General features: G+C 43.2%; 42 protein-coding genes and 3 tRNA genes (1 of these 45 running past the window's edge). 11 read left to right on the top strand and 34 right to left on the bottom strand.

Annotated elements, in window-relative coordinates; genetic code table 11:
* The 11 genes from NWF01_05530 to NWF01_05580 form a co-directional block, all read right to left on the bottom strand.
* A protein-coding gene (locus NWF01_05530; protein ID MCW4024481.1) for a type II secretion system F family protein crosses the window boundary here: on the bottom strand, nucleotides 1-399 show its 5' end (the start). The gene continues 1,425 nt to the left of window position 1, outside the view; only the first 399 of its 1,824 coding nucleotides appear in the window; the start codon lies at nucleotides 397-399; its stop codon lies off the left edge, out of view.
* Entirely contained in the window at nucleotides 396-2,012 is a 1,617-nt protein-coding gene (locus tag NWF01_05535; protein MCW4024482.1) for a type II/IV secretion system ATPase subunit, read from the bottom strand. The genes NWF01_05530 and NWF01_05535 overlap by 4 nt, the downstream gene beginning before the upstream one ends.
* A gap of 322 nt (nucleotides 2,013-2,334) precedes the next feature.
* Nucleotides 2,335-2,874, bottom strand: a complete 540-nt coding sequence (locus tag NWF01_05540; protein ID MCW4024483.1) for a type IV pilin — start codon at nucleotides 2,872-2,874, stop codon at nucleotides 2,335-2,337.
* 5 nt (nucleotides 2,875-2,879) lie between these two features.
* A complete protein-coding gene (locus NWF01_05545) occupies nucleotides 2,880-3,890 on the bottom strand; it encodes a type IV pilin (GenBank protein ID MCW4024484.1) in 1,011 nt (336 codons plus the stop codon).
* A gap of 231 nt (nucleotides 3,891-4,121) precedes the next feature.
* Nucleotides 4,122-4,955, bottom strand: a complete 834-nt coding sequence (locus NWF01_05550; protein MCW4024485.1) for an ABC transporter ATP-binding protein — start codon at nucleotides 4,953-4,955, stop codon at nucleotides 4,122-4,124.
* On the bottom strand, nucleotides 4,952-6,025 hold the full coding sequence (locus NWF01_05555) for an iron ABC transporter permease (GenBank protein ID MCW4024486.1): 1,074 nt from the start codon (nucleotides 6,023-6,025) through the stop codon (nucleotides 4,952-4,954). Before NWF01_05555 ends, NWF01_05550 begins: the two co-directional genes overlap by 4 nt.
* On the bottom strand, nucleotides 6,022-7,086 hold the full coding sequence (locus tag NWF01_05560; protein ID MCW4024487.1) for an ABC transporter substrate-binding protein: 1,065 nt from the start codon (nucleotides 7,084-7,086) through the stop codon (nucleotides 6,022-6,024). The genes NWF01_05555 and NWF01_05560 overlap by 4 nt, the downstream gene beginning before the upstream one ends.
* A gap of 6 nt (nucleotides 7,087-7,092) precedes the next feature.
* A complete protein-coding gene (locus tag NWF01_05565; GenBank protein ID MCW4024488.1) occupies nucleotides 7,093-9,099 on the bottom strand; it encodes a putative cobaltochelatase in 2,007 nt (668 codons plus the stop codon).
* A gap of 149 nt (nucleotides 9,100-9,248) precedes the next feature.
* Nucleotides 9,249-10,079, bottom strand: a complete 831-nt coding sequence (locus NWF01_05570; protein ID MCW4024489.1) for a winged helix-turn-helix transcriptional regulator — start codon at nucleotides 10,077-10,079, stop codon at nucleotides 9,249-9,251.
* Nucleotides 10,080-10,322: 243 nt separating this feature from the next.
* Nucleotides 10,323-10,634, bottom strand: a complete 312-nt coding sequence (locus NWF01_05575; GenBank protein MCW4024490.1) for a hypothetical protein — start codon at nucleotides 10,632-10,634, stop codon at nucleotides 10,323-10,325.
* Between the two features lie 328 nt (nucleotides 10,635-10,962).
* On the bottom strand, nucleotides 10,963-13,329 hold the full coding sequence (locus NWF01_05580) for a hypothetical protein (protein MCW4024491.1): 2,367 nt from the start codon (nucleotides 13,327-13,329) through the stop codon (nucleotides 10,963-10,965).
* Between the two features lie 164 nt (nucleotides 13,330-13,493).
* On the opposite strand from NWF01_05580, the gene NWF01_05585 reads away from it, so the two are divergent.
* Nucleotides 13,494-13,802 carry a hypothetical protein gene (locus NWF01_05585; protein ID MCW4024492.1) on the top strand — a complete coding sequence of 103 codons (309 nt, stop codon included), beginning with the start codon at nucleotides 13,494-13,496 and terminating at the stop codon, nucleotides 13,800-13,802.
* Nucleotides 13,803-13,855: 53 nt separating this feature from the next.
* Here NWF01_05585 and NWF01_05590 read toward each other — a convergent pair whose 3' ends face one another.
* Genes NWF01_05590 through NWF01_05605 form a run of 4 tightly spaced genes read right to left on the bottom strand, consistent with a single transcriptional unit; the run spans nucleotide 13,856 to nucleotide 17,485 of the window.
* Nucleotides 13,856-15,085, bottom strand: coding sequence for an FAD-dependent oxidoreductase (locus NWF01_05590; protein ID MCW4024493.1), 1,230 nt, complete (start codon nucleotides 15,083-15,085; stop codon nucleotides 13,856-13,858).
* A 20-nt stretch (nucleotides 15,086-15,105) separates the two neighbouring features.
* Nucleotides 15,106-15,441 (bottom strand): STAS domain-containing protein, encoded by a 336-nt coding sequence (locus tag NWF01_05595; protein MCW4024494.1) that lies wholly within the window; start codon nucleotides 15,439-15,441, stop codon nucleotides 15,106-15,108.
* A 23-nt stretch (nucleotides 15,442-15,464) separates the two neighbouring features.
* A complete protein-coding gene (locus tag NWF01_05600) occupies nucleotides 15,465-15,887 on the bottom strand; it encodes an ATP-binding protein (GenBank protein MCW4024495.1) in 423 nt (140 codons plus the stop codon).
* Between the two features lie 2 nt (nucleotides 15,888-15,889).
* Entirely contained in the window at nucleotides 15,890-17,485 is a 1,596-nt protein-coding gene (locus tag NWF01_05605; protein MCW4024496.1) for a SpoIIE family protein phosphatase, read from the bottom strand.
* Nucleotides 17,486-17,671: 186 nt separating this feature from the next.
* Between NWF01_05605 and NWF01_05610 the strand changes: the two genes are divergently transcribed.
* The gene (locus tag NWF01_05610) at nucleotides 17,672-18,715 is read left to right on the top strand and encodes a glycosyltransferase family 4 protein (GenBank protein MCW4024497.1); all 1,044 of its coding nucleotides are present in this window, start codon (nucleotides 17,672-17,674) and stop codon (nucleotides 18,713-18,715) included.
* Nucleotides 18,715-19,632 (top strand): glycoside hydrolase family 130 protein, encoded by a 918-nt coding sequence (locus tag NWF01_05615; protein ID MCW4024498.1) that lies wholly within the window; start codon nucleotides 18,715-18,717, stop codon nucleotides 19,630-19,632. The genes NWF01_05610 and NWF01_05615 overlap by 1 nt, the downstream gene beginning before the upstream one ends.
* Before the next feature lie 15 nt (nucleotides 19,633-19,647).
* Here NWF01_05615 and NWF01_05620 read toward each other — a convergent pair.
* From NWF01_05620 to NWF01_05655, 8 genes are all read right to left on the bottom strand, one after another.
* Nucleotides 19,648-19,723, bottom strand: a tRNA-Cys gene (locus NWF01_05620).
* Between the two features lie 84 nt (nucleotides 19,724-19,807).
* Nucleotides 19,808-20,170, bottom strand: a complete 363-nt coding sequence (paaI, locus tag NWF01_05625) for a hydroxyphenylacetyl-CoA thioesterase PaaI (protein MCW4024499.1) — start codon at nucleotides 20,168-20,170, stop codon at nucleotides 19,808-19,810.
* A 31-nt stretch (nucleotides 20,171-20,201) separates the two neighbouring features.
* Complete coding sequence (locus tag NWF01_05630) at nucleotides 20,202-20,792, bottom strand: indolepyruvate oxidoreductase subunit beta (GenBank protein ID MCW4024500.1); 591 nt, start codon at nucleotides 20,790-20,792, stop codon at nucleotides 20,202-20,204.
* Nucleotides 20,789-22,975, bottom strand: a complete 2,187-nt coding sequence (locus NWF01_05635; GenBank protein ID MCW4024501.1) for a thiamine pyrophosphate-dependent enzyme — start codon at nucleotides 22,973-22,975, stop codon at nucleotides 20,789-20,791. Before NWF01_05635 ends, NWF01_05630 begins: the two co-directional genes overlap by 4 nt.
* Before the next feature lie 10 nt (nucleotides 22,976-22,985).
* Nucleotides 22,986-24,302: a phenylacetate--CoA ligase gene (locus tag NWF01_05640; protein MCW4024502.1), complete on the bottom strand. Its 1,317-nt coding sequence runs from the start codon at nucleotides 24,300-24,302 to the stop codon at nucleotides 22,986-22,988.
* A 168-nt stretch (nucleotides 24,303-24,470) separates the two neighbouring features.
* Nucleotides 24,471-25,034, bottom strand: coding sequence for a hypothetical protein (locus tag NWF01_05645; GenBank protein MCW4024503.1), 564 nt, complete (start codon nucleotides 25,032-25,034; stop codon nucleotides 24,471-24,473).
* Nucleotides 25,035-25,267: 233 nt separating this feature from the next.
* Nucleotides 25,268-26,575 (bottom strand): hypothetical protein, encoded by a 1,308-nt coding sequence (locus NWF01_05650; GenBank protein ID MCW4024504.1) that lies wholly within the window; start codon nucleotides 26,573-26,575, stop codon nucleotides 25,268-25,270.
* A 123-nt stretch (nucleotides 26,576-26,698) separates the two neighbouring features.
* Entirely contained in the window at nucleotides 26,699-27,658 is a 960-nt protein-coding gene (locus NWF01_05655) for an EF-Tu/IF-2/RF-3 family GTPase (protein MCW4024505.1), read from the bottom strand.
* Nucleotides 27,659-28,098: 440 nt separating this feature from the next.
* Between NWF01_05655 and NWF01_05660 the strand changes: the two genes are divergently transcribed.
* A tRNA-Ile gene (locus NWF01_05660) sits at nucleotides 28,099-28,176 on the top strand.
* Between the two features lie 15 nt (nucleotides 28,177-28,191).
* Here NWF01_05660 and NWF01_05665 read toward each other — a convergent pair.
* The 4 genes from NWF01_05665 to NWF01_05680 form a co-directional block, all read right to left on the bottom strand.
* Entirely contained in the window at nucleotides 28,192-28,584 is a 393-nt protein-coding gene (locus tag NWF01_05665) for a DUF1634 domain-containing protein (GenBank protein ID MCW4024506.1), read from the bottom strand.
* Entirely contained in the window at nucleotides 28,581-29,402 is an 822-nt protein-coding gene (locus tag NWF01_05670; GenBank protein ID MCW4024507.1) for a sulfite exporter TauE/SafE family protein, read from the bottom strand. The genes NWF01_05665 and NWF01_05670 overlap by 4 nt, the downstream gene beginning before the upstream one ends.
* Nucleotides 29,403-29,473: 71 nt before the next feature.
* A complete protein-coding gene (locus NWF01_05675) occupies nucleotides 29,474-30,442 on the bottom strand; it encodes a YihY/virulence factor BrkB family protein (GenBank protein ID MCW4024508.1) in 969 nt (322 codons plus the stop codon).
* Nucleotides 30,443-30,522: 80 nt separating this feature from the next.
* Nucleotides 30,523-30,723: a hypothetical protein gene (locus NWF01_05680; protein ID MCW4024509.1), complete on the bottom strand. Its 201-nt coding sequence runs from the start codon at nucleotides 30,721-30,723 to the stop codon at nucleotides 30,523-30,525.
* A gap of 82 nt (nucleotides 30,724-30,805) precedes the next feature.
* Between NWF01_05680 and NWF01_05685 the strand changes: the two genes are divergently transcribed.
* The 4 genes from NWF01_05685 to NWF01_05700 all read left to right on the top strand — a co-directional run bounded on the left by NWF01_05685 (nucleotide 30,806) and on the right by NWF01_05700 (nucleotide 33,021).
* On the top strand, nucleotides 30,806-31,228 hold the full coding sequence (locus NWF01_05685; protein ID MCW4024510.1) for a hypothetical protein: 423 nt from the start codon (nucleotides 30,806-30,808) through the stop codon (nucleotides 31,226-31,228).
* Between the two features lie 62 nt (nucleotides 31,229-31,290).
* On the top strand, nucleotides 31,291-31,638 hold the full coding sequence (locus NWF01_05690; protein MCW4024511.1) for a hypothetical protein: 348 nt from the start codon (nucleotides 31,291-31,293) through the stop codon (nucleotides 31,636-31,638).
* A 23-nt stretch (nucleotides 31,639-31,661) separates the two neighbouring features.
* Complete coding sequence (locus tag NWF01_05695) at nucleotides 31,662-32,666, top strand: radical SAM protein (protein ID MCW4024512.1); 1,005 nt, start codon at nucleotides 31,662-31,664, stop codon at nucleotides 32,664-32,666.
* Nucleotides 32,667-32,802: 136 nt separating this feature from the next.
* Nucleotides 32,803-33,021 carry a hypothetical protein gene (locus NWF01_05700; protein ID MCW4024513.1) on the top strand — a complete coding sequence of 73 codons (219 nt, stop codon included), beginning with the start codon at nucleotides 32,803-32,805 and terminating at the stop codon, nucleotides 33,019-33,021.
* Here NWF01_05700 and NWF01_05705 read toward each other — a convergent pair.
* From NWF01_05705 to NWF01_05720, 4 genes are all read right to left on the bottom strand, one after another.
* Nucleotides 33,013-33,606 (bottom strand): DUF998 domain-containing protein, encoded by a 594-nt coding sequence (locus NWF01_05705; protein MCW4024514.1) that lies wholly within the window; start codon nucleotides 33,604-33,606, stop codon nucleotides 33,013-33,015. The genes NWF01_05700 and NWF01_05705 overlap by 9 nt on opposite strands.
* A 47-nt stretch (nucleotides 33,607-33,653) precedes the next feature.
* On the bottom strand, nucleotides 33,654-34,001 hold the full coding sequence (locus NWF01_05710) for a hypothetical protein (GenBank protein MCW4024515.1): 348 nt from the start codon (nucleotides 33,999-34,001) through the stop codon (nucleotides 33,654-33,656).
* Nucleotides 34,002-34,059: 58 nt separating this feature from the next.
* Nucleotides 34,060-35,187, bottom strand: a complete 1,128-nt coding sequence (locus NWF01_05715) for a DUF763 domain-containing protein (GenBank protein ID MCW4024516.1) — start codon at nucleotides 35,185-35,187, stop codon at nucleotides 34,060-34,062.
* A gap of 381 nt (nucleotides 35,188-35,568) precedes the next feature.
* Nucleotides 35,569-35,847: a hypothetical protein gene (locus NWF01_05720; GenBank protein MCW4024517.1), complete on the bottom strand. Its 279-nt coding sequence runs from the start codon at nucleotides 35,845-35,847 to the stop codon at nucleotides 35,569-35,571.
* Between the two features lie 159 nt (nucleotides 35,848-36,006).
* Here NWF01_05720 and NWF01_05725 point away from each other — a divergent pair, with 159 nt between their 5' ends.
* From NWF01_05725 to NWF01_05735, 3 genes are all read left to right on the top strand, one after another.
* Nucleotides 36,007-36,453 (top strand): hypothetical protein, encoded by a 447-nt coding sequence (locus NWF01_05725; protein ID MCW4024518.1) that lies wholly within the window; start codon nucleotides 36,007-36,009, stop codon nucleotides 36,451-36,453.
* A gap of 81 nt (nucleotides 36,454-36,534) precedes the next feature.
* Nucleotides 36,535-36,613 (top strand) — tRNA-Arg (locus tag NWF01_05730).
* Between the two features lie 82 nt (nucleotides 36,614-36,695).
* Entirely contained in the window at nucleotides 36,696-37,436 is a 741-nt protein-coding gene (locus NWF01_05735; GenBank protein MCW4024519.1) for a glycosyltransferase family 2 protein, read from the top strand.
* Nucleotides 37,437-37,705: 269 nt separating this feature from the next.
* Here NWF01_05735 and NWF01_05740 read toward each other — a convergent pair whose 3' ends face one another.
* The 3 genes from NWF01_05740 to NWF01_05750 form a co-directional block, all read right to left on the bottom strand.
* Nucleotides 37,706-40,021 carry a hypothetical protein gene (locus NWF01_05740; protein MCW4024520.1) on the bottom strand — a complete coding sequence of 772 codons (2,316 nt, stop codon included), beginning with the start codon at nucleotides 40,019-40,021 and terminating at the stop codon, nucleotides 37,706-37,708.
* A gap of 12 nt (nucleotides 40,022-40,033) precedes the next feature.
* Nucleotides 40,034-40,834 carry a hypothetical protein gene (locus tag NWF01_05745; GenBank protein ID MCW4024521.1) on the bottom strand — a complete coding sequence of 267 codons (801 nt, stop codon included), beginning with the start codon at nucleotides 40,832-40,834 and terminating at the stop codon, nucleotides 40,034-40,036.
* Nucleotides 40,835-40,890: 56 nt separating this feature from the next.
* The coding region (locus tag NWF01_05750; GenBank protein MCW4024522.1) for a hypothetical protein at nucleotides 40,891-41,176 on the bottom strand (286 nt) is incomplete at its 5' end.

Here is a 41,176-nt window from a genome sequence, read left to right on the forward strand (position 1 = left end):
TTTAGTCATAGTATAAAGAAAAGCGCTTGCATGGTGTATGTTTTGGTCTATGTTATTTCGTCGGGCAATCATATCATATCTTGGTCTAAAATAGAAAAACAGTAAAATCAAAACCAGCGCGATTAAGGGAAGATAAAGTATAACTTCGCCAAGCACAAAAAAAACTATGTTAACACCTTGAATAAGCTCAAGTAACCCCATAAATTTCATTACAAAAACAAAAGGAATCATAAATAACGCAGACAAAAACGCCTGAGCAAGACTATAGCTAAGGTACATGTCTCCAGGCGTTGATATTCTGGCGTTGGTTAAAGTTTTCTCAGTTGATTCTGCCAGCTTATCAAACGGTTTATGCTTAAATAAGCCGCCAAAAATTCGAAAACTCAGGGAATCTTTCAAGTCTGCGTCTCCTGGGGAGGATGAATTAAGTCAGCACCTATCTTTTGGCGGTAAGTATCGATTGCATTTGTGAACTCCACGTAGTTTTGGGTACCGCTTGAAAGCAACTCTTCTAGGAAGTTTTGTCTTTGGCGTATTTCATTGAGGATGTCTTCTTGGTTTTTGCCGGTTAGACGTTTGAGTTTTTCAAACACTCTTTTCATCGGCTGGGTTTTTTCCATCCTGTCGGTTTGAGAGTTCCAAGTGTAGAGTGGACTGCAAACGGCTTTCTGGTTTTCCACGTCTACCTCTTTTATTTCAGAGAGCGAAACACATCGCCTTACTTCTTTGTGACCAGACTGGACTAGGGATTGTACCAGTACAAGGTCGAGAGGAAGAATCATGGCAGGAGGCACAGAAATTGGGGGGTTAAAGAGACGTATGAATACTTCATCCACACTGCCCGCGTGGATTGTGGAAAACACGATGTGCCCAGTGTTCATAGCTTGGAATAAAATGCTGGCTTCTTCACCTCTGACTTCGCCGACAAGCAGGTATTCAGGTCTAAGTCTTAGGGCTCTTTTTAGCAGAAACATTTCATCGATTCCTGAGGTTAACCCAGCAATTTTTTTGTCTTGACGGGTTACGAGGGGAACCCAGTTATCGTGCATGAGGCGAAGTTCACGGGTGTCTTCTATACTTACGATTCTGCGGTTTTTGGGGATAAACAAGCTTAGAGCGTTTAGGGTAGTTGTCTTTCCAGATGCAGTTCCCCCAATGACTAAGATGTTTATTTTGTGTTCAATAAGATACCATACTAAACCCATCAACTCCGAGTTGAACGTACCAAGCCTGATGAGATCAGTTGGGGAAAACGGGTTTAGGCGGATTTTGCGGATTCCAAAAGAACTGCCGCGGTCGCTGATTTCGTTTCTCCAAAACGCGGTGAGACGTGACCCATCTTTTAGGGAAGCTTCCGCCACGGGTTCGCCGATGCAGATGTGTCTGTTCGCGAGCTCGGCTAGGTGTGAGGTGAAATCGTCTAGGTTGTTTTCGCTGTAGGTTATGTTTGTGGGCATAAAGCCGTATTCGATGTGATAAACATATACGGGCAGGTTTGGTCCATTGCAGGTGATTTCCTCAATTAAAGAGTCTTTGTAGAGGGGGTCTATGCTGTCGTAGCCGAGGCTTTTTCTTTTCAGGAAGTAGGAAAGTTTTGCTTCTTGAATTTTGTTAACTTTTAAGTACGCGTGTATGATGCTTGCGGCTTCACTGTTAAACACTTTTTCAGGGTCTTGCTCGGTTAAGCTAAGCCGGTCAACCAGCCTGTTGTAGACACGGTTTAAAACATCATATTCTGAAGAGGACAATGTTGGCGTGATAATGTTGTAGACGTAATCAATTTTTTCCCTGGTTATTGCCACGGCAGCAAAGGGTTTTTCCAGCCAGTACCAAGTCGCGATTTCCGCTGGAACAGGAGGATTTCCAGTGGATAAGTTGGATATTTTGTGTTCTATTTCTTGGGATAAGTCTGTTTGAAAATCTGGTACAGGAACCTTTTTGCTTTTAGCTTTCTTAGAATCAGCGGAATTGACGACTGGCTTTTTACTTTTTTTTGGAGAGATTAACTTCATTAGAGATTACCCATTCACGCGTTTTTTGTAACCGATGTCTTCTCTTCAAGCAAAATTTGGCTGTTTAGCCAAAATCTTGCACCATCCAATTTTGTGCAAGCAAAGACGAAGAGTCCTTGCTGCTGGCAGTCATTTGCCCAGTTCGGAAAGATTCAGTCATAAGCTTTTATAAACCTTAGTTTAACAAAAAGTAATGTGAGGTTGATTAACTAAGAATTAACTATTATCCGTTCTGCACAAAAAAAGCTGTAGCTGAAAAAATTACGTGTACAAGAGTAAAATTCACAAAAAAAATGGGGGAGGGTTAAATACGGAAAGGTGTTTAACTTGATACTGTTACGGTTGTAGCAGTCACAGGCTGACTGTTCATGCTTATTTCAACGATGAATTGGTAACCTGCTTCTACCTGCTGCATCATGAAACCGTATTCAAAGCAATAGTCAAGATTCAGCACCAGAGTTTCACCAGGGCCAAATTCACCGCCGTGACCAGCTGAATCCACAGGGTGTGGATGTTCTTTCACAGCGTAATAGAAGTTACGGTATGGGTCTTCGTTTTCAGAGTCTAGATTTTGATTTATGTCCACGACATATTTTTGTCCTGCATATGCACCTGAAGTGATGTATGTTGATAAGGCAATCACTTGTGTGTTCACTGTGTCACCGCCGACGTTTGTGATTCTTAATTCGTTTTCACCAAGAGAAGCGGTTCCCTGAAGTTGCAGTTGCAGTGGTTTCTGTGCTATCGTTGCTTGAGGTACTGTTGAGGCAAGAGCCACGCCGAGAATGACAACGAGTGCGACGAGTAATGCTGTTGCAACTATTGTTGATACACCTTTATTATTTCTAAGTATGCGTTTCATGTTTATCACCCTACTATCACGTCTCCTTGCCAAAGTATCTGACCGTTTCCAGTTGAAACAATAGCCACCTTTACGACATCACCAGATTTAAGAGAACTCCAGTTGGAGATAACACTGTTAATATCATCTGTTGGGTTTGCAAGATAAGATGTTCCTATTGCTCTAGCAGTAAGCCCTGGACTCAAAGAGTATTCACCGAAGTTTAGCGCTGGATTAGAAGAGGGGTTACCAGTAGCTATATCCCACAGCCATGGAGAACAATACTCAGCTACATGCAGAATTATTCCTTGACCATTATCTAAGCCAATAGAGGCATCCCAGACGGATATTGCTGTGCTTACGATCTTGCCTGTGCTTGTTGATGTCACATTGATTAGCTTATATGTGCTGCCTCCAGTGAGTTCTGGCAAAAGGTATTCGACGTAAACTTCTGGATGCCCAAATACATCATAGAGAACTGGTGTTGTTCTTCCTGTTGGTACTGCGTCAACCCATGTGGTTCCATCTGTGGTCGCCTGGATAGGCAGAGCTTGCCCTGTTTCCTGATTATTTACTGCAAGCCAAACGTGTGCTACTGCTGGATCGGAATCGGCAGGATAGGGTACATCTGGGTCTGCCTTAGGAGCGGCAAAGAACTTAGCTCTATCAGCATCAGATTTGATTTTCATGTCTTGTGGAAAACTAGATTCCAGATAGAATGTGTTGTTTTCTCCCGGTGTGATTGTTGTTGTTACGCCCTGTGCAGTGAACGTTAGTTTGAGGTTGGCGGTGTCAACTGGGTCTCCGCTGAGTTGCCTGATTCTCATATCACCATAGAAAAACGAGCCAGCAGCTTTAGAGATAGTTACGTCAAATGTTGCTGAAATTGGTTTTTGGCTTGATGTTGTTGGGGTAGTGGTTGAAACTGCGTATCCGACTGCTGCTACGAGTGCGATTGTGATTGCTAGCAGTAGTGCTACTGCGATTGCAGGTATTAGTGCTTTTTTGCTGTTTCTAAATGTGTTTTTTAGTTTCATTTTTTCTTCTCCTCATTTGTGTACGCTGTTTCTTTTTTACAGCGTGTTGGTTGGATTATCCACCCTTTCTAGTATTTAACCTTTGGTTCAACAAATGTTAACCCAGGTTTAATAAACAAAAGTTGACACCGCAAGCAACCCACACTTAAAAGCGCCAAGTCTCCAGACACAAAACTAAACATCTGCAATAAACTCTGCCTTCAAAACAGCCGCAAACTCTTTTCTGGATAATCACTTTTTCTTTACGGGTTTCACGATAAGTTCTGTGGGGAACATCAGGTCTTTTATTCGGTTGCTACTAGAAAGCATGGGTGTAATCTGAGGCTTGTTTAGAAGTGAGCTGGTCACTTGGGCTTTGATGTCATAAACGGCTTCGATGTTGTTTTCCGTTAAAACTACTTCAGGAGAGCCAGCCGCAAATATTTTACCGTGTTTTAGCATAATCATTTTGTCACAGAAACGACTTGCTAAATTCAAGTCATGCATCGACACTATGACAGAACAATGCTCAGTTTGAGCCAGTTCTTGAAGTATGCAAAGAATCTCCAGTTGATACTTTATATCAAGTGAACTAGTCGGTTCATCAAGCAGTATAAGTTGAGGTTGCTGAGCCAGTGCTCTTGCAATAACCACTTTCTGCTGTTCGCCACCACTTAGTTCGGTGAAATGCCGCATAGCCAAATTGCCTATACCCAGAAAATCCAAAATAAGCCCCACTATTTCGTTGTCTTTCTCGCTAAGACGCCAGTTAATGTAGGGTCTTCGCCCCATCAGCACGATATCAAAAACTGTGAAGGGAAAAGTGCTGTTTGAGCTTTGAGGAACATACCCCACTATTTTGGACATTTCTTTGAGCTTTATTTTGCTGATGCACCTTTCATCAAGCAACACCGTGTTGTGCTTGGTTTTCAGGATGCCATTTAAGCATTTTAAAAGAGTGCTTTTCCCAGAACCGTTTGGTCCAACAAGACTCAGCATTTCACCCTGTCCAATAGTAAAATTAACCTCGTTCAGAATAGAAATTGATCCGTAATTGAAAGATAAACCGTCAACTGTTAACTTCAACCCCAACTTCGCCTCCGTCTATTAAGCAACATGTAAATGAAAAAGGGCACACCAAGCAGTGAAGTAATAATTCCAACGGGAATCTCTGTGGGTGCAATAATTAACCGTGCAATGGTGTCAGAAGACAAAAGCAAAAGGCTGCCCACGAGTACACTGCAAGGTATCAAAAATCGATGGTCACTTCCAATTAGCATACGCGAGAGATGGGGTGAAATCAGGCAGATGAAACCGATTACCCCTGTGAACGCAACGATACTAGCCGTTGCCAAAGTAGCCAGCACCATACATATCGAGAGCACATGTTTTGAATTAACGCCGATACTTTTTGCAACTTCCTCACCTAAACTTAGGACGTTCATGTCCCAAGACATTTTCGTCATAAGAATTGCTGTAATCACAACAATGGGAAAAACCAAAGCGATGTTTTCCCAGCTTGCAGCAGTTAACCCGCCCATAAGCCAGAACACCACAGCTCGTAACGCCTCAGGCTCAGGTGACATATACTGAATAAGGGATAACAGAGCAGAAAAAAGGTAGCTCACAGCAACACCTGCCAAAATTACCGTTTCACTAGTCATAAACCGCAACCTAGCGATACCGTACACGATAACCATTGCCAGTATGCCAAAGATGAAAGCATTTGCGACCACTATGTAGCTGCCGGCAGTAGTAAAAATGCTCACTCCAAAAACAAGAGCCAACGCAGCACCAAACCCTGCAGCAGCAGAAACACCTAAGATGTATGATGAAACAAGCGGGTTACGAAGTACACCCTGCAATGTAGCGCCAGATGCAGCAAGTCCAGCGCCGGCGATGATACCCATTATGATGCGGGGTAATCGGATTTCTAAAACGATTGCCTGAGTTGTTTCGGGTCCAGGATTAATATTAAGGAAGGGAAAAGCTTTGGAAGCAAGAACAGTCATTGCTTCCAGAATTCTAGGAGACCCCGCGCCTAAACTAATAGCAGCAATGACCGCTATTATAAGAGCTATAAAAACGAGGAGAAGAGCAAGGACTTTTTTTGCTCTTGATTTAGTGTAGGATTTTTTTATTTCAGCAGCGCTCATGGATAAGCGTAGACTCCGTGTGGTGTTGTTCCATAGAAGGTCTGCATGTAATCAGCGTAGACAGCAGCAGGATTAATGTCTGAAAACAGGTCTGGATGGAACCATGTGGCATAGTACAATAACCCAATTACTTCATGTGCAACAATTATTGTGTCTCTAACGACGTAGACTTTGCCGTTTTGAACAGCAGGCACCTGATTTAACCCAGCTCTATTCATCATTTCGTTTTGCAAATACTCAAATGCATCTGGGTCAGAGCCATCCAAGTAAGTTGCCATACGAATTATGATGTCTGGTTTGCGTTCAATTACATATTCTGCATTCACGATAGGCATAGCAACATTTTTATCTTTAACCAAGTTTATCGCACCAGTTTCCACCAGGAGGTCATGGAAAGAGTTTCCTGGACCTGCACTGTAGCCAGGTTGGTAAAATTCGAAGTACACGGTGGGTTTTTCGCTGTCGGGTATGTCTTTGGTTCGTTCTTGGACAAGATTGTAATAGCCTTCTTCATAAGCGAGAAATTCATCAGCTTTTTCCTGTGCACCCAACACTGTTCCTAGAAGGTCTACGAGTATTGTTCGTCTTGGCTGCACTGTTCTTTCTACGATAACTGCTATTCCAGTATCTTCAAGTGTTTGGACGTTGCCTGCACTATATAATTCACTGACAATCACCAAGTCAGGCTGCATTTCTACTATCATTTCAATGCTACCAGCGATAGTTATGTCTTCAACTGAGGGAGGAAGCCATGATAGCCCGTCATCGTCAATAAAGCCACGACCAACGATTTTATCTTGAGCGCCGATTGCGACGACGAGTTCAATGCCAGTAATTGCAACTACACGTTCAACATGAAGTGGGATGTTAACGGTTCTGTCTGTGACATCTTCATAAACGAGAATGTTAGGGTTATTACCTGTCGGAGTTGGTGAACTAGTAGTTTGAGGGTCATTACCGCTAGATGAAGCTGGATTGTTTAGTGAGTAAACGGAAAATGCAGAGATACTTATGACCGCGATTAGCACTATTGCAATGATTCCCATAGTAGTTTTATTCAACATCTCTCACCTCCCAACTCCATCAAAAAAAGATAAACCAGAATCATCAAACATAGCATCACGAACAGCGCTGGCAATAGGCGCAGCACTTAACTCATTTAATTTCAAGTATCGTCCACCCATTTCATCACACACCTGTTTAACCAACCCAAAAGTTAGAAAACTACACTCAGTATCAATGGCAAGTGATTGGATTCCTTCTGCACTAATCTCACGAGCCAAAGTTTTTGCTTCTTCCACATGATCTCCACCATAAAGATTGACATTTGCCATTCCATCTGAAACCAGCACCATCAAAGGAAGAACACTATCATCGTTCTGTACACAATCTTTGATGACGTCCAATCCAAGTTTTAAGCCATGAACCATGGGTGTACGTCCACCCGTGGGCAGCTTTGTCAAACATTTTTGTGCCAAATCCACACTGTTAGTAGGTGGAAGAACAAGTTCAGCGGTATTTTTGCGGAAAACAACCATGCCCACACGGTCACGGCGCTGGTAAGCATCAAGCAGTAGTGATAAAACTGCTCCTTTAGTTGAGACCATCCGTTCCTCAGCAGCCATTGAACCACTTGCGTCAACCACAAACATGATTAGGTTTCCAATTTTTCGTTCTCGTACTTTTTCACGCAAGTCAGATTTTTCAATTAGTAAGCCAGTTTGGTCTTGGAATTTTTTGCGTTGACACTGAAAAGGCGCTGCTGCACGCAAAGTGGCGTCAAAAGCTAAATCCGCAACTTTTCCTTTTGGAACGGTGGAGTCAATGTATCTGCCTGTTTTTGAGTTACTTAGACTTTTTGAGCGCCGCCCTGCCCCACATCGTTGAACCTCATCTAGAACAGGCGTAGAAAGGGGTTTTATTTTATATGGGGAGTCTGCTTCAAAAACTTGTTCGGGTGCTTCTTTTTCAGGTTTTTTTTCTTGGTTGCCCTTGTTGTCGTCGTTTTGGGGTTGAGGGGGAGGATTGTTCTGTGGCTGCTGTTCTTTTTTGTTTTGGTTCCATTTTTGTATGCTTTCTTGAAGTTGTTGTTGTTCCATTTTTGGTTCTTCAAAAGGTTGACGGCGACGGCGGTGAGGAAGCACCAACTCGGCGGCTTCTTTGATATCATCCTCAGTGACGGCAGTTCTTCCGTTAAAAGCGGCAAGGGTACAGGCAGTTTTGTACATTGTAATATCTGCGCGGTGCCCATCAACGGCAAAGTCTACGCAGATTTGGGTGATTAAATCGAGCATTTCATCGTCTAGTTTTACTTTGGGTAAAATGCTTGTTGCTTCCGTGATTTTTTGGCGAAGTTGGTCTTGTGCCTCACTTTGAGCTTCAATAAATGATATAGGGTTAGCCTCAAAAGCAACACGTCTACGAACGATTTCGGCACGTGCTTCTCGGTAGGGAATACCTTTTATTTCAACAGATAGGGCAAAACGGTCTAAAAGTTGAGGTCGCAGTTCACCCTCCTCGGGATTCATGGTGCCAACGAGAACAAATTGTGCAGGGTGACAAAAAGAAATACCTTCGCGTTCCACAAAATTTGTGCCCATAGCGGCGGCGTCAAGTAAAACGTCAACCAAGTGGTCATCTAATAGGTTGACTTCGTCAATGTAGAGGATATTTCGGTTTGCTTGTGCAAGTATGCCGGGGTCAAAGTGTTTTTCGCCTGTTTTTATGGCTTTTTCTATGTCGATTGTTCCCACGAGACGGTCTTCTGTGGCGCCAACGGGGAGTTCCACTACAGTTACAGCGCGTTTTGTGGTTGTGAGTTTTTCACCTTTCACTATTTTAGCGCTGCAGACGTCACACATGTCTTTTGGGCGGGTGGGGTCACAGTGGAAGGGGCAATCGATTACAGCGTCTACTTTTGGCAGGAGGTTTGCTAAGGCTCGGACGGTTAGTGATTTACCTGTGCCTTTTTCACCTCTTAGAAGCACTCCGCCAATTTTTGGGTTGATAACGTTTAGTATTAGTGCTAGTTTCATTTTTTCTTGACCGACGATGGCACTGAAGGGGTAAATCATGTTTTTTGCTCTCTTCCGCTGGTTGGATTATCCAAAAGACCTAATAAATCTTGGTTTAACTTAATTTAACAACAGGTTGATTAACTTAAGTTTAAATAAATAAAAAAACTGACATCAAAAAAATCAAAAAACAAAAAACTTTTTATCAATCAGACCAATTTCGCATCCTTAACCTCATAGGTTATGTCACCAGCAAACCGCAAATTTTGAGAATCAATTTCATGCACTATACGATTCACCATTCTACCCACCACCAGCACAAAAACATTAAGACCCCTAGATGCAGCGACCGCAGCTGAATGACTTATACCAAATTCAAAATCGGCATTAAGCCCTAACTTTGTCAAAACAGCGCGCCCCACAGCACCCATAACGCCAACACGGTCAGGCTTGAACTCATCGTAGTATTGTTTGATTTTATCTAGGTCCGCTGCTCTGGAGCCACCTCTGCGTATGCTGGGCAGCTTAACAATAAGAATTTTACCTTGCTTGAGTTTAATTTTACCCTGCAAATCCCTCAAACCTAAATCTTCCCCAGCATTAGCATCAGAAAGAGCTATGCCTACAGCTTCTGTTTTAGGGTCATTTAGGGGAACAGTGTAAAATATACCCTCTTTTATGATTAAACCCACTTGTTCACCTGCTTTAACAGAGTTTGTTGCTAAGGCTATCCATGCATGTTCAACTTTTAGTTCATGTTTTATGGATTTAAAATAGGTCTCCATGTTTCGGACGTTTTCATGCAGTTTAGTAACCCCTTTTGAAGTTAAGCGGTAATCTGCCCTCTCCGAACCAACTGTTAAGTAGCCTTCTTTTTGGAGTTTTTTAAAGTACTTACTCACAGCTTGAATAGTTATACCAAGTTTATCACTAATATCCTTCTGCTTAATATGAGGCTGATTTAGCATGATCTCATACAGTATTTGGAATTTTGTGAACTCTGCTTTTTCCCTAAGCAGAATATTTTGTGTTTTTGCCAATTCATTTACCCCCAGTTTTGAGCCTGAGACGGAAACTTTCCGTTGTTGTTTTGCGTTTTGAAAAAGCATCCAATAACTTATAAACTTTAGTTTAACTAAAATTAAGGTCAAGTTGATTAACTGTTTTTTTATGCAACAAAACAAAGCCAAAAAAAAAAGAAAAACAGAAAAAACATCAGTAAACACAAGCTTCAAAGAGCCCGCTACCCCCACAAGTAGCAGGTAAATTCGCAAGCTTAATGACTATTTCTTATCATTTTCACCTTCAAGCTTTTCTCGAACTAAACCAAACTGCTTAACAAGTTCAGGCACATGTGGCATTTGTTCCCCAACAGCATTCATCAGCTCTTCTGTTCCCTCACAGTGAGACAAGAGTAAACAAATAATATCATTCACAAACGCGTCAAACTCCCCATCATAAGGTGCAGTAACCTCAGTGTACTTCATCGCAGCTATGCGCTTTAGCATGTTGGTGAAGAATACTGAGTCAAGGATGTCATGCACTTTTTGCTCGTTTTCTTCAGGGTACTCAATTGCGAGAATCCGAATTTTCATGGTGTTTTCTCCTTATAACAATATTTTTGGGAGTCAGGGGATGTTTTGAAAAAACCTCTTATGTATGGTGGTTTTACAGTTTTTCCCAAATAAAATCACCTGTATAATATTAAGCGCTATGAATATATTTAATTTTGCCATAAAAAGCACCTCGACAAATGCTCAAATAAATCAAAAATAAATGAAACATCAGAATCAATTGAAACTTTTTCAACAAATCAATAGAAAAAGCACTACCACAGTAGACAAACATAAGAAAAACCGCAGAGCAAACCGAAAAAGCGGATTCCACACACCAAAATGTTAACTAAAAAAAAGAAAAAAGGGATTAGGGCCCTGTTTGTTTACCTTTAGGCGCTAAAACAAACCCTCTTACAGCCTGCGCATCGTACTCATGCAGTCTGCGCCATCCAGATGTAGCCATAGCGTAAACATGCATATGTTCAACAAAGCCTGCCGTGTCACAAATTCCAAGGATATCTGGAACGGTAACAGTTGCTGTTTTGGTTGTTAAGGGCAAAGGCGTTCTGCCTGAATCTATCAATGATGCTGGATTTCCGCCGCGGGTAAGTGAGAAGCTATACGTAGCAAAGCCAGATGTTCCAACGCCCGATGGATGTTCAGGCCGGTAGTTTAGAATTACTGTTCCTTGAGGTTCTTTTAGTGGGGCTGGTCCAAAATCGTATTTCATGACACCGCAATCATCGCCTGCAGGTACACCATCAAGTGTTGGTGCAGGAATCTCCGCATTGCAAAGACTATTGTCAATATTTAGCGTTATTATCATGCTTTTTTTGCCATCACCATCGTCATCATAAATTAATCCAGAACTCAAAGGCAAGCCGTTTTTCAATGAGCTACTGGCAGCATCTTCAGTTTCTATTGTTCCAGACAGATCTGTTGAGGTTGGGACACGGAAATTTATTTGCAGAGCATCAATGTTAACTAGTTGTCCATCAGAATCAAAGAGGTCAACTTTTAGTTGATACTGAGCACTCTCAGGCCATGCAACGCCGGGGTCTTGAAGGGCAGCTAAGTTTAATGTTGGAAACTTTGCACTGGCGGTATCTTCAACTGCATCAGGTATGCTCCATTGACCTACAGGGGGCAGCGCAGGGGGGATTTCGAAAAGGTTCTGGTTCTCCAAAGGTACACCGGGGGATTTTTCTGATTTAGGACCTAGATTGTATGCTTCAAGAACCAAATCATCACCTACTTCATGTGTATAATGCCTGTTAATGGGTGCAGTTAACGGAATGAAAGCGCCAGAGGTTCCTTTGCGATAAGATACCCTATAGTATTTTACACCTAACTCTTCACGGAGGCTGTTATCAAATTCAAGTCGTGGTCGGAGGGTTTCACCAAATGGAGCATCAGTATCAGTTAAGCCCATGTTTGCATTTGTGGTTGTGGCTGCAAGTTGAACACCTGTTCCGCGGATTTTGCTTAAGGGTTGATTACCAATTGCCATGAATAAAACCCAATTCAGCGGTGCATCAACAGGCTGACAGGGTGCGCATGTTCGGGCAAGAGGATGAGTAACATAAAGGGTTACGTCTTGGGTTCCACATTGATAATTCCAGAAAGTATGGCACAAAACTGGGGTTGGTGCGTAGATGCTTATTGGAGGGAATGGTGCAAAGATTTTTTGTTTGACTTTGAAGTAAAGGTCTGGTTTGTCAATATTGTTGCATCCTCGGAAAAACATTGCTTTGAATTTGCCGCATTCAGCAGTGGTTGTGGTGGCAACCAAATCCATGTGTGCACCTATGTATGGGAAAAGACACAGGATGGATTTTGTTATAGTTGCGTATTTAATCAGGACTTGTTTGAATTGTTCATTGTTAGTGGTTTGGGCTAAGATACGCAGGTTTTGCATGTCTTCGCCTGCAAGCAGAGATTGGACACTTGGGCTGGTCTCAGCATAATTTTCGTCTAAGCACAGGCTTTTTTGTGCCAATAGGGGGGTTTCTATGTTTTGTTTGTCATTTGAAATCTGGCGTATTTTTTTATTGCCAATTACAAGTGGTTGTGGCGGTATTGGACCAATTGATGGCGGACGTTCATAGATTTGCTTAAGTGGAGGCTGAGGGAACGGAGGTTTGATTATGAACTCTCTTATGCGGTCTATGATTTCAATAGGCAATTTAGGAATTAAAAGGTAGATAGGATCGACCTCATAGATTTCAACAGTCGCATCGCACACAGGAAGATCCATTGTGATTCCGCCGCTTACAACCTTCTTGAAAACACTGCCATGAACTATACACCTGCTTAAGAGCCAGCATAAAATCTGTTTAGAAATAACCTGGAGCACTACGCTTTTTTGGCTTGTTTTAGGGGATATTTGAACGTATACTTGTTCACCACCAAGACGGAGCAGTTCAGTCACGGTTTGCTTCTCGGTTAAATTGGGACCAACGATTAGGCGAATAGATTGAGTGGTCTCCACAAGGGGCAAGTCCACCACAATTTGCGCTGTTCCTTTTGAATCAAGGTTTGCTTTTGCTATCAGGGCACCGCCTTTAGAAAAAGCGTAGGCTACCCCTTTTTGGAGGTTTTCAGGTTTTGCTTCATCTATCACTTTTAAGGATACTGATAGGGCAACTTTGTTGCGTTGAGGTTTTTTTATTGTTATGTTTTGATTTGATACAGAGGAGATTCTTTTGGGGCTTATGTTAGGATTAAAAGTCATTACATCACCGAGCCTCAACAGTATTAAGTCTTAATAAAGATTATTTAGCACATGCCTGTTTGCCATAGTGTAGCATTGTTCAACTGTTCATCAACAAAATAATCTGATGTATTAACAGTCGCTATTTATAAACGATTAAAACATAAGAGGGCTTGGTGAAAAAAATGGTTAACGTAACAAGCTATCATATCCTAATATACGGAAGCGAGCAAGGATATCAAACAAACCGAGCCCAAATAGCCCTATACAATAATTCCAAAGTAGTAGCCTACGTCAGATTCAATGACCCAGGAATGGTATTTGAAACTGACAGCAACACCAATGGAATCATAAGAATGCACCTACCATCCATAATGTTCCAAAGCGTAATTGACATCCTACGCAACGAAAAACCCATAAACGTCTACTTCGCCCAAGGTCGCGGTTTCTTCGGAACTGGCAGCACAGAAGCAGTAGGCGAAGCAGAAAAGTAACTTGCCAACTAACACAAACCTACTTTTTCTATTTTTAAATAATTTAAAAAATCTTAGGTATTGTTGCAGTATTCTTCAATCTTTTCTGATGCTCTTTTCGCAAAAGCCACAGCTTCAATGACCGTTCTGGGACCAGTAACAACATCTCCTGCGGCAAATACACCCTCTTGAGAGGTTTTACCAAATTCATCAGCCTGAATAAGACCCCTCTGAGTAACTTTAGCGTTGCCAACGGTCACTACCTCTGCGCCAGGACCTTGACCAATAGCGATGATAACTGAGTCAGCAGGCAAATCAGAACAACACTGAAAATCCTCCTTTAAACACTCAGAGCCATCTTCACCAATGACTTTATCGACTTTGACACATTTTACAGAATCATCCATAATACGGACAACTTGGCGGCTATGCAGTAAGTTTACGCCATCAATTATTGCCATTTCCACTTCTGCTTTATCTGCCCTAATTTCTTCCGCACTTCTATTATTTAGGATAGTAACTTCGGAGTGTTGTTTTCTGATTGCTGTTCTTGCCGCGTCCATGGCAACGTTTCCTGCACCAAGAATAACAACGTTCTTGCCCAGTTTGTAGGCGTCAGGAGACCGCAAATAGTCAATGGCAAAATGTACATGTCCCAAGGTTTCACCTAAAAGACCAAAACGGTTAGGACGTGTTGTTCCTGTGCAAATAAAAATAGCATCATAACCGTCTATAAACATGTCTTCAGTGCTGATGTTTGTTCCAATTCGAGTGTTAGGGCGGAATTTAACACCTAAAGAATCAAGAAGTCTCTTATACACATCCAAGATGCTTTTAGGCAACCTAAACTCTGGAATACCATAACGCAAGGTACCGCCAATATTGTCCATTGCCTCAAACAAGGTGATAGAGTAGCCTTTTAGAGCCAAAATAATGCTCATTGTTATGCCAGCTGCACCCGCACCCACCACAGCAACTTTTTTACCATTTTTTTCGATAGTTGGCGGCTGGAAGGTTTCCAAATAAAACCGAGAAATGTACTGCTCTATTTTATAGAATTCAATAGGCTGACCCTTTTTACTTAGGATACAGTGACCTTTGCAGTTTTTGTCATGTGGACAAACAATGGAGGTTATAGCGGATAGGGGGTTATTGTTGAAGAGCAGTTCACCTGCTTCCTTTAATTTACCCTCTAAAAACAAATTCATGACCTGAGGAATAGGCGTTAACACAGGACAGCCCTTGGAACACCCTGGCACTTTACATTTTAAGCATCGTTCAGCTTCTGATTTTATGGTTGACATATAAACGCTTCCACTTTCGCTTAAGATTTCTGTAGACTTTGTAAAGCCTCTTCTTGAGAAGTAAATACCTTTAGAATTTGTGTGAATCCAGATATCTCAAACACCTCATACACATAAGGCTTCATGCTGGTAATCAAAAGCTGACCACCCAACTTTTGCAGGCTTTTAGCTGTGGACAGAAGAACCCTCAACCCAGCACTTGCAACATAGTCGGTTTGAGAAAAATCGCAGACCATATTTTTTGTTCCTTTCGCGATTTGGTCGCGTAATGCTGTTTCGACATCGTTGGCAGTGTAGGCGTCAAACCTTGGCACCATAACCGCGATAGCTACGTCCCCTTCTGTCCGAATTTCCATGTCCTCACCCATTTTTGAGATGTTTATTTTTTTATATGCTTGGCTATTATTAATAAATTCATATTATCGCTACGGCGGTACGTGACTTCATCCATAAATTTTTTCATAAAAAAAACACCCAACCCACCCTCTTTTCGCTCAGTCAAGCCGCTTTGGGTATCAGGCGCTGGCAATGCTATTGGGTCAAAAGCTTCACCCCAATCCATAATTTGCACTACAAATTTTTCTCCTTTTTCAGTTAGCATGCAATGAACCACGATTTTGCCCGCTTGTTTGTTAGAGTATGAATGTTTGATGATGTTTGTACATGCCTCATCAACGGACAATTTAACCGCATAAATATCCTTCACATCATCGATGCCAAAACACCTCATGGTTTCATCGATGAACTCGCCGATAACAGGAAGATTTTTCAGTTCACTTTCCACAGTAAGCTCTTTTTCCATAATCAAGCCCCCTTGATAACAAGCAAAGTTATGTCATCAAACTGTGGCATATCCCCCGCAAACGCCTGTACGCTGGATAAAATCTTCTCAAGAATCATCTGCGCCGAAAGATGAGCATTTTCCCTAATAATTTCGATGAGCCGTTTTTCTTCAAACATTTCCTGCTTTGAATTAATCGATTCTGTAACGCCATCTGTGAACATGACAACGATGTCGCCACTTCCGATTTTTACGCTTTTGGATTTATATTCCCAATTCTCCATGGCTCCAAGCACAATCCCTGTAGGGAGAAGCCTCTCAACTGTCCCATCACGGCTCCGATACACAATGGGCGGGTTATGGCCAGCATTAACATAGGTGAGAGAGCGGTCTTTTTCATTGAGCAATGCATAAAAGAGGGTGACAAACATGCCCTTTTTGGAATCCTGAGTGATGGTGTTGTTTGAGCTAGCAATAACTTTTGCAGGGTCATGATGCCACAGCGAATTCACGCGAACCACGACCCGTGACAACGCCATAAACAGTGCTGCGGGAACGCCCTTTCCAGAAACATCAGCAACCAAAAGCCCCAACATGCCCTTATCAAGAACCATAATCTCATAGGGAATCACATCAAAGAAGTCGCCGCCAACCTCCTTAGCCATGACAGTTCGGGCAGCAATATCCAACCCCGCAATCTGGGGAATCACATCAGGCATGAAACTCTTCTGAATTTCCGCGGCAATTTGGAGTTCAGCATTTGAGCGGGCGAGTCGAGCTTCCATTTCGCGGCGCTCTGTGATGTCGCGGATGGTTTCAATTGCACCTATAACTTCTCCAGTAGTTGGGTCATAAAGCGGGGTAGCCTTAGCCCAGAAATAGGCGCCGCCTGCGCGAAAATCAGGTATGAACACGTAGGCAACCAAAGTGTCCACATTTCGAGATACGGCAGTATAGTTCTTCTCTAACTCCTCTTGGGGCAAAAATATCAAATCCGCCAGCATCGGACGACGTTTCTTGTAAAAAGGAAGCGCATACTCATAATCACCTTTTCCAAGCATAGAGTCAGCAGATATACTGGTCAACAACTCCATCGCGCTATTCCACGCAATAACTTTACCGTTCAAATCAATGACAAAGGTGGCATCTGGAAGAAAACTAAGAATATCCGCGAGGCTGCGGCGTGACTGTGCGAGTTCTTCTTCGGCGCGTTTTTTGTCGGTGATGTCTCGGATTGTCTCTATAGCACCGACGATTTCGCCGTTTGAATCATAAAGTGGGCTTGCTTTAGCCCACAGGTAAGCGCCGCCAGCTCGAAAGTCTGGGATAAAAATTTCGACAACCAGAGTGTCGCCAATTCGCGTAACGGTGTCATATTTTTTTTCTACCTCAACTTCAGGCATAAAAACTAGGTCCGCCAATATCGGTCTGCGTTCTTTATAGAAGGGGATAGCGTACTCGTAATTGCCTTTGCCTAAAATGGAGTCCCGAGAAATGCTTGTCAGCATCTCCATTGCACTGTTCCACATGATAACCTTGCCAGTCAAATCAATAACGAAGGTAGCGTCGGGTAAAAACTCAATTATTGCATCACGATATTTTTTGCCATCAGCATTCACGTTACTGCACCCCGCAAAATAGGCGAATTAGCCTTAATCAACGGGTTACTATTGCATTCCTTGCATATAATACTTCAAAAAAAACCAAGCAATCTACCGTTTTTTGATTCGTAGTTTCGAAGATATATGTTTTTTAGTCTCTTACAACTGCTAATGTATGTACTCTTTTTTTGAAAGTTGATTCTTTTGGTAAAACATCGAAAACGTATTGCCATGTTATCTCCAGTTGCATGGAGAACCCCGCCTAGGATGTATGGAGCTTGGGAGACTGTTGTTAGCAATCTAACAGAAGGCTTAGCTTCAAATGGTTGGGATGTAACTCTGTTTGCTACAGCTGACTCGCTAACATCAGCGAAATTGTCCTCAGTTATCGCAAGAGGCTATGAAGAAGACGCCAGTGTTGACCCTCGGATTGCCAGTTGTCTGCATATTTCAGAAGTTTTTGAACACGCCCAAGAATTCGACCTGATACATAACCACTTTGATTATTTGCCCCTAATCTGTTCTAAGTTAGTTTCGACTCCTGTTTTAACGACAATTCACGGTTTCTCGTCACCGCAGATACTACCTGTTTATGAAAAATATAGAAAAAACTACTTTGTTTCTATCAGCGATTCAGATAGAAACCCCAGATTAAATTATTTAGCCACCGTGTATAATGGGATAAATCTTTCAGAATTCAAATATTCCGATAATCCAGGAAATGCCTTAGTCGCTTATGGAAGAATTCATCCGGATAAAGGTTTTCACCTTGCAATTAAAGTTGCTAAAAAAGCTAAGCAACGGCTGCTTATGGCAGGTTTTATTCAGGATAAAGCTTATTTTGAAAAAGAAATTGCACCCCACATCGACGATGACACAGTCAAATATCTGGGAGTTTTGTCCAATCAAGAACGCAACGAACTGCTACAACAGGCGTATGCGGTTCTTCATTTGAACACCATTCCTGAGCGTTTTGGGCTTGTTATGGTAGAAGCTATGGCTACTGGCGCTCCAGTGGTGGCTATGGATCTTGGGTCATGCCGAGAAGTAATCGCGGATGGGCAGACTGGTTTTTTGGTTAAAGATATTGACCAAGCGGTTAAAGCCGTTAAAAAAATGCCTGAAATATCACGAAAAGCCTGCCGCCAAAGAGTGGAAACAAATTTTTCTTCAGAAATCATGGTGAAAAAGTACGAGAAAGTGTACGAACAAATTTTTAAATTAGAAAAGAAACGGAGAAATGATTAATGGAAAAAATAATCACTCGGTTTTCAGGGAACCCTATTTTAACAAAAAAAGATGTTCCTTATCCTGTAGCTACAGTGCATAATGCTGCAGTTGTGAAGTATCAAAATGAGTACATTATGGTTTTTCGGTCTCATCGCTTAAACGGTCGCAGCATTTTAGGGTTAGCCCGTAGCAATGATGGATATCATTTTAAGGTTTCTTCGGAGCCTTTCATGACGCCTTCAGACATTTATGATGAATATGGAGTTGAAGACCCCCGCATCACCCGTATAGATGAAAACTATTTGATTAATTACAGCGCCTACTCCCGATATGGAGTCCGCGTTGGATTAGCTAGAACCAAGAATTTTATGGATGTTGAACGGTTAGCATACGTATCTCAGCCAGATATGAGAAATGTGGTTTTGTTTCCTGAAAAAATCGGAAAATATTATGTTCGGTTAGATAGACCACATACAGAGTTAACGGGGTGGTCAATCTGGATCAGTTACTCACAGGACTTAGTTTCGTGGGGGCAATCTAAAATTGTGCTAAAACCTCAAACTTATCATTGGGACTCTATGAAGGTAGGACCAGGAGCGCCTCCGATTAAAACTCCAAAGGGCTGGTTGAATATTTTTCACGGTGTTTACGAAACGATGTCTGGAGCAGTTTACCGTTTAGGGGTTGCATTACATGATTTAGATGACCCCTCAAAAATCATCGGAGTGGGCGACCGCTGGATATTAGAACCAGAGGACCCATGGGAACGCGTAGGATATGTCCCTAACGTGGTTTTTTGCTGTGGAGCAATCCCTGAAGAAAACGGTACATTGAAAATCTATTGGGGCGCTGCGGACACTGTTATGTGTGTTGGAACAGCTAACATTAATGAACTTGTAGAATATTGCCTCCAAGAACCCAGAGACCCATTATAATAAATTGTTAATTGTTGGAGCTGGGGATGGGAATTGAACCCATATAAAGCAGCTCTGCAGGCTACCGCCTCAGCGATTCGGCCACCCCAGCGCAATCCGCCCACAAACAAAGGCGGGCATACATAAAAATATTATTGACAAACCAAGAAGTTTGTCTTGAATCTGGCTTGATAGCCTATTTTTTGTATGCTAAACCCGTGAAGAGGGCAACGGTTTTTTCTTGGTTTTTCACGGTGACTTGGTAGAGCCCCGTAGTTTTGCCGTCACTGACTCGTGTTGCCTCCGCCGTTAAAAGGTCGCCTTCCACGGATGGCTTGAGGTAATTAATGCTAACTTGTAACGCAACCGCCACGTTATCGCCGAAGTTGCAGGCATGCGCAAAGGCGTAATCTGCCAGCGAAAAAATTGCGCCTCCGTGTGTGAATCCATGCGCGTTGGTGTGTTTTTTTGCTATTTTTAGTTGGACTTTGGCGTATCCGTCTTTGGATTCAAGTAGTTGGATTCCTAATTCTTCTGCGAAATGGTCAGTGTCTTTCATGCAATTTCCTCTATTGATTTGTTGATGGGTGTTATTGTTTTATGCTTTCTCTGCCAAGCTCAAAAGCTTGCAGGTTAACGTTGAGGTATTTGGGTTTTAGCCGTGTTGCCATAGCCGCCTCAAAAGATTCCCGTGAGACTGGCACGTTTGGCAGTGCCGACAACGCACCCAAGAGCACTGTGTTGACTACGAGTATGTTATCCAGTTGCTGGGCGATGCCGTAACCGTCAACCTTGTGCATGGCGCCTGCTTGGGATTGGATTAGTTGGAGAAGTTCGTCGGGTTTTTTGGGCTTCACACCCGTTGATATGCCTGTGGGGGGGATATGTTTCATGTTCACCACAACCGTACCACCCGCTTTAAGCAACGGTAATGTTCGTGCGGTTTCCAAAATTTCAAAACCCACAACCGCATCCGCACTACATGCTTCAATGAGTGGGGATTCGACTTTGTCACCGATTCGTGCATAAGCCATAATTGAGCCGCCGCGTTGTGCCATGCCGTGAATTTCTGCTTTTGCCACATCAAACCCGTCAAGCATTGCGGCTTCACAGAAAATATCGCTTAACACTACAACGCCCTGTCCGCCAACGCCAGAGAAAACAAGGTCAAACGTCATCATTGCTTACTCCTTATGGCATTTGAAGGGCAAACGGTTTCGCAGACTCCGCATCCACTGCATAGGGCGGGGTCGATTTCTGCATGTTCCCTGTTGAGGCTGATGGCGGGGCATCCGAAGTTTTTTACGCAGACGCCGCAGCCAGTGCAGTTGTCTTGGACTTCGCGTGGTGTTCCCCGTTCGGTTTTTAGGGGGCAGGGGCGCTGGGAGATTAGAACGGAGGGTCCATCGTATTTAATTATGTCTTTTAGTGCAGTAAGGGTACTTTTTACGTCGTAGGGGTCAACGGTTACGACTTTTTCTATGCCAAGACTTTTGGCGATAGCAGCTATGTTAACGATTTTTGCGTCATCGCCCATGGCGGTTTTTCCTGAGCCGGGTGTGGGTTGGTGACCAGTCATGGCGACTACGCGGTTATCTAAAATTACTACGCACACGTTTGAGCGGTTATAGCTAATGTTTAGCAATCCGGGCATGCCGCCGTGGAAAAACGTGGAGTCCCCAATAACTGAGAAAACCTTGTCCTTAACACCCGCATGAAACATTCCAGCGGCTTGAGAAATTCCTGCACCCATACAAAGACATGTTTGAACTGTGCTTACAGGCGGCAAGACACCGAGTGTGTAGCAGCCGATGTCTCCAGTGACGATTTTGTCTTGAGACTGACCCACGAGGTTGAGAGCGTGTTCTGGGCAGGTATCTATGCAGGCGGGTTCACCGTTGCAGCCGTCGCATACGAGGGCTTTGCGTGTGGTTGGGTGCAGAGTTATGGCGCCGTATTCGCAGGCTTCAATACACCAGCCGCAACCGTTGCATTTGTCTTGGTTTACTTGGATGTTGCCAGTGGGGGTTTTGGATAAGGCTTTTTTTGGGCAGGCAGCGATGCATGCTGGGTTGGGGCAGGCTTTGCAGGTTGTTGCCATGTTAAGGATTTGCCCGATACGGACGGAGCGGATGCGGGATTTAAGTGGGTTGAAGACTTTTTCTTTGGTCCATGAGCAGGTGTACTCGCAGATGTCGCAGCCTACACATTTTTCGTTGTCACAGTTAACGTATTGTCTTAGGCTGTTTAGGGCATAGTAGAATGCGCGGTGGGTACATCCGGGGCATAGCGCGGGTGGTCTAGGCTGCAATTCTATGGGTTGAACTTTTTGTGGCGAGGTTGTATAATCAAGTTTTGCAAATGCGGCACGAACATTATCAGTTGTGTACTCACCAATTTCAGAGAGCCCCAACATATTTTTCCCAATAACGTCAATTTTGAGGCGCTGCAAGTTTTCCTCGATATAAGGACGCTGTTCTTCGATAACTATGATTTTTTTGACTTGTGCAGCGAATTTTTTGGCTGTTTCTTCGGGAAAGGGGTGAACGAAACCCAGTTTTAGCCAGTTAAATTTTTTGGTGTCTAATACTGAGCGGGCGTGATAGTAACCTACTCCGCTTCCGATTATGCCGATTTCGCTTTGGTTGTCTTCAATCTGGTTAAAGAGGGAGTTTTCTGAGAGTTGTTTGGCTTTTTGTAATTGTTCTTCTAAAATGCGGTGTTGACGTATCGCGTTTGAGGGCACCATTACCCATCGTGAACCGTTTTTGTCAAATTCGGCTTGACGCGCCAGTTTTTGGATGGAACCGATTTTTACGCGGGCTTTTCCGTGGGCTACGCGGGTTGTTAATCGCAGAATTATTGGGAGTTTGAGGTTTTCGCTGATTTCGTAGGCTTCCCTTGCCATGTCTAGGGCTTCTTGGGGGGTGCCAGCATCCAGCAGAGGCAGTTTTGCATGAACTGCGAAGTATCGGGTGTCCTGCTCGTTTTGGCTACTGTGCAGGGCGGGGTCATCACAAACCGCGATAACCATTCCGCCTTCCACGCCAGTGTAGGCAAGTGTCATTACGGCGTCAGCAGCCACGTTTAATCCAACATGTTTCATGCTGGCAATTGAACGGATTTGAGCCATAGCAGCACCCGCAGCAACTTCTACCGCAACAATTTCATTAACGCTCCACTCTGCATAAAAATCAAGCTGTTTGGCTGCTTCTGCGAGAACTTCCAAAATTTCAGTTGAAGGCGTTCCAGGGTATGCAGCTGCAACTTTGATGCCTGCTTCTACGGCACCTCTTGCCACTGCTTCGTCTCCGTTAAGCAAGGCGAATGTACCTGGCTTGTCAACTGCGATTTTGGAAGTCATAGTGGTTTCTCTACATTTTGCCTTTACGTAGGTCAAGCACTCTTTTGGCTTTGCCCTCGGTTCTTGGAATCTCACCTGGATTGACAATTTGTACGTCTGCGGAGATTCCTGTGACTATGTGGATGCGTTTTTGGATTTCGGCTTTGAGAAGTTTCTGGTCAACTGTTGGGTCTTTTGAGGCTGTATCTGAAAGCTCAACTTTCACCACAAAAGTATCCAACGCGCCGGGTCGGTCAATAACAATTAAGTATTGAGTGGCAAGTTCTGAGAAGCACATGACGGCGTATTCGACTTGGCTGGGAAACACGTTTACGCCTCTGATTATGAGCATGTCATCTGAGCGTCCTGTAACTCTCATCATTCTGGCGTGGGTTCGTCCGCAAGCACATTTTTCAGTTTGTATCTTGGATATGTCGCGGGTGCGGTATCTGAGCATGGGCATGCCTGTTTTGGTGAGGGTTGTGAATACAAGTTCTCCTTCTTCGCCTTCCGCTAAAACCTCACCTGTGTCAGGGTCAATTGTTTCAACGATAAATTGGTCTTCCCAAACATGCAAGCCATCATGAGCTTCACATTCAATAGAAACACCGGGACCACACAACTCGGTTAAGCCGTAAATATCATAGGCTTGGATGCCAAGTACCTGCTCGATGCGTTCACGGATTTTATCTGACCAAGGTTCGGCTCCAAACATTCCACGCCTAAGTTTAAGGTCTACTTGTGGATTAACGCCTTCCTGCGCCATTGTTTCAGCTAAGTAAACTGCAAAACTGGGAGTACAAGCCAGAAGAGTCACAGCTAAATCTTTCATAAGTTTGATTTGACGCTGAGTCATGCCACCGCTTGCAGGAACAATTCTTGCACCCAACTTCTGAGCACCATAATGAAAACCTAAACCACCAGTAAAAAGACCATAACCATAAGCAATATGCATTACATCGGTTTTTCTTGCTCCTGTAGTAAAAATTGAGCGGGCCATAAGCTCCTGCCACATGTCCATGTCGCTTCTTGTGTAGGCACCAACAATTGGGTTGCCTGTGGTTCCGCTGGATGCGTGGATTTCAACGATTTCTTCTGAGGGAACAGCTACCATTCCGTAGGGGTAATTGTCTTTTAGGTCACTTTTTATGGTGAAGGGGATTTTTGCTAAGTCATCCAGTGATTGGATGTCATCGGGTTTTAGGTTGACACCGTCAAATTTTTTCTTATAAAAAGCACTGTTGCTGTAGCAGTGTTTTACTTGTTGCTGGAGCTTTTTGAGCTGGAGTTTTTTGATTTCTTGTCTTGATTGGGTTTCGATACTTTGGTTCCAGTATTTGCCGTCCAAGCGTGTCCCTCTCAAATTTACGAGATTGATACACTTTTGTGATGTGACTGTTACATAAAAGTTCCCCAAAGCATCATCTAAAAAACATTAAGCTACACCAAAGCGGTTGTACCCAAAAAAATGAGTTTCTTACGTAAAAAGATGGGTGATCAGGTTTTCTTGTGAGCTTTAGTATTTGTCTATAAGGTCATCCCAGAATTTAGAACGGGTTTTCTTTCGCACAAGTTGCCCATCAACACATTTTTCGTCTGCTCTAATCTTCCAAGCCCTAATAAGAACAAAGATAAGAAATATTCTTGCGTAGATTGTAAGAGACATCATCCATGAGTAAACGTCCACAACAGTGAAGCCCAAGTTTAAACTGAAAAGGAAAGTGTTACTTGGAATAAACCAATGAGTAAAGTAAAGACCTAAATCAGGGATTCGGGTGCTGCCAAAAAGGTAACCAACGGGACCATAAAATATATCATTCATCAACGAGGCAATTAAGCCTAAAGCCAAGGTAAGTCTGATGTTTCGCTTAAAACTTAGGGCGGAGAGGGCAAAGAAGGGAAAAAAGTACATGGGAATTAGCCATAAATGGTAGCCACTACTTCCCCCGAACACCAAGTCAATGTAGTTTATGAAAACTACGCCGTAGACTATTGCAAGCACAATGTAGAGCTTGAATTTTTTGTTCACTATTTCCAGAAGTTTTCGTCTTTCAACCTCGTTTGGGTCGTCACATGACAAAAACGTCACCAAATATCTGATATAAATGCACCAAAAATCGACAAATACCACTAAGACATAAATCAAATTAAAGCTTTCTTTCAAGCAAACGATTAAAAGCTACAAAGCAAAGTTTAGAAAATTAATGTCCCACAGCACACAACGTACCACCCCCAAAATAAAACAACAGCACAACTGCCATTTCTCAAAATAAAGCACTCAACAACCCCAAACAGAAAAATTGAACCATCGATTTAGTGGTTGTGTTTTTTGTAGATAAGCAACATGCTTATGGCAACTATTACCGCTACAGCCACACCCACTCCTGACAGGATCACTGACAAAGGCAGATTTTCCTGTTGCAACATAAGTTTTTCATCTTGTAAAACAACGCTAAAGGTGACTGATTGGAGTTCAACGTTTTGCCCTTGAGTATTTCTAGCATAAACCGTTAAAGTATGAGCACCCTCAACCAAACCATCCAGCGTGATATTGCCCGCCAACAAAACAGTGACTTGACCATCAAGACTGTACCACAACGATTCCGCTGAGCCCTCAATTGTAAAATGCAAGGGTATACTGTTTGAAGGGTAGGTTACATTGTTTTGAGGAGAAGAAAACATGGCAGTTGGCGGCGTATAATAACCAGCAGGCGTATACCGCTCGTTAGCAGCAGAATAAACAGTTCCTGAACCACTAGGGTCTATGCCTCCAATAGCGTATATGCGGTCGTCAACCACTGCAACACCCAAATGCAACCTAGACGTAGGAATACAGACTCCTGTGCTCCAACGATTTGTCAACGGGTCATAAATCGTATTTGAATGCCCATAAAGACCACCAATATTATAGAATCGTTTAGGAGCATAGGTGCCCGTTGTTGCTCCACCCGCATTATAGTTAGCTTGGTATGGATTAGCAGAACCATGATCCCAAGTGTTTGTTTGTGGATCATAAATTCTCACGCCACCAAGGTAAATTTTGCCATCAATAACCGCTGAAACACCATACACGCTACCATCCGGTATTGGCATCATAGTTGCCCACGTGTCAGTTTCCGTATCATACATCTCGTTTAAATCGCAACCGATAGGTGTTCCCAGAAACGTGTCATTGAATCCGCCTAGAAGATAGATTTTTCCGTCAACACAACTTGCCGTTAAGCATGACCTTGGCGTGGGCATCGGTGTAGTAGTTGCCCAAGAATCAGTTTCTGTATCATAAACCATTGTTAAACATGGGGCGAAAACGTAAATTTTGTCTTGCCAAGCCACAGTTGGCCCTCCCCCAGCTTGAGGCATAGCTGTTTTTATTGTCCACCTATTAGTTGCGGGATCATACATTTCATTTAAAGTTTCTGCGCCACTATTGCTACCTCCACCAATAGCATAAATTTTCCCACCAACTACCGCAACACTGGCAGCTCTAGCCGTTGACATGGGCTCAAGTTCATCCCAAAAATTTCCTGCAACCTCAGCACCATTAACCAGAACAATAAAAAAAAGAGACATAGTCAATGATGCAAGTGCAACTGCAACAAACAATCTGCAGAATTTTTGCAATGTAATCCCTGATTCTATGCATGGATTAATTTTATATATAAGATTTTTTGTCAAAGTTTCTTGACTTAAGTTAGTCAAACTTTTTTGACCAACGTTCAAGCAAACAATTAAAAAAATAAAAAATTAAGGAAGAGTCAAGTTTCCTGCAACACGCAATTTGCCGCCCTCCAAATAAAACAGCACCGCAGACTCACCCGACAAAAACGCAAGCTCCCTATCCAAACTAAGCGTCAAAGTAGTAGTTCTCCAATCCTCCGATTCAGCAACCGATTCCACCTTAGCATTAAGAAACTGCATCCAATACCCAACATGCAAAATCATTCCTTCCTTGATGGGAGTTTGCCAGTATTTTACCAGCGACATGGGCGCGGTAAGGGTTTTTGTGGTTTTCACGTTAGCATCAGTGGTTAAAACAGCGCCACGCTCCACATCCTCAACAGTTACGCCTTTGAGAGCAAACCCAACACGGTCACCCTCAAATGCTTCCCCAAACTCATCATCATGCTTCTGAATCGAGCGGATTTGCGCGGTTTTTGTGCCGGGCAGAACCTTCATGGCATCATGCTTCTTCACAGAACCACCTGCAACCACCCCTAGAACTACGACGCCGACACCTTTCACGTTAAATGCGTGGTCAACGGGCACGGTGCCTGTGGGTTTGGTTTCTGCGGGTTTTTGTTGTGAGGCATCATTTAGGAGGCGTTCGCGTAGTGCGTTTGGGTCATCGGAGATGACTTGGTATTTTTCGAGTTTAGTTCCTTTGATGAAGGGCGCGATTTTGTCTATGGTTAGGTAGTTTCGCAGGATGATGTAGCCTTCTTGGATTTTGCTGCACATGAGCAGTACGGCGGATTCGCCAAAGTTGGCGTTGACTTCCTCAACCACCAGTAGAGCTCGTGTAGATAAGGAAACCGCATAAAACAGTGGTGCAAAACGTTCAGGATACCGTGTGGGTTCAATGAGTGTTACGGTGTCTTCGCCTCGTTTGAGGTTATAGAGGGTTATGTCTGTTGAGGTTCCTTTTTTGGCAAGTGACGCGCTGTAGTTTGGTGAGCCAAGAACGGCTACGTTGAGGTTTCCCATAATCAAGACCCGAAGCATTGCAAAAGTAGCCCTAAGAGATAAGTCTTTTCAAAGAAAACCTAAAAGCCAAAACACTACATGATAATGTGAGGAAAGGTTATGTCACAAAAGAAATGCCCCGTCTGCAAAAAACCCTACATGTCCTTTAACAAAAAAAGCAAATACTGCAGCGACGCCTGCGCCAAAAAAGCCAACAAAACAAAATAACCACCATTTTTTCTTTTCAGCAACCCATCTATTTGGAGCCTATTAGAAATACAATGCAGAAACCATAGAGGGGAGGTCACCAATGACTCCTTTTCATACCGAAAACCAATCCACCAGTAACCACCGCTAAAGAAACGGTACAATCCTACAAACTCATGGTTTACGGCACAAACAGCTTCCGTTATTCTTATAAACCAACACCAATATTTACTTCAGACACGCACAGGAATTGGGGGCCGGTAGCTCAGCACGGCTGGAGCGTTCGACTGATAATCGAAAGGTCGCCGGTTCAAATCCGGCTCGGCCCACCAATCAACTTTTCCGTTCTAATGCAAGGCTAAACTGATTGTAAGCACGGCCAGCACAAACAGCGTCACCAAAATGTACGCCTTGTTTTTCTCCCAAACAAAAAACGCCACAGAAGCAATCGCGCGCATATAGGGGGTTAGGATGAGGATTATGATGCCTAGGGTCATGAATGTTAGGGCGGTTTCGTTGGCAAATAGGGATGTGACGGTTTGGTAGATGAAGGCAAAAAAGTTCTCCCCACTGATGTAGACGTTGTTTGCTTGGGAAATCTGTAGGTTGCCGTAGGATTGGAAGTATAGGGTGATGCCGATTATTTCAAAAATTACGCTTGCTGAGACTCCGATTATTAGTAGGTAGCTTATAGCGTTTTCAAGTTTGGATTCGCCATTGCCTAAACCTGACCCGTTCATAGTGAGGTCACTCCTTTAAAGAGCATCTGAACAATCAGCAAAACCACAATCACCATAAAGAGCACTTTGAGGTTACGGTCAGGTACCCTGTTTAGGAATCTTCCGCCAATGGACGCGCCGATTGTTACGCCGATAGCCATAGGCGCTATTAAGGTTAAATTTAGCAAACCAGAAAATAGGTAAACACTCACGCCGGCTAACGCGGTCATGCCGATTATGAAGTTGCTTGTGGCGCTGGACACTTTAGCGGGTACTTTTAGGATTTTTTCATGTATGATTACTTTGAATGCACCTGCGCCCAACCCAAGCATTCCTCCGGCAACCCCTGCCACAAACATTCCTAAGCCGCCCAGAATCGAGTTGGTTGATTTGTATTCTACGACTTGTTTTTTGGATGCATCATAGTAGCTTCCGTGCAGTCCCAGCCATTTGGAGAGTTTGTCTTGGGTTTTTGGGGGATGGTATTCTTCTTTGAGGGCGCTGCGGACATTAATGAAGGATGTGCAGAGAAAGCCTGCAAAGAGGAAGTATAGGAAAATGGGTGCGATGATAACTGTGATGGTTGCGCCCACGATGGCGCCAACTATTGTGAATGCTTCAAGAAACATGGCGAGTCGTATGTTGGCTATTTTTTCTTTAACAAATGATGAGGCACTGCCACTTGAGGTGGCGATGATGGCGACCATTCCTGCTGCGACTGCTTCTTTTACTGGAACCCCACAAAGAACCAGTATAGGGGTTAACATGCTGGCTCCGCCCAAGCCTACAAGAGAACCAACAAAGCCTACGCCGACAGAAATCAAGAGCAGAGTAAGCATGTCTATCAAGGGTTAAGCCTCATGTTAAAAAACAAGATGAAGTAATTAAAGACACGGGCTAGTTTGTTGGGTTACTGTTGGTTTTTTGGCTGTTTTGTGGGTGTAGTGATTTTTAGGTCTATCTCGATACTTTGTGCGGATTTCTTTTCGGGTTGCTGTTGTGATTGCTGTTTTTCTTGTGATGTAGGTTCTTTTTTGCGTTGTGAACCAAAGGTTAAGGCATAAACTCTTGAGATTTCTGCCCCGAAAAGCACAATTTGGTTGAGAATAAAAATCCAAAGAAGAATAATCATCAGTGACCCTGCTGCCCCAATTATAGTAGTTACCGTAAAGGTTTGGATGTAGGTCCCTAAAATGTAGTTGACCACAGTAAAGGCTATGCCAGTTGAGACTGCAGCCAGCACAACATCGCGCCATTCTACTTTTGCCTGCGGGAGCATTTTGTAGATTATGGCAAAGAGTAGCGTTGAGAGGGCAAAGGACAGGAAAATTTGCAGGGTGGTTATGGTGATTAAGGTTAAGGTTTGGTTGATGGAGAATAATCTTATGATGCTAAATAATGCTGTGGCAACTCCCGCCCATCCAATAACAAGCAACCCAAGAGCAGAAACCAGAAAGAATGGACCGATTTTTTCGCGTATACTGTATAGTAGTTTTTGTTTTTTAGGACGTTTAACATCCCAAATCAGATCAATGCTGTCTCGCAGGGTTGCAAAGGCACCAACTGCTCCAATTAAGGTGAAAAGAATCAGAAACAAGGAGCTAAGAAAGGATGAGAAGGGTGAGGCGGCGTTTTCGAGGAGTTGACTAAAAAGGTTTGCGACCGCGGGTCCTGCGAAGGCAGTTATTTGTTGGATGAGTAGGTTGATAGATTGGGGTTGGCCGTAGAATTGTTCGAAGATGGTTAGGATTATTAGTAGGAGTGTTGGTAGGGGTAGGATTATGAAAAAGGTTAGGGCACCTGCTCTGAGGGGTGAGTTGTCTTTTAGCCATTCTTTTAGGGCTTGTTTGAATATGATGATTAAGTCTTTTTTGTTCATTGGTTATCCGTTGAAAAGACGCTGTTGTTTGATTATTAGGTGATTGGGATATTTGTATGTTGGTTTAGGTTGTGTGGGGGTTATTGTAGTTGGCGTATTGTTGTGAGTAGGGCGGTTGGGGGGTTGTTTTTTGTGTTGCGTGTTTGTGTTTGGTTTATGTAGTCTTTTAGGCCTAGGACGATTAGGTGTTCGATGAAGGTGCTTCTTTTTTCTCTGCCGCGGATGTTTTCTAGTTCTCGGAAGAGTTTTTGGTCGACGGTGATGCTGATGTTATGCTTCATCTGTAAACTCCTTATACCTTGTATATTTGGTATACGTAATAAGCTTTATTAGCTTTACGCCACCAAATACACAGGGGACATTATGAAAACCCTACGCATATCCGACGACGCCCACCAAAAACTAACCGCAATGTTAGGAGAAATAACCGCCCAAACCATGAAAATGCAAACCTACACCGACGCCATTGAAAATCTCCTCGGCACAAGCGTCACCCTACCCCCAGAACTCCTAAACGAAACTCAAAGCTTCGTAGAAACAAACAAAAAACTAGGCTACACCAGCAGAGAAGAATTCATCCGAGACGCCCTAAGAAACAAACTCAACCTCGCCAAAGAACAATACGTCTGCATAGAAGTGCCCAAAGAAGAGTACGAGCGGATGCAGCAAGCAATAGAAGATTTAGACACGGGCTACTTGAGCGCTGATGATTTTGTCAACCAACAAATCCGTGCACTACTGGAAAAGCATGATGCCTACTTGAAAGAGGAAAGCGAGAAAGCATAGTTTGTTGATTAATGATTCATAAACGCTTTATAAAAAAACAGTAATGTTACCTTGTGTCCTTGATGAGAAAATCAAAGCTGGAAACCTACGAAGAAATTCTAAAAGCCCTAGCTGAGCAACCATCAACTCTGTCTGCCATCGCTTTTTCTTGCAATATGGACTGCACGATTCTGCAACAGAGAATGGAGTTTCTCATAGAAAGCCAGTTGGTAAACGAGGTAATCATGGGCAAAAAATGCTGCTACGCCATCACTCCTAGAGGCGCTACAGTTCTAAAAACCCTAACAGTCACCCGCCTGCTTGAACGTCTTCAGTCAACCGTAAAGCTTGCGGATGAAACCCTGTGCAGTCTTGAAGCAATAGACAACGCACAAAAGCTCAATGTAGCAGGTAAAAGCAAAAAGTATTAAGCCTCCAAATCATCCGAAAAGTTATGGCACAGATTACACCCCAAACAATTTGGGAATCCAGTCAAAGCAAACTCCAAAGTCTTCTTGATTCAGGTGTTCTTGCCCAAAAAAACAGAATAATCCGCTTCTACGCGCCCAGCTTCACCCACTACAAAACCAAATATTACTGCACCAAACCCAACACATTCCCAACAATCTCCATAACAGGCACCAACTGTAGCCAGAACTGCAAACACTGCGCAGGCAAAGTCCTAGAAACCATGCACTCCGCAACAGACCCCGAGCGACTATGGGAGTTATGCAAAAAACTTAGGGCTGACGGTGCAGAGGGAGTGCTAATCAGTGGGGGGTGTTTGACTGATGGGTCGGTGCCGCTTAAACCATTCATGGAAGTTATCTGCAGAGTCAAGCGCGAGTTGGGGTTGATGGTGTTTGTTCACACAGGAATTGTTGATGCTGAAACTGCGGATTTGCTTAGGATTGTGGGGGTTGATGCGGTGCTAATTGATGTTGTTGGCTCAGATAAGACCATAATGGAAGTCTTCAACCTCAAAGTTACAGTTCAAGATTACAAGGATTCCCTAAAAGCGCTACAAGATGCGGGGTTAAAAGTTGTTCCACATGTAATTGTCGGCTTAGATAACGGCAAGCTGAGTGGCGAGTTTGAAGCCCTCAAAATCATAGCGCAAATAAAGCCCGCGGCAGTCGTGATTATCGCATTTATGCCCATCCACAAAACCCCAATGCAAAATACGCCACCGCCCACGCCTATAGACATCGCCAAAGTCACCGCAGCCGCTCGCACCATGTTCCCTGAGGTTCCGCTGGTTTTGGGTTGTATGCGTCCAAAAGGCAAAAACCGCAAGGAAACCGACGTACTTGCGTTGATGGCGGGGGTTGATGGGATAGCGTTTCCAAGTGAAGAAGCGGTCAAGTTTGCTAAAGAGAAAGGTTACAATACAGTTTTTTTGCCTTATTGCTGTGCACAGATGGGTTTGGCGCCCATTCATTGGAAGAGCAGGGATTAGTCACTATCCTCTCTTAGGCTTCTGCAGGAGCTGGCTATTAGGACACAAATATGCTTGCCCCTGGCTTGTTTTGGTCTGGAGAGTGTTGTACCAAAGCTTTTAAATCAATCATAGCAACCAGTAACTTGGTGAAATAATGAAAAAAACCGCTGCCTCGGCAGCCATTTTGCTTTATGCAACCCTGCTAATTGTCACCGTTAACGCCCAAACCGAATCAGCCACTCCAGAACCTAACGTTGCAGCCAACATTTTTGGAACAATAATCGCCGTCGTTGCGCTGGTTGTAGTTATTGCCATCATCATTTTTGCAGGCTACAAGATACTCAAAAAGTGGAGCACGGGCCAGTCAGACTGAGCCTCTGCTTAACATTTTTTTACACATCACCAATGTCCAAGCACAAACCGCCAACCCCGAAACTGTTTCAGGAATAGCCACGTTAGGAACAAAGTGAAGGGTGAATTCTAAAACCCAAACCACTGCCGCAACAATTCCCAGCAGAACCGTGAAGCCAGCCATCCTGCGCTGACGTGAAAGCCACAACGCAAGAGTAAGAACAAAAAGCGCGATAGGTGCCAACACAAAAAATGCTACAGAAACAATGTAGTGGGTGGGGTGGAAGTTCTCGTTGAATATGCCTATGGCGGTTAGGGCAACTGTGGCGGCTGCAAACAAAAGACTTCCCGCCTTGCCCAAGTGTGACGTGAAATATGTGTATAATCCAAAAGTGGCAAAACAGAATCCCAAAATCCCTGCTACAATTAAGCCAGAGTTGAAAACTGGACCCGTAATACCTGAGACCACGCCAAGGTCACTTAGTGCATTGGTTTCCCAGTTAAAAGCTGGATAAGAAGCTATGGCAACTGAGATACAGACAAAAGCTACTATGGGCGTGGCGATTCCAGCGGCTGCGCCAATTTTTAGTTTAAGATTTTGTTGCATAATATCTTGTTGGCGGCTTGGTTTTTTATGGTTTATCCTTTGGCGGGTTATGCTTTTTCGTATTTGGAGTCTTCGATGCGTTTTTCTTCCAGTTCTTCTTCTGAAATGGTTGATGTTTGCGGTTGTTTTGTTTCTGTTGCTGGCCAGGTGATTGGGTCTTTTACGTATGAGTTCATGAAGCTGGTTTTTCCGCAGGCAGGACACGTTAAATTCCTCAGATGCAAAATGTGCACACCTGAGAAAGTGCGGGATGCATCAAATACAATGCCGCATTTGGGGCATCGGGCACGCATTAACCCGGGAGTTCTCATCAAATATAAGCGCACACCCACAGCTACAATCACGATTACTATAACGATGACGATTTCGGTTGTTCCGCCAAATATTTGAGCCATACCCTTCCCTAAAATAATTATTAATATTTAAAGAATCTGACAAAAAAACACAATCCTTCTAAGCCGACACAGGCATATACCTACGCAAGTTCTGCAGGGAATGCAACTTTTCTTTCTCACCAATTTTTGCTTCCTGCACAGCGCTTTTTAGGATATCAATGGATTGGTCCATGGCTTTGCGGTCAACAGGGAAAGGCACGCCGTCTTTGCCGCCGTATGCGTAGCTGAATTTTACGGGGTCGTGGTAGCTGGGTTTTTCGCCATAAATCAATTCAGCAACAAGCGCTAGTCCTCTTACTGTGGCGGGCCCCACGCCTTTTACCGCGAGCACTTCCTCGTAATTGTCGGGTTGGAACTCGTAGAGGCTGTTTAGTGTGTCCCAGTTAATGTTTCGAGGCATACTCAAAGATTGGTACGATTGCTGCCATGGGTCAGGGTTTGCGGGAAGAAAATCTCGTAGACTACGCTGTTCGGCTGGTTTTATGGTTGATTGGATGAGGTTCATGAGTTTACGTGGTGGGTCCTTGGCTAAATCGACTGATGCGTGTCTGGCGTTTTCGCTTTGTTTTGAGACCATGTTGAGGGCTTTTTCTCTGCGCACTGTTCCTATGATGGCGTTGTGGGGTTCAACCACGAAGTTTAGGGTTTGGTCGGAGAGCCAGTGGTAGCGTCTTGCTGTGCGGTCCTGTGCGCTCATGCCCTGCTGGATAACCGCCCACTTCTCATCTTTTGTTATCAAGAAAGCGTGATGATAAAGCTGATAGCCCGCTTGTATGGCAGTGTTGTCTACTTTGGCGGTTATTTTGCTTGTGTAGGTTAACTGGTCAATTGTGTCCTCAGAAAAACCAAATTTTTCACCCACTGCTACGATGTCGCTGGGGGTTTTTTTGCTGGTTTTGCCTTTTCCGCCGCAAACTGCTATGCCATGTTCCTGTGGCGAGAGTGCACCCTTCAGTATGCCTGTGACTACGGTGGTTACGCCGCTGCTGTGCCAGTCATACGCTAAAACGCACCCTAATGCTTGGAACCAGTAAGGGTCAGAGAGTTTCTCAATGAAACGGGTTGTGCCCTGCTCTTCGATGATGACGTTTGCGATTTCTTTGGCGAGTTTTCGCATCCGCACGGTCAGCCATGAGGGTGCTTTTCCACCGTGCAAAGGTAAGCTGGCAACACCAGTTCGGTACATAATCTTCCTTGAATCTAGGGTTTTGAGCGGGATATATGGATTATTTAATGGAACCCCGCAAAATTTGGCTGTGGCTAAACAAAAAATCCATGCGGTTTGAACAAAGAAGCACCCATTAGTGACCTACCCCTCTTAGGAAAAACAACCCGCCATACGAACTGCAAAAAACGCACGCCAACACCACCCGTTACCTCTCCCCTCTAAGGTACCTGCATTCATCAACTATTTGGAGCCTAATAGGTTGGTGAAAAACGCACCCAAACAACAACTTTAAGCAACAAAGGTTGCGTTTCCCGCAGCCAAACCAGCACCCAACCACCCATAATAAACAAACAAAAAACGCTTCAAAGTGGATTGATACTATGAACTGAGACGCACGGGCTATGTGTCAAGAATTTTTTGTATTGATTCTAAGTATTCTGCTATTTTTTGACCTTGTTCGTTTAATGAGAATATGTCGTTGTAGGGTAGTGTTGTTTTTGTTTCGATTTCTATGAGGTTGTTGTCTTGTAGGTATTTTTTGGCTGAGTAGACTGCTTTTTGGCCTGCTGTGACATTGTTGATTATTGTTGAGATGTTTGATTTGGGGTGTTTTTTTAGGAATAGTATTACTCGGATGACTGCCGTTAATTCGTCAAAGCGGTCCACTGGGGAAGACATCTTTATCACCTTCAAGTCAGCACTTGATGTTTAATTGGTTTTTTCTCCGCGAAGCATAAGTTTCTCTAAGCTTAATATGCGCAAAGCTTATATTGTATCTTGGATGAAATAACGTCTAGGCGTAATATTCACTAAGCATAAAAACAGAAGGCTTAGAAAATGGAAAAAACTCAAATCACATCTAACCTACCGCATGAACTCAGGGTAAATTATCGCGTGAACCGTAAAAACTCTCCCCTCATTGAGCAGTTGAAGGTTGTGGCGGCGCTGAAACTTTGGGAGCATCGGGGTTTTCGGGATGCCCAGTTTGAGGTGCCATTGTCTTTTGGTGGACAGAGGGTGTTTGTTAAGGTTTTGGCGAGAAATGAGGATGGCGTGGTTGCTGTTGAGTGCTGCTCAAAGCTTATGTTGGGTTGGTTGCGTGGGCGGGTTGCACTGTTGCGTGGCTGTTTGCCAGCGGACACCTATCTTGTTGTTGTTTTTCCTTCGGGTGTAGGTGAGCGGGTTGATGTGACGGCGGGTTTGGCTGATGAGGTATGGGTAACCAATAAAGACAACAGCAAAGTGGAGCGAATGATGTTTATGTCGGTTTGCCATAGGGAATAAAGCCTGCGTGTTAGACGGGTTTAATAGAAATTGCCATAAATCTTTTAATGTTACTCCTTTATCTTGTTGTTTGATTTGCGGGGGTTCGTAGCCTAGCACGGATTAAGGTGTCGGCCTTCGGAGCCGGAGATCGTGGGTTCAAATCCCACCGGACCCGCCATTCTCTAATTTGTTCTGATTGGTTGTAGAGGTGGTTTCGGTAAGTTTTCGTCTCCCTTAAGCCTGCAAACCTGCCTTTAACAATGAATATGAAAACCCTGATGCTTATTCCAGTGTACAACTGCGGCAAAACGTTGTCTTCCCTGTTTAGTTTTCTCTACAAACTCAAGCCGCAGCCCGACCTCTATGTTTTTGCTGAAAACAACAGCACTGATGACACACTGGAGCGGGTTTGGGAGTTTAAACGACCGCACAAAGTGATGAGGCTCTGGTTCAAACAGGACGCCGTAGCAGTCAGCGACACTAAGTATGACCCGATTGCGCATGTGCGTCAGCTTCTTTTGACGTTCGCGAGGCGGTTTGACCCGGATTTTGCCATATTCTTGGACAGCGACGTTTACCCTCAAACCCGCGAGTTAATTGAGGAACTAACAGCTTGGAACAAAGACATAGTCGGCGGCGCGTATTTGCGTGTTTTTCCACAGGGATTGTTTGTGGCATCAAAGTGGAAAGCATGGGGAAAACCAGGACAATACATCATGCAGAAAAAAGTCACAATGCCTCTGGATGAACCAATGATGACTTCAGCGGGTTGTCTGTGTCTTAGCAGAAAAATAATTCAGGATAAGCGCATAAATTTTTATCCGGTGCAGCCTGCGGGGTCCAGCGAGGATTTTGGATATTGTCTGCAAGCCCGCAAACATTGTTATGATGTTTATTTGGATGGAAAAGTAAAACTTCATCATGTAATCCCAAAAAAAATCCCCATAAAACCCTGGTCGTATGACCTAATAAAAAAGCAGCCGGTCCCCTTTATTTATTAACTATCCCCTGATTTTTCATTGAGAAAGAAACCAGAGAATCAAAAGTGAAAACCAATCACCCAGAACAGGCATGTTTAACTAACTACTTTTAAGACCTTCTGTCCTCATCCTTTTAAAGAACCACAAAATCATAAAAAAGGTCGGACCTATTGTTTCTTATTTTGATAAGAAGAAAAACTAAGAATCTGAAAAATAAAAAATCGTGCTCTTAAAGAGCCACGATCAAATACACAATTTAAATCCTCTGAATAGCTGTTTTTGAGCCTTAGTTATACACTCCATTCGCCAAAGGTCGGTAGCGACGTCGTAGCCCATTTTCGAACACAAATAAAACTTTCAATCAATGATGCGTCTGAATAATAATCTGCAAGAGCATTCATTTGAACTGCTGATAAGACACCGTTTGCAATTCCAATACCTGCTTCTTTTCCTATAAAGTATCTGTCTGCATTAGCGAGATATGTTCCTAAACCGTTATTACCTGAGCTAAATGGAGTAGTGCTTCCAGACATAGGTGTTGAAACAGATGTTTTGTTAACATAAAATGTTGCTGTACCATCATACCCTGTGCAGGTTACACCGATGAAAACCCATTGATTAAGAGGCACGGACAAGCCTGACCCTGTAGTTGAAATAGCCATTTGATTTAGAACCAGATTTCCAGAAGTGCTGAATATCGCCAAAGCTGGTGCATACGCATTAGAACCTCCGATAAGAGTTAAATATCCACCCGAAGCAGGATAAGCAGTGATATACACGTACCCCCACATTGAGAATGCGTTAGTGCCAAATGCTGTTATTGATGAACTTAGCATTATTTTGTTAGTGTCATATGCTTGTCTTGCGTTTCTGTTTATCCATTTGCTATCAGTTATTGATGTTCCTGTTGCGGTACCTGTGTTGCCGTTACCGCTGTAATCTATCGCCGGGACACCCTCATCGAGCTTCAAGCTTAGAAATGTTATAGAGGCAGTCGCTGTGGGACTACAAGAAATTCGTACTCTATAAACTGTGGACCAGTTAATACTTCCATAAGCTACAGTGGGATTACTTTTGTCGAATACTATAGTTTTTTCTCCCACGAAATCATCAACCAGATTGTATCTTACACTATCAGTATCAGCAAGATACCACGCTGTGGATTCGTTATGACTTGTGAAAAGAATACCGTATGTTTGATTGCTACCGGTTCCGATAACTTTTGCTCTTATTACCGACCCGTACGATAAGTCTAATGGTGTCGGTGAATAACGTTTCCATATACAAACTGAGCTATCGTTGTTTGAATTATCGATAGTAAATACTCTTGTTTCTGTGTCATAATCTATACCATAAGACGAGTTATTGCTACCATTTGTTACTGCTGTGAACTGTGAAAGATCAATATTTAATGGGTCGACTTCTTGGTCTTCTTCATCTAGTGGCCAAGCACCTACAACATTGTCGATTTTATTTATGAATACATCATCAGAGCTTACATCAACGGCGGCAGGGTTGTTATATGCTGCACGGATTGTTTGGTTGACATCCAAATCCTCAGATATTTTTACTGCAAAAACCGCCCATTCTCCGTCAACTTTGCTGCATAGTTTGTACGTGTAGGGGGTCGTGCTGTTGCTTGGCAAGAATCTTATGTCGCCAAAATCGGTGCGGCAGTTGCTGTTGCAGTAGAATTTGGCTATGGTTTCTTCGTTTAGGGTTTCGGTTCCATCAGTTCCGCTGCCATAGTACGCTTTAAGGATCACCTGATAATCTGTGCCTGCACCAGAGCCAGCAAAAACGTCTAAAGATTTAGAGCACACCCAACCCTCAGGTAACGCATCCATACTCTCAACAATATAATTCGTTTTCGAATACGGATTATCCAAAACAGCCCCAAGCTTTCTGCCGCTAACAAAGAAATGCCCATACTCATCAGAAACACTCGCATTAACCCCAAGCGATATTCCAACACCACCAATAGCAGCTGAATTCTTTGTATGACTAAACTGTATAAATTCGCCGTTTACTGTTCCATCGATGTACATGCCTGTACAGTTCTGCGTCGAGATTACACTGGCAAAAATGTGCGGTGTAGTCAAAGTGCAGTCTGTGCCAACTTCGATGCCCACCAAGTTTTCCTGATCAGCAAGAGCTATGGATACACCATCGATGTGGGTACTGTTAAAAGTTCCAGAACCGTTACTGTAGAACTGGATACCCTTAGTCACATTTTCCATCTGAACGTGTTCAATCGCATTTGACTCCGATGAATTGCCAGTGTTAGCTCGAATTCGCATACCCACATCAACATCTTTAATCGACACATTGTTGATGTTGCATCTGCTGACATCGTTGAGTTCAATTGCAATCTGAGACGTAGTCGAGTTATCGCCTTCAAGAACAATATTTTCAAGCAACGCATTTTTCCCAAATTCGCAATGCGCATTATTTCGCACTCGAATAATTGGATTTGCTGTAGAATGAATAATGGAAGATCTGCTGTCAACACCTTGTAAAATGCCGTTAGATTCTAGCTCTATTGTCTTATTGACGGTTGTTGTGCCTTCACTAAAGACATGACAATTATTAGTTATTGTTTCCATTTTAAACACTCCTTAAACCGTTAAATTGTAAATATCAAGGTCGTTGCTGGGTATGGACGGACTTATCTGGTTAAGAATTTGCGCTGAAAGATTTCCAACTTTGATGTTATATATGAAGTTGCCCTTTGTAGCTACATGAGTTCCTACAGATGCATTCGGTGTTAGCACCATTCCGTATCCAGCTGAAACTCCGTCTAATTGTTCTGTGGTTTGCTTGATAAAAGAATTTTTTATTGCACCGCTTATACGTATCCCACATGCATCAACTGCATTGGCTTTTAGCCAAGTATTAGATACGATGCATGAATTATTTAGTGTACCTCCCCAAAGTTTAATTCCCGCATCAGAATTTCCGGCATTGTTAAGGTTAATTCCAACATCAACTATGCTTATAAAATTAAAATTTCCGCTGTCTTCTAGTGAAATTCCAGTTGTGACTGCTCCGCCGTCATTGCCTCCACCCATTTGAATATGGCTTAAAGTATGTCCTGCTTCGGTAGGATGAATCACTATACCTTTTCCAAAGGTATATTTTGGTAAACCTGTTAGTTTATAATATGAAATCATTACGTTTTGAATTTTGCAGTTTTTTACTCCTTTTTTAATTTCTATCGCAGTTTGACTAGTTCTATCCAGATTTGGATATATTGATAGATTTTCGATTGTCACATTGTTGCCTGCAACAGTTATGGCTGCAGGTTTATCAGGTGCATTATATGCAAAAGACATTTTTCCATTTCCCTTGTATCCATTAAAGGTGTCTCCTGTTTGCAGGTCGCCCTGTGGTTCATTATTATATCCATAATTTGTCATGTTTTCACCTTTAACATCATATGCCCTTCTACATTAAATAAAAAGAACGAATATTTTCAGAAAAGATGAAGTAATGCTTTTTTTCGATGAATGAGCATTAATGCCATTATTAAAGCTATTAATGTTATAGCGAATATAATCCCAATAGTTGCCCAGTTTTCATTTTCATGTTCTTCAAAGTTGGATTGTGCGTATGCATATTTCAAGTCTATAACATTATTGCCGTGACCAACATATCCTGAAACAGTATTAAAAAGTACATGCGGGTTATCATTCGAATCCAAAGCAAGAGAAAACGGACCAAGACCCCCAAACGTGTTCGCGTTTGTTTGCTCTATAAAC

It is taken from the genome of Candidatus Bathyarchaeota archaeon (genome assembly GCA_026014585.1).
GTDB lineage: Archaea > Thermoproteota > Bathyarchaeia > Bathyarchaeales > Bathycorpusculaceae > Bathycorpusculum.

Coding starts and splice junctions, on each gene's coding strand:
- NWF01_05535 (MCW4024482.1), bottom strand. CDS start 2,012: ATGAAGTTAATCTCTCCAAAAAAAAGTAAAAAGCCAGTCGTCAATTCC.
- NWF01_05540 (MCW4024483.1), bottom strand. CDS start 2,874: ATGAAACGCATACTTAGAAATAATAAAGGTGTATCAACAATAGTTGCA.
- NWF01_05545 (MCW4024484.1), bottom strand. CDS start 3,890: ATGAAACTAAAAAACACATTTAGAAACAGCAAAAAAGCACTAATACCT.
- NWF01_05555 (MCW4024486.1), bottom strand. CDS start 6,025: ATGAGCGCTGCTGAAATAAAAAAATCCTACACTAAATCAAGAGCAAAA.
- NWF01_05565 (MCW4024488.1), bottom strand. CDS start 9,099: ATGATTTACCCCTTCAGTGCCATCGTCGGTCAAGAAAAAATGAAACTA.
- NWF01_05575 (MCW4024490.1), bottom strand. CDS start 10,634: ATGAAAATTCGGATTCTCGCAATTGAGTACCCTGAAGAAAACGAGCAA.
- NWF01_05580 (MCW4024491.1), bottom strand. CDS start 13,329: ATGACTTTTAATCCTAACATAAGCCCCAAAAGAATCTCCTCTGTATCA.
- NWF01_05585 (MCW4024492.1), top strand. CDS start 13,494: ATGGTTAACGTAACAAGCTATCATATCCTAATATACGGAAGCGAGCAA.
- NWF01_05590 (MCW4024493.1), bottom strand. CDS start 15,085: ATGTCAACCATAAAATCAGAAGCTGAACGATGCTTAAAATGTAAAGTG.
- NWF01_05595 (MCW4024494.1), bottom strand. CDS start 15,441: ATGGAAATTCGGACAGAAGGGGACGTAGCTATCGCGGTTATGGTGCCA.
- NWF01_05600 (MCW4024495.1), bottom strand. CDS start 15,887: ATGGAAAAAGAGCTTACTGTGGAAAGTGAACTGAAAAATCTTCCTGTT.
- NWF01_05615 (MCW4024498.1), top strand. CDS start 18,715: ATGGAAAAAATAATCACTCGGTTTTCAGGGAACCCTATTTTAACAAAA.
- paaI (MCW4024499.1), bottom strand. CDS start 20,170: ATGAAAGACACTGACCATTTCGCAGAAGAATTAGGAATCCAACTACTT.
- NWF01_05630 (MCW4024500.1), bottom strand. CDS start 20,792: ATGATGACGTTTGACCTTGTTTTCTCTGGCGTTGGCGGACAGGGCGTT.
- NWF01_05635 (MCW4024501.1), bottom strand. CDS start 22,975: ATGACTTCCAAAATCGCAGTTGACAAGCCAGGTACATTCGCCTTGCTT.
- NWF01_05655 (MCW4024505.1), bottom strand. CDS start 27,658: ATGGGAAACCTCAACGTAGCCGTTCTTGGCTCACCAAACTACAGCGCG.
- NWF01_05665 (MCW4024506.1), bottom strand. CDS start 28,584: ATGAACGGGTCAGGTTTAGGCAATGGCGAATCCAAACTTGAAAACGCT.
- NWF01_05670 (MCW4024507.1), bottom strand. CDS start 29,402: ATGCTTACTCTGCTCTTGATTTCTGTCGGCGTAGGCTTTGTTGGTTCT.
- NWF01_05675 (MCW4024508.1), bottom strand. CDS start 30,442: ATGAACAAAAAAGACTTAATCATCATATTCAAACAAGCCCTAAAAGAA.
- NWF01_05680 (MCW4024509.1), bottom strand. CDS start 30,723: ATGAAGCATAACATCAGCATCACCGTCGACCAAAAACTCTTCCGAGAA.
- NWF01_05685 (MCW4024510.1), top strand. CDS start 30,806: ATGAAAACCCTACGCATATCCGACGACGCCCACCAAAAACTAACCGCA.
- NWF01_05690 (MCW4024511.1), top strand. CDS start 31,291: ATGAGAAAATCAAAGCTGGAAACCTACGAAGAAATTCTAAAAGCCCTA.
- NWF01_05695 (MCW4024512.1), top strand. CDS start 31,662: ATGGCACAGATTACACCCCAAACAATTTGGGAATCCAGTCAAAGCAAA.
- NWF01_05700 (MCW4024513.1), top strand. CDS start 32,803: ATGAAAAAAACCGCTGCCTCGGCAGCCATTTTGCTTTATGCAACCCTG.
- NWF01_05705 (MCW4024514.1), bottom strand. CDS start 33,606: ATGCAACAAAATCTTAAACTAAAAATTGGCGCAGCCGCTGGAATCGCC.
- NWF01_05710 (MCW4024515.1), bottom strand. CDS start 34,001: ATGGCTCAAATATTTGGCGGAACAACCGAAATCGTCATCGTTATAGTA.
- NWF01_05715 (MCW4024516.1), bottom strand. CDS start 35,187: ATGTACCGAACTGGTGTTGCCAGCTTACCTTTGCACGGTGGAAAAGCA.
- NWF01_05720 (MCW4024517.1), bottom strand. CDS start 35,847: ATGTCTTCCCCAGTGGACCGCTTTGACGAATTAACGGCAGTCATCCGA.
- NWF01_05725 (MCW4024518.1), top strand. CDS start 36,007: ATGGAAAAAACTCAAATCACATCTAACCTACCGCATGAACTCAGGGTA.
- NWF01_05735 (MCW4024519.1), top strand. CDS start 36,696: ATGAATATGAAAACCCTGATGCTTATTCCAGTGTACAACTGCGGCAAA.
- NWF01_05740 (MCW4024520.1), bottom strand. CDS start 40,021: ATGGAAACAATAACTAATAATTGTCATGTCTTTAGTGAAGGCACAACA.
- NWF01_05745 (MCW4024521.1), bottom strand. CDS start 40,834: ATGACAAATTATGGATATAATAATGAACCACAGGGCGACCTGCAAACA.